The following is a 45,726-nucleotide window of genomic DNA, read 5'->3' as shown; positions in this document are numbered from 1 at the left end:
GGCGTGGTGGCGGGTGCCGATGCAGACCCTCGTCGCTGGCCTGCCGACGGGCCCGGCCGCGCAGTACCGCCTGCACAAGGCGATGCTGCAGCAGTTTCAATACAACCGTCCCCGGAAGTATTGGGTGCTGAAGGGATTTCACGGCTTTCGGCTCAAGGAGCTGTTCGACACCTATCCCGACGCGAACCTGCTCTGGCTGCATCGCGACCCCGTCCAGGTGGCGGCGTCGCGCACCATGATGATGGCCGACATCCTCGACGGGATCGTCGGCCCGATCGATCTCGCGGTCGAGGCGAAGAAGCACCTCGAGATGACCCGGGCCAGCATCGCCAACACGATGACCAACCCGCTGGTCGACGACCCGCGGATCCTGCACATCCCCTACGCCGACTTCATCGCGGATCCGGTCGCGACAGTGGGGCGCTACTACGCCTTTTGCGGGCGGGCCCTCACCGGCGAGGCCGAGGAGTCGATGCGAGATTACCTGGCCTACAACCGCGGCGACCGCTACGGGAAGTTCCGCTACTCCACCCGGTTGCTGACCGACATCGGCGAAAACCTCGACGACCTGCACGCCGAGTTCGCACCCTTCCGGGAGCGGTTCGGGGTCAGCATCGAAAAGCGGGACTGAGACTCCCGTGCGCGCGCTGTCGGTCCACAACGTGACGTTCCTCGGGGCGGATACCGATGAGCTGCACCAGCATTGGACGGCCCTTGGCCTGCGGCACCTCAGCGTCCTCGACACGCAGGTCCTCGACCCCGGCTTCGTTCGCCTGATCCGCGCCGAAGACTACGCGGTGGAGGCGGTCTACCATCTGTTCCGCACCGGGGCGGAGCTGTCCCGGCTGATCGATGCCGCCGCAGCGACGGGTGCGCGGTGCATCTACCTGCTCACCGGCGGCCGGGACGGGTGCACCTGGGAGCAGGCGGCCGAGAGGTTTTGCCGCGCGATCGAGCCGTGCGTGCAAGAGGCCCAGCTGGCCGGCGTCGGCCTGGCCATCGAGAACGCGTCGAGCCTGTACGCCGACATCCATTTCGCGCACAGCCTGCGTGACACGATCACCCTCGCCGAGCTGGCGGGAATCGGCATCTGCATCGACCTGTTTCACTGCTGGGCCGAAGCCGATCTCGCGGGCCTGCTCCGGCGGGCGCTGCCCCGCACGCAACTGATCCAATTGAGCGATTACGTGCTGGGCGACCGGGCGCTACCGGCCCGCGCGGTGCCCGGCGACGGCGCAATTCCGATCGAGTCCTTCCTGGCCCAGGCGCTGGCCGATGGTTACCCGTTCGGTTTCGACGTGGAATTGCTCGGGCCGCGAATCGAGGCGGAGGGCCGGCTTGCGGCGGCTGGACGGGCCTGCGCGGCGGTGAGCGAAATGCTCGACAAACTCGGCAGCTGAGAAAGGCAGGCTTGCAGTGGCTTTCGGCGATGGCGCAGACGACGCGGCGCTGGATGGGGCGTGGAGCGAGTTCTGCGACCGGCTGAAAGCCGCCGGCCGGCAGGCTTTCAAGGATCTCAACGCGACCTCCGGCGTGCAGCGCGCCGACGCGTTCCGCTTCCTCACCCAGAACCTGGGGCAGGCCTTCGATCTGGCCCTGGAAACCCGCGACACCCGCTATCCGGTGCTGCACGCCTTCTGCAACCCGACCCGGAAACTGGGCGGGGACTGCGCCGATTTCACCTACCAGCAGGCCTGGATCGACGGTGAATCGACGTACCGGATCACCGGAACCCGGGGCACCGCGCCCTTTTTCAACATCACCGTGCAGGGGGCGCGCCCGGACGGCCCGCACGTCCTGCATGAGCCGTTCGGGGACGTGCCGGAGGTCAACCTGCTCGGCCACCAGCTCCGAGTCGAGCCGGACGGCACCTTCGAGCTGTACGTGGGTGGCCCCGAGCGCGGCCCGAATTGGCTGCCGACCACCGCACAGTCGCGCAAGCTGTTCATCCGCCAGGGCTTCGACCGCTGGGACGAGCGTCCCGCCCGGATGCGGATCGAGCGCGTCGACATGACCTCGCCGAAGCCGCTGCCCAGCCCCGACACAATGGTCGCGGCCATGCGCTGGGCGGGTGATTTCGTCACCGGGCTGATGAGCGACTGGCCCGAGTTCCCGTTCACCCACGGCGGCGTCGACGGTGAACATCCGAACCAGTTCCCTCGCCCTGACGCGTCCGACGCGGACGCCAAGCGCGGCCGGGCCGCCGCCAACATGTATTGGGAACTGGGCCCCGACGACGCCCTCATCGTCGAGTTCGACGCCCACGAGGGGTTGTGGATGATCACGAACATGGGGGCCTACTTCACCAGCATGGACTTCCTCTACCGGCCGGTCAGCTATACACCGAGCCGCGCATCCGTCGACGACGACGGCAAAGTCAGACTGATTCTGGCCCACCGGGACCCGGGCCTGCGCAACTGGATCGACACCCAGGGATTCGAACGCGGGAACCTCACCTACCGGCACATGCTCGCGGGTCAGCCCGCGACGCTGACGACCCGGCTCGTCAAACACGCCGACCTCGCGCGCGCGTTACCGCCGGAAACCGCGCGCGTCACCAGCGCCGAACGCACCGCGCTGATGTGGGAGCGCTTCAACGGGATCCGTAACCGATTTCCCCTCTGATGCGCCGCCGGACGCGCGTGTCTTTCCGGCGATCCGGACTCCCGCGCAACTAGGCTGGCTGCGATCACGAGGAGGGGCAGCGACGTATCGGCATGGGCCAGCGCGCGTTAACGGCGGACACTGAACCGGGCGGGAGGAACCCCGCACCGGCGCGTTCTGCTCGTCGGCCGCGATGGGTCGCCCCGGTGCGCCGCGCCGGCCGGATCGCGATCTGGGATCAACCCGAACGGCGCACCGGCATACCGGCGCTGGACGGGCTTCGTGCGATCGCGGTCACTCTGGTGCTCGTCGGGCACGGCGGCATCCCCGGTGTGGCGGGCGGGTTCATCGGCGTCGACATCTTCTTCGTCCTCAGCGGATTCCTGATCACCTCGCTGCTGCTCGACGAGCTCCAGCGCACCGGCCGAATTGAGCTGACCGGCTTCTGGATTCGGCGGGCACGACGGCTGCTGCCCGCCCTGGTGCTGATGGTGCTCACCGTGGGCGCGGCCCGCGAGCTCCTGCCGAGCCAGTCGCTCACCGGATTACGCGACGACGCGATCGCCGCGTTCCTGTGGGTCGCGAATTGGCGGTTCGTGGCCCAAAACACCGACTACTTCACCCAGGGCGCCCCGCCGTCGCCGATGCAGCACACCTGGTCGCTCGGGGTGGAGGAGCAGTACTACTTCATCTGGCCGGTCCTGCTCATCGCGGTGACCCTGCTGCTGGCCGCGCGGGCCCGGCGCTACTTCCGGCGGGCCACCGTCGGCGGCGTGCGGTTCGCCACCTTCCTGATCGCCACCACCGGCGCGCTGGCTTCCGCGGCCCTCGCCATCGTCCTGGCCTCCGATTCGACGAGGGACCGAATCTATTTCGGCACCGACACCCGAGCGGAGGCGTTGCTCACCGGCGCCGCCGCGGCGGCACTGCTGGTGCGGGATTGGCCGTCGATGAACCGCGGCTGGTGCCTGATCCGAAGCCGGTGGGGACGGCGGGTCGCCCGCTTCCTGCCGCTCTTGGGAGTCGCAGGGCTGGCGACGGCGACCCACTTCGCGTCGGGCCGCGCCGGCGAGTTTCGCCACGGCCTGCTGATCGGGGTCGCGGTCGCGTCCGTCCTCGTCGTCGCCCCGGTGGCGATGGAGCAGCGCGGCGCCGTCGCCCGCATCCTGGCCCTGCGTCCCCTGGTGTGGCTGGGCACCATCTCCTACGGCGTGTACCTGTGGCACTGGCCAATCTTTCTGGCCCTCAACGGTGAACGCACCGGCTGGTCCGGGCTGCCGCTGTTCGCCGCGCGGTGCGCCGCCACGGTGGTGATCGCCGCCGCGTCCTGGTGGCTGATCGAACAACCGATCCGCCGGTGGCGGCCGGCGCGGGTGCCGCTGCTGCCGCTCGCGGCGGCGACCGTGGCCAGCGCCGCCGCGGTAACGCTCTTGGTGGTCCCGGTGGGCACCGGGCCCGGCCTGCGCGAGGGCCTGCCCCCGGGTGTCTCGGCGGTGGCCGCGGTCTCGCCGTCGCCGCCGGGCGGTGGCCGCCCCGCGCCCCGCGATCCCCACCGGCCCTTCACCGTTTCGGTGTTCGGCGACTCGATCGGTTGGACCTGGATGCACTACCTGCCGCCGACGCCCGGCTTCGCGTTCCTCGACCACACCGTCATCGGCTGCAGCCTGGTGCGCGGCACGCCCTATCGCTACCTCGGCCAAACCCTTGAACAGCGGCCCGAATGCGACGGCTGGCCCATCAGGTGGTCGGCGCAACTCGGCCAGGATCAGCCCGACGTCGCGCTGTTGATCATCGGCCGGTGGGAGACGGTCGATCGGGTCAACGAGGGGCAATGGACCCATATCGGCGATCCGACCTTCGACGCCTACCTCAACGGCGAGTTGCAGCGAGCGCTGAACATCCTGAGCGCCAACGGTGTTCGTGTGGTGGTGGCGACCGTGCCCTACAGCCGGGGCGGCGAGAAGCCGGACGGCCGGCTGTATCCGGAGGACCAGCCCGACCGGGTCAACCTCTGGAATGCCATGCTGCGCAAGACAATCGCCCAGCACAACGGCGTCCAAATCCTCGACCTCAACAATAAGCTGTGTCCGGACGGTGTTTACACCGCCAAGGTCGACGGCATCAAGGTGCGCAGCGACGGCGTCCACCTCACCCCCGAAGGGGTGAAATGGCTGACGCCCTGGCTCGAGGAATCCCTGCGCTAGGCCCTTAATCGCCGGTGCGGCAGCTGATTTCCATGCTGTCGCTTTCCCGGACAAGGAAGTTGAAGCTGACGTAGCCGTTGTCCGGGTCCCGCACCCGGTCGAGGTAGGGCTGAGCGTCCGCGGCGCTGGCGTTGTCGGCGACGATCAGCGCGCCGGTCGACAAGCGCGGTTCGAGCAGCTCGATCACGGGGAGGTAGAGGTCCTTCCACCCATCGAGCAGGACGAAATCGACCGAACCGTCGAGCTTGTCCAGCGTGGTAAGCGCGTCTCCCTCGAGAATGGTGATCACGTCGTCCAGGCCGGTCTCGGCGAACGTCTGTTTGGCCGCGGCGATCTTGCTGGCGCTGAGTTCGGTGGTCACCACCCGACCGGTGCCGTTGTCGCGTACCGCCGCGGCCAGGTGAACCGCGGAGATTCCGAAGGACATGCCGAACTCGACGACCGTGCCCGGCCGGGTCGCCCGCACCAGCGCGTAGAGCAGGCGGCCCGATTCCGGCGTCACCGGGATGTAAAACTCGCTCATCGCGTCTGCGCGCTCCTGCGCGCTCATCGGCCGGTCGAAATCGCCGACCCTTTCCCGCAACCGCGACATTTGATTTTTCGTTTCGGTGTACATCCGGTCGAGCACGGTCGCGACCTTGGGCGCCTGCAAAGTATTAGCCATGGTTTCGAGGGTAGTCGCGGCGGTCGATGGGCCCGCGGGTTAACAGAAACCAACGTAATGGTTGCGTAAAGTAATTTGACGCCCATTGGGTCGCGGTGCAAGATGGACGGGCAAGCACCTCGGTAGGTGAGGCGTCTGCACGGATACAGGCCACTGACCCCGAACGTCGAGAGACGCCCCGGGTCAGGACAGCTCTTCCCGGACCCAAGGGTTGAGCCCAAGTGGCTTCCGGAACCATCGGATACGCCGTGCAGTGCCGAAGCTCCGACGAGAGGGGTGCGACCGGTGGTTTTCCGCCGGTCATTTCGCCTCTTCCGTTCAGGTGAATGTGACGACACCCGCGTGTGTCCCGGCCGTGAGGAGGTGAGGGCGAGATGAGTCCCGGCGACAGTCCGTATCCCAATTCCGTCTTGTCCCGATCCGGTTCCGGCATTCTTTTCACCGCCTGATTTCCTCGGGCGACCTATACCGCTGCGCAGCAAGCACTTTGCGGGCGCCTAGGGCCATGCCAGGAGCCGATCGGACCTCCCGACAGGAGACGATCATGGCTTTTGTTGTTACACAACGCGTTACCGGTCCGCAGAGGGGACGCGGCCGGTCGATGCTGCGAATCGGCCGACTCCTGGTCGGCAAGCTGCACGCGCGCAGCGCGCTGACCCCGCAGGAGCGGGCCAACCTGTATGTCTCGCGGATGCCGGTCGCGGTCATCTCGGCCTCGCTGGGCGGGCATCCGCCGGACAGCAACAGGCAGTGAGTCGCAGCCCGGGCCCGAACCTGTTGCAGATAGCGAGGATTCGATGACGTCGATCTCCACCGAGCCCAGCGGCGGCCTGCGTACGTCGGAGGCGCCAGGCCAAGCCGTGTTGGATTCGGCGCACGCCGGCGACATCGTCGGCGCGTTCGGCCGCATCCACCGGGACGCCGCACACCCAGGTGCCGGTGGCCGCTGGCGGCGGCTGCGGACACTGATGGTCATCACCGGTCCCGGACTGATCGTGATGGTCGGGGACAACGATGCCGGCGGCGTCGCGACGTACGCGCAGGCGGGGCAGAACTATGGGATGGGGCTGTTGTGGACGCTGGCGATGCTGATCCCGGTGCTGTACGTGAACCAGGAGATGGTGCTGCGGCTGGGCGCGGTCACCCGGGTCGGCCACGCGCGGCTGATCTTCGAGCGCTTCGGCAAGTTCTGGGGCGCCTTCAGCGTCGGTGATCTGCTGATCCTCAACGCGTTGACGATCGTCACCGAATTCATCGGAGTATCACTGGCACTCGGGTTCTTGGGCTGCCCCAAGGCGATCGCGATCCCGGCCGCCGCGGTGTTGCTGTTCGCCGTGGTGGCCGGGGGCTCGTTCCGCCGCTGGGAGGGCCTGATGTTCCTGCTGATCGCGGTGAACGTGCTCATCATTCCGATGGTGGCGATGGCGCACCCCACGCTGAAAGGAACGGCGGGCGGGCTGGTGCCGCAATTCCCGGGCGGGCTCAACTCCACCGTTCTGCTGCTCGTCGTCGCGATAGTGGGCACCACGGTCGCGCCGTGGCAGCTGTTCTTTCAGCAGTCCAACGTGGTGGACAAGCGCATCACGACCCGTTGGATCGCTTATGCCCGAGCCGATCTGATCATCGGAATCGTCGTGGTCATGGTCGGCGCGACGGCCCTGATGGCGGTTACCGCGTTCGGGTTGGCCGGCACCGCCGACGTCGGCGGCTTCACCGACGCGGGCGCGGTGGCCGCTGGCCTGGCCCGGCACCTCGGCGGAACGGTGGGCGCGCTGTTCGCGATCATCCTGCTGGATGCGTCCTTGATCGGCGCCAACGCGATCGGGCTGGCCACCACGTATGCCGTCGGCGACGCGTTGGGCAAGCGGCACTCGCTGCATTGGAAGATCAGCGAGGCTCCGCTGTTCTACGGCGGGTACGCCGTGCTGCCGGCGGTGTCCGCCGCCGTCGCGTTCAGCCCGGACCACGTCCTGGGCCTGGTGACCCAGGGCGTGCAGGCCCTCGCGGGCGTCCTGCTGCCCTCGGCGACGGTATTTCTGGTCCTGCTCTGCAACGACCGGGCGGTGCTCGGGCCGTGGGTAAACACGGTGCGGCAGAACATCATCGCGTGGACCGTCGTGTGGTGTCTGGTGGTCTTGTCGCTTGCGCTGACGGCTACGACCTTCTTCCCGGGCCTGTCCACGGGCGCCATCGAGGCCGGTCTCGCGGTCGGCGCCGCGATCGGGATCGTGGGCGGGGCCGTCGCGATCATCGCCGGGCGGCGGCACCGCGACCGGCGGGACGCGGAAGCCGTCGCGGGGACGCTCGGCGGTGGCCTGGATCCCGAGGAGGTGGACGAACTCGACGACGCGCCGCTCCTCACGCGCGCCGAGCGGCGGGCGGTGCGCCGGCAGGATCGGGCGCACTGGCAGACCCCCAACCTCGCAATGCTGGACCGGCCGGCCATGTCGCCGATTCGGCGGGCCGGGCTGTTGACACTGCGGGGCTACCTGGTCGTGGCCGTCGTGTTCGTGATCGTCAAGATCGTGCAGGCCGGCATAATCGGGCCGGCCACGTCGCTGTGAATTAGCCGTTCGGCAGCAGCACGATTTTGCCGCGGGTGTGCCGCTTTTCGAGTTCCTCGAAGGCGTCGGCGACGCGGTCCAGGGGGTAGGTGCTGGCGACCTCGAAATCGATGGCGCCGGTAGCGACCAGGTCGGCCATCTCGGCGAGCACTTCCGGCGTCGACGCGTCCACACTCCCCTCGGTCTTGGCGCCCACCTCGGCGGCCTTTTGGAACGAGATGATGGTCTCGATTCGATCGGGGGCGACGCCGAGATCCACTGCGAGCTGGACATACTCGGGGCCGAACAGGTCGATGAAGGCGTCGATCCCGCCGGGCGCCGCCTCTCGCAGCCGGCCGGCCAGTCCGTCCCCGTACTCGACCGGGGTGACCCCGTGGGCGCGCAGCCAGTCGGCGTTGCCCGGCCCGGCGATGCCCAGCACCACCGCCTTGCGCAGGACCAACAGCTGCACGACGAGGCCGCCCACTCCGCCCGCGGCCGCCGAAACGGCGACCGTCTCGCCCGGTTTGGGGTCGACGGCGCGGACGGCGGCGTAGGCCGTCGCGCCGACCACGTACAGCGAACCCGCTACCTCCCAACTCAATTCGGGAGGCTTGCGAATCAGTTGATCAACCGGGACGGCGGTATGCGTGGCGTGGCTGGAGCGGCGGAAGCTGAACCCCAGGACTTCGTCACCGACGGAAAACTCCGTCACTCCCGGTCCTACGGCGGTCACCACCCCCGCAAGGTCGCTGCCCTCGCCGGACGGAAAGGTGGCGGGGAACATGTCATGAATCGCACCGCTTCGGATGGCGGCTTCACCGGGATTGATCCCGGCGGCGCGAACCTCGACCACCACCTCGTCCGGGCCGGGCGACGGCATGTCCACGTCCGCCACGTAGAGCACATCGCGGTCCCCATAACGGTCAAACCGTACGGCTCGCGCCGTTCCTGCCGTCATCTTTCCCCCTCACGCCGCGAATAGGCCTCGCCCCCGCCAGCATAGGCGTGGCCTGCTCTTGTTCCTGCCCGCATTTCGCAGTAGCGTCAGGCGCCGCGGACTGGACAGGGAGGGAACCCCATGGAGCTCGCTCGGATCACCGTCGCCGGCTGGGCGGTCGCCGGGGTAGTCGGCGCCGCAACCACCGGCTGTGGTGACTACAACCACAGTTCGCCCTCCACATCGATACCGGGCAGTGGCGCGACCGGTTCGAGCGCGGTGACGAGCCCGTCGCCCGGACAGCAGACCGATTACAGCAACTTGCTGATCAAGGCCGGCGACATCGGCGGCGACTTCACCGCTCCCCAGCCGCCGGTGCTCAATCCGAACAACGCCCCGGGCGTCGCGCAGCTCTTCGCCAACGCCGACAACAGCCGCCGGATCGGTGACACGATTCTGATCGTCGCCGACCCGAAGGTGGCGGCGGCGGGAGTCGAGAACACCAAGGCCAACTACGCGGGCAAGGTCAGCGGAACGTGGCAGCCGATCGATATCGGCTCCAACGGCGCGGTGATCTCCGGCACCGCTCCGGGCAATACCCAGGCCATCACGGTGCTGCTCTTCAACGAGGGCAAGGCACTCGTCAACCTCGAATTCGACAGCGCGCCCAACGATCCCATCGACCCGGGCGTCGCGATCGATGTCGGCCGCAAGCAGGACGCGGCGGTCAAGAGCGGGTTGCACAGCTAGCCTAAGCCAGGCAAAGCAAGCGCAGGCCCGACATGTACTTTTCGATCGGGGCCGCCGAGAGGTGCGGAATGCCTTTGTCCCCACCGATCTTGGCCTCCTGCACCGCCGAAGACGTCCGTCGGCGCTGGCGCACCGCGCGGCGGGGCGCTGCTTGTCCGGCAGGCCCTTGCCAGGGTCCGCGAGGGGTCAGGCCACGACCTCGACGGGATCGCCGACGCTCACCTGGTTGAAATACCACGCCGCATTGTCCGGGCTCAGGTTGATGCATCCGTGACTGACGTTGGCGTGGCCCTGCGAGTCAACCGACCAGGGGGCCGAGTGCACGTACACGCCGCTGTTGGTGATCCGCACCGCGTACGAAGCGATGATGTCGTATCCCTCGGGCGAACTCAGCGGGATGCCGATGGTCCGCGAGTCCATCCGCACGGTGCGGTCCTTCTCCAGGGCGGTGAAGCTGCCGATCGGCGTCGGACGGGTGGGCTTGCCCATCGACGCCGGCATCGTGCGAAGCACCTCTCCGTTTCGGCTGACGGTGAATGTGTGCTCGGAGATGCTCGCAACACCGAGGAGCGCATCACCGGTTTCAAAGCCCGTCGTCAGGGCCTGTACACCCACCGAGACGCGCGTGTGGGCGGGCCAGTAGTGGTTCGGAACCCACTGCACGACGTTATTCTCGACCCACTCGAAATGCCCCGGCGTGCCGCTCGGCGATGTGACACGAATCGAGCGTTCGGCCGCGGCGCGATCGGCGACGGGCGCGGTGAACTTCACCACGACCGGGTGCGCCACGCCCACCACCGCGCCGTCGGCCGGCAAAACCGACGCGACTACGGGCACGGGATCGGGCACCGGGACCGAGGCCACGCTGCGGGCGCCGCTCCCCAACACGCCCAGGGCCGTGCACGCCACCATAACGAATAGATAACGAACCACTCGACGCATGGCGTCCACCCTTTGCGATTGTGCGGTCAACACCACGATATTCTACTGGCTGTCTACCCATTACGGTTTTCAGCAAACAATTCCAGCTTCGCCCACTCGTCACAACAACGATCGGATCACCGGTTGGGTTCGATCCCGTCACGGCGGGGGCGGTGAGGAGCGGGCATGACAGCAAAGGATCGCTATACGCGGCCGTTGGCGCCTTCGGCCGCGCTGGTACTGATCGATGTACAGCACGATTTTTTGGACATGCCGGGCACAGACACGCCGATGCCGGTCGCGGGCACCTATGCGGCGATCCCGGCAATGGCAAAGCTGGCGACCGCCTTCCGCGAAAGGGTGCTGCCAATCGTGCATGCGATCCGCCTCTACCGGCCGGATGGGTCGAACGTCGACCCGGTGCGGCGGCAATCGATCGAGCAGGGCGCGAGAATCGCGGCACCGGGCAGCCACGGCTCGCAGATCGCCGCCGAACTGTTGCCCAATGTCGTTGAGCTGGACCACGAATTGCTGCTGTCCGGTGGCTTCCAACAGATCGGAGCCGCCGAGCACGTGATGTACAAGCCGAGGTGGGGCGCGTTCTACGGCACCGCTCTCGAGCGTCACCTGCGCGAAAGTGACCGCGACACATTGGTTTTCGCGGGATGCAACTTCCCGAACTGTCCTCGCACCTCGATCTACGAGGCGTCCGAACGCGACTTCCGGATCGTCCTGGTGTCCGATGCGATCTCGGGCCTCTACGAGAGGGGTGCAGACGAATGTCGCGCGATCGGGGTGGATGTCGTGGGGTTGTCAGAGGCACTCGCTTGGCTGGCGCGCGGGTGACGCGTTAGCCTCAGCGGAGGTCGGCGCCCGAACACCGAGCGCGAACACCGAGGAGTGCGGGTGCTTTTCCGTCAACTGGAGTACTTCGTTGCGGTCGCCCAGGAGCGACACTTCGCCAGGGCGGCCGAGAAGTGCTACGTGTCGCAACCCGCCCTGTCCGCCGCGATCGGCAAGCTCGAGCGCGAGCTCAACGTCACGCTGATCAACCGTGGGCACAGCTTCGAGGGCCTCACGCCCGAGGGTGAGCGACTGGTCGTGTGGGCCAAACGGATTCTCGCCGAACACGACGCATTCAAGGCCGAGGTGCACGCCGTCCGGTCCGGCATCGCGGGAACGCTCCGGCTGGGCACGGTGCCCACCGCCTCGACGACGGCGTCCCTGGTTCTCTCGGCGTTCTGTTCGGCGCATCCGCTGGCGAAGGTGCAGATCCTGTCCCGGCTGGCCGCCACCGAGCTGTACCGGCGCCTGCGCGAGTTCGACTTGGACGCCGCAATAGTGCACTCCGCCACCGATGACGCCCACGACGTGAACCTGGTGCCGCTCTACGAGGAGCACTACGTCCTGCTCTCGACGGCCAGCATGCTGCCCGCCGGGGCGGCGACGCTGACCTGGCCCGAGGCGGCGCAGCTGCCGCTGGCGCTGCTCTCCGCCGACATGCGGGATCGCCAGATCATCGACGAAGCCTTCGCCGGCCAGGGGATCACCGTCACCCCGCAGGTCGAAACCGACTCCGTCGCTTCGCTATTGGCGCAGGTGGCCACCGGCAACTGGGCCTGCATCGTCCCGCACACCTGGCTGTGGACGTCCCAGCTGGGTACCGAAACCCGAGACATCCGCGCGGTCGAGATGGTCGAGCCGGCGCTCAAGGCCGAGATCGCGCTGGCCACCAACGCTTCCGGGCCGGGCTCGCCCGTCGCGCGTGCGCTCACCGCGTCCGCGCGACAGTTGCAGCTGGGCGAGTTCTTCGACGCGCAACTGTTGGGAATCACGCGCCGGCGCTGACCACCGCCGGCGATGTGGCCGCGCTGCTCGGGTTCAGGCTTGCCAGATGTCCGCTTTCCACGCCGGCCGCCGGGTCGAGTTCGCAGTCGATGACCGACGGCCCCTTGCCGGCGATCGCCTCGGCCAGCGCCGCGCGCAGTTCGGCGGGTGTGGTGACGTGATATCCCTTGCCGCCGAAAGCCTCCGCAATCAGCTCGTGACGCGCCCGCGCGTTCAGCACGGTCGGTGCGGGATCCGGCCCCGTTGCGGCCGAGCCGGCCGGCGCTTCGTCGCCGCGGTAGACGCCGCCATTGTTGAGGATGACGACGGTCACCGGCAGCCGGTAGCGGCAGATCGTCTCGACTTCCATCCCGGAAAACCCGAAGGCGCTGTCGCCCTCGATCGCGACGACGGGGTCGCCGGTCTCCACCGCCGCGGCGATGGCGTATCCCATGCCGATGCCCATCACCCCCCACGTGCCGGTGTCGAGCCGGTGCCGCGGCGCCTCCATGTCGATGACGTTGCGGGCCAGGTCCAGCGCGTTGGCGCCCTCGTTGACCACGTAGACTCCCGGGTTTTCCTGCAGCACAGAGCGAATGGCGCCCAGCGCGTTGTAAAACCGCATGGGGTAGGGGTCTTCGGCGAGTCGCTGAACCATCTTGGCCTCGTTGCGGGCTTTGCGCTCGGCCAGCTCACCGACCCAGTCGGTGGGCGCGACAACGGGATCCACTGCCGTCGCGTCGCACAGGGCCGACATCACCGAGCCGATGTCACCGGCCAGCGGCGCCTCGATCGGCCGGTTGCTGTCGAATTCCGACGCCGCGATGTCGATCTGGACGAATTTGACGTCGCGGGACCATTGCGGCGACTCCCCGTGGCCGAGCAGCCAGTTCAGCCGGGCGCCGACCAGCAGGACGGCGTCGGCGCGCGCGATCGCCAGCGAACGCGCGGCCGCCGCCGACTGCGGGTGCGAGTCGGGCAGCAGCCCTTTGGCCATCGACATCGGCAGGAACGGAATACCGGTGTCCTCCACGAACTTCCGGATCGCGTCGTCGGCCCGGGCGTATGCGGCGCCCTTGCCGAGGACGATCAGCGGTCGGCGCGCCCGCCTCAGCACCTGCAGCGCGCGATCGACCGACTCCGGTGCCGGCAGCTGCCGCGGGGCCGGGTCGACAACCCGCCACACGGTGGCCGCCGCCGCGGACGCCTCCAGGGCCTGACCCAGGACGTCGGCGGGGATGTCGAGGTAGACGCCGCCCGGCCGCCCGGAGATCGCCGTGCGAATCGCGCGCGCCACGCCGCGCCCGATGTCCTCGATCCGGCCGATCCGATAGGCGGCCTTGGTGAAAGGCCTTGCGGCCTCGAGTTGGTCGAGGTCCTGGTAGTCGCCGCGCTGCAGGTCCACCATCGCGCGATTGCTGGAACCCGAGATCTGGATCATCGGGAAACAGTTCGTGGTGGCGTTGGCCAGCGCGGGCAGGGCGTTGAGAAATCCCGGACCCGACGTCGTCAGGCACACGCCCGGGCGGCGGGTAAGGAACCCGGCGGCGGCGGCGGCGTTACCGGCCGAGGCCTCCTGGCGAAAGCCGATGTAGCGGATGCCCGATGCCTGGGCGGTGCGGGCGAGGTCGGTGATCGGGATGCCGACGATCCCATAGACGGTGTCGACGTCGTTCGCCTTGAGGGCGTCGACGACGAGGTGAAAGCCGTCGGTCAAACCTGTCATGTCGGTCAAACCTGTCATTGTGGCGGCCTCCTCGTGAGCTACCTAAGGTCAGTAATCACTGTCGTCCCGGTGCGCGCAGGTGTCCAAGACTAAGCCGCTATGCAGCGATTCACGCCGTCTATCGATAGTCGGCGGTTATCGATAGTGAGCGGATCGGTATTGGACGGACACACGGGTCGCGCGGCATGGTTCGAGCAGGAGCTTTACCCGTTTACCGAAAGGGGCTTGGCGATGAAGACAGGCACTCACAGCGTCGCCGATCTGGTCGAGGTGGCCGCGAGCCGGCGACCGGACGCACCGGCGCTCGTCGTCACCGCCGGGCGCACCCCGGTCAGCTACCGCGACCTGGTTCGCCTGGTCGACGACCTGGCCGGACAGCTGAATCGGGGCGGGCTGTCCGCGGGAGATCGGGTCGCGCTCCGTGCCGGCAGCAACGCCGAGTTCGTCGTCGGGTTGTTGGCGGCGTCGCGAGCCGGGCTGGTCGTGGTTCCGCTGGACCCGGCCTTGCCCGCCGGCGAGCAGCGCACCCGAAGCGAGGCGGTCGGGGCGCGGGCGGTGCTGGTCGACGGCGTCGGCCCCGGCGACGAGGGGGAGCCGGGGCTGCGGCGGTGGCCGATCGCGGTGACCGTCGAGGCCGGCGCGGCGGCGGTGCATCTCGACGCCGCGACGCTGCCGGGGCAAGACGTTTCGGCGCCGCAGGGGCTCTCCGAGGACGACGCGATGATCATGTTCACCGGCGGAACCACGGGCGTGCCGAAGATGGTGCCCTGGACGCAGGAGAACATCGCCGCATCGGTGCAGGCGATCATCGCCGGCTACGGGCTGGGCCCGCAGGATGCGACGGTCGCGGTGATGCCGCTCTACCACGGTCACGGGCTGATCGCCGCGTTGCTGTCGACGCTGGCGTCCGGGGGCACGGTGCTGCTGCCGGCGCGGGGGCGGTTCTCCGCGCACACGTTCTGGGACGACATCGACGCCGTCCGGGCCACCTGGTACACGGCTGTCCCGACGATTCACCAGATCCTGTTGGAGCGCAACAAGACCGAACAGGCGAACAACAAGCCGGCCGCGCTGCGTTTCATCCGCAGCTGCAGCGCCCCGCTCACCGCGGAAACGGCCCAGGCGCTGCAGGAGACGTTTTCGGCGCCGGTGGTGTGCGCCTTCGGCATGACCGAGGCCACCCACCAGGTGGCCACGACCGGCGCCGGCCAGAGCGAAAACCCCGCCGCCACACCGGGTCTCGTCGGCCGGTCCACCGGGCCCGAAATCCGGATCAGCGGGCCGGACGGTCGGCCGCTGCCGGCGGGGTCCGTCGGGGAGGTCTGGCTGCGCGGCACCACCGTGGTGCGCGGCTACCTCGGCGATCCGGCGATCACCGCCGCGAACTTCACCGACGGATGGCTGCGCACCGGCGACCTGGGATCATTGTCGGCCGCGGGCGATTTGACGATCCGGGGCCGGATCAAGGAGCTCATCAACCGCGGCGGCGAGAAGATTTCGCCGGAGCGCGTGGAGGGCGTCCTGGCCACCCATCCCAACGTCCTCGAGGTGGCCGTCTTCGGCGTGCCGGACAAGATGTACGGGGAGACGGTGGCCGCGGTGGTCGTGCCCCGGGAATCGCCCGCGCCGACATCCGCCGAGCTGGCGGAGTTCTGCCGCGAGCGGCTGGCGCCCTTCGAGATTCCCGCCACCTTCGCCGAAGCCGCCGCCCTGCCGCACACCGCGAAGGGCTCGCTGGACCGCCGTGCCGTGGCCGACCAATTCGGCCGCGGGGTCTAGCCCTGAGGGGCGCTCAGACCGTGGTCTTCACCCGGGCCGCCGCGGACTCGGGCATGGCTTCGTAGCGGGCGAAAGAACGGGTGAACGATGCGGCCCCGTGCGCGAGCGAACGCAGGTCGATCGCGTACCGCGTCAGCTCGACCTGAGGCACCTCGGCTCTGACCAGCGTGCGTTCGTTGCCCGCGGCCTCGGTGCCGAGCACGCGTCCGCGGCGCCCCGACAGGTCGCCCATCACCGCGCCGACGAAATCGTCGGGCACCAGCACCGAGATCTCGTCGATCGGCTCGAGCAGGGTCACCTTGGTCGCAGCCGCCGCCTCGCGTAACGCCAGCGCGCCGGCCGCCTGAAACGCGAAGTCGGAGGAGTCGACGCTGTGCGCCTTTCCGTCGAACAAGGTGACGCGGATGTCGACGACGGGATAACCCGCGTGGACGCCCTTTTCCATCTGCGCGCGCACCCCCTTCTCCACGCTCGGGATGAAGTTGCGCGGCACCGCCCCGCCGACCACCTTGTCCACGAACTCGAATCCGGAACCCTCGGGCAGCGGTTCCACCTCGATGTCGCACACCGCGTATTGGCCGTGCCCGCCGGACTGCTTGATGTGGCGGCCGTGCCCTTTTGCCTTGCCGCTGAAGGTTTCTCGCAGCGGGACGCGCAGCTCGACCGTGTCCACGGTGACGCCGTACCGGTTGGCCAGCGCGTCGAGGACGACGCCGGCGTGGGCCTCGCCCATGCACCACAGCACGATCTGGTGCGTTTCCTGGTTCTGCTCGATCCGCAGCGTCGGATCTTCGGCTGCGAGGCGCCCCAGCCCCACGGACAGTTTGTCCTCGTCGGTCTTGGCGTGCGCTTGAATGGCCACCGGCAGCAGCGGTTCGGGCATCGTCCACGGCCGCAGGACCAGCGGCTCCGACTTGTCCGAGAGGGTGTCGCCGGTCTCGGCGCGGCTCAGCTTGCCGATGGCACAGATGTCGCCCGCCACCACGGCGGCCGCGGGGCGCTGCTGCTTGCCGAGCGGGAAGGACAGCACCCCGATGCGTTCGTCCTCGTCGTGATCGGGATGCGAATGCCCGTTCCCGTTGGCAGCGCCGAAGAACGACGCAAAATGGCCCGACACATGAACCGTCGTGTCGGGCCTGATGGTCCCGGAGAACACCCGGACCAGGCTCACCCGGCCGACGTAGGGGTCCGACGTCGTCTTCACCACCTCCGCGAGCAGGGGCGCGTCGACATCACAGGCCAGCGTGGCGTGCGTCGCACCGTTCGGCGTGAAGACCTCCGGGAGCGGGTGTTCCATCGGGGACGGGAAGCCGCGGGTGGCGATCTCCAGCAGTTCGAGGGTGCCGACGCCGGTGCCGCTGCAGACGGGGATCACGGGGAAGAACGAGCCCCGGGCGACGGCCTTCTCCAGGTCCTCGATGAGCACCGACTCGTCGATCGATTCGCCGCCGAGATAGCGCTCCATCAGGGACTCGTCCTCGGATTCCTCGATGATGCCCTCGATCAGGCTGCCGCGCGCCTCCTCGATCCGGTCGGCGTCCGCGGGGTCGGGCGGCTGCGTGGTGCGTTTGCCGCCGGAATACAGGTAGCGCGTCTGCGACAGCAGGCCGATCAGGCCTTCGCAGGACGATGAGCCGATCGGCAGATAGAGCGGTAAGACCTTGTCGCCGAACGCGTTTTGCGCCGCGGCCAGCGCCTCGGAATAGTTCGCCCGGGCGTGGTCGAGCTTGGTGATCACCACGGCGCGCGGCATGCCGACCTGGCTGCACTCCTGCCAGAGCGACTTGGTCGGCTCGTCGACGCCCTCGTTCGCGGCGATCACGAACAGCGCGCAGTCCGCGGCGCGCAACCCGGCGCGCAGCTCGCCGACGAAGTCGGCGTACCCGGGCGTGTCGACCAGGTTGATCTTGACGCCGCCGTGCGACAGGGACGCCACGGCGACGCCGACGGAGCGCTGCTGGCGGATCTCGGCGTCGTCGTAGTCGCAGATGGTGCTGCCCTCGGTGACCGACCCCGGCCGGGTCAGCACGCCGGCGGCGACCAGCAGCGCCTCGACCAGGGTGGTCTTGCCGCCGCCTGAGGGTCCGACCAGGACCACGTTGCGAACATCGCCCGGACCGTTCGCCGTGGGAGCGGCCGCCACGCCCAGGGAAGTGTTCGCCTTGTCCGCCATGACATTCCTCCAGTTCCGCAGCGCTGAGGCGTCCTGAAGCGCGGTGTGGCGCAGACCACAGGACGCCTGTAGGCAACTTTTCCCCCAACTGCCGCCCAACACAAGGCCACCGGCCAGCCACAATTCGGGGCGGTGTGTTCCGCCGAATCAATGCCGACGGCTGTCGCGTCAGGCGTGCCAGCCCGACCAGCGCCGCACCGCGACGGCGATCACCGGTCCTTCCAACGAAACCGATTGATACTGGGGGTATTTGGCGCGCAGCAGCCGCAAGCCGGTGTCCATCGCCGCGCCGTCGGTGTGGATGGAGGCGAGGCCGTCGGCGCGGACCCACCACAACCGCGCCCAGTCGTCGGCGTAATGGTCGACGAGCATGCTGACCTGTGGGTTGCTTTCGATGTTGGCCAGGCGCCGCAGCCGTCGCGTCGTCTTGGGTTTCGCGTCGACGGCCGTGTAGATCACGTCCTGGTCGGCGAGCGCGGACTCGTCGACGGCGAAGACCACCGGCACCAGGTGCGGCGCGCCGTCGGGCGCGACGGTGGCCAGGCGGGCTATCGGGGCTTGTGTGAATCGGGCCTTCGGGTCGAATTCACCCACCGCCTCAGATTAGGGCCGGCGCCGCGTTAGGTTAACCGCATGCTGGCCGAGACGCAGATCACCAACCTCCTGTATCGCTACGCCGAATGCATCGACGCCGGTGACCTGGCGGGCGCGGCCACGCTGTTCGAACACGCCCGCATCAGGATCGGCGGCTCGGACGCCGAACCGGACACCGTCGACGCGGCCCGGCTGTTGGGGATCTGGAAATCGTTGATCGTGCTTCATCCGGACGGGACGCCGCGAACCAAGCACGTGACGACCAATCCGATCATCGAGATCGATGAGGGGGCCGGCGCCGCGAGTTGCCGCAGTTATTACACGGTGCTGCAGCAGACCGACGAGCTGCCGCTGCAGACCATCGTCACCGGCCGCTATCACGACCGATTCGAACGCGTCGACGGCCAGTGGCGGTTTTGTTACCGCGATCTCACGCTCATCGACATGGTCGGTGACGTCAGCCGGCACCTGGCCCACCCCATCGCGCCGGCCCAAGGGGCCTGACCACTGTTGTGAATAGCTATCTGCATTACGGTTATACACATCGAGTCGCGTTACCCAGACCGGGAGGCTGGGCCAAATTCTGGTTCTTACTGCGTCGCAGGAGGTGACGGTATGAGCAAATGGCACCACCGCTCCGTCTGGTGGTCATGGCTGGTCAGTGTGCTGGCCGTAGTGGGACTGGGCCTGGCCATGGCCCCGGCGTCCGCGTCGCCGACCCACGACCGGCCCCTCGCGCCGCTGGACCCGTCGGGCATCGTGGGCAGGGTCGGGCCCCAGGTCGTCGACATCAGCACCAAGTTCGGCTACAACAACGCCGTCGGAGCCGGGACCGGCATCGTCATCGATCCCGGCGGCGTCATTCTCACCAACAACCACGTGATCTCGGGGGCCACCGACATCAGCGCGTTCGCCGTCGGCAACGGCCAGACCTACGCCGTCGACGTCATCGGCTACGACCGGACCGCCGACGTCGCGGTCCTGCAGCTCCGTGGCGGGGGCGGCCTGCCCGCCGCCAACATCGGCGGCGGCGTCGCGATCGGCGAGCCGGTCGTCGCGCTGGGCAACGCGGGCGGTCAGGGCGGCACGCCGAGCGCGGTGGCCGGTAAGGTCGTCGGGCTCAACCAGAGCGTGTCCGCGACCGACACCCTCACCGGAGCGGAGGAGAACCTGGGCGGGTTGATCCAGGCCGACGCGGCGATCAGGCCGGGTGACTCCGGCGGTCCGATGGTCAACGAGGCCGGCCAGGTGATCGGGATGAACACCGCCGCCACCGACAGCTACAAGATGTCCGGCGGTCAGGGTTTCGCCATTCCGATCGGCACCGCGATGGCGGTGGCCGGACAGATCCGGTCCGGCGCCGCGTCCAACACCGTGCACATCGGCCCGACGGCCTTCCTGGGCCTGGGCGTGACGGACAACGGCGGCAACGGCGCCCGGGTCGAACGCGTCGTCGGCAGCGGTCCCGCGGCGGCGGCCGGAATCTCGGCCGGGGACGTCATCACCGGGTTCGACAACATCCCGATCACCGGGGCCACCTCGATGACGGATGTGCTCGTCCCGCATCATCCCGGCGACACCGTCACCCTGCACTGGCGCGCCAAGGGCGACGGCGATCGCAGCGGACCGGTGACGCTGGCGGATGGGCCTCCCGCGTGATGCCGTGCGGATAATGACCGCCCCCCGTCGGATTCGCTTGCGGCACATCGGGATTGGTCGCCCGTTAGCGGTCGTGATTCCCGAGTTGCCGTGTCGGGTACACGTGGCATCGTGGAATTGATGAACGACGCAAGAGACGCAGTCGAGCACGATCCCGCGGGGGGCAGTCACGTCGAGGGCGGCGTTGTCGAGCATCCGAACGCCGAAGATTTCGAAAATGCCGCCGCGCTGCCCGCCGATCCGACCTGGTTCAAGCACGCGGTCTTCTACGAGGTGCTGGTCCGGGCGTTCTTCGACGCCAACGCCGACGGGTCGGGTGACCTGCGGGGGCTGATGGAACGCCTGGACTACCTGCAGTGGCTCGGCATCGACTGCATCTGGCTGCCCCCTTTTTACGATTCCCCGCTGCGCGACGGCGGCTACGACATCCGGGACTTCTACAAGGTGCTGCCCGAGTTCGGGACGGTCGACGACTTCGTCGCGTTGCTGGATGCGGCCCACGAGCGGGGCATCCGGGTGATCACCGACCTGGTGATGAATCACACATCGGAATCCCACCCGTGGTTTCAGGAGTCCCGGCACGACCCCGACGGGCCATACGGCGATTACTACGTGTGGAGCGACACCAGTGACAAGTACACCGACGCCCGCATCATCTTCGTCGACACCGAGGAATCGAACTGGACCTTCGACCCGGTCCGCCGCCAGTTCTACTGGCACCGGTTCTTCTCCCACCAGCCCGACCTGAACTACGAGAACCCGGCGGTGCAGGAGGCGATGATCGACGTCATCCGCTTCTGGCTGGGGCTGGGGATCGACGGGTTCCGCCTGGACGCGGTGCCCTACCTGTTCGAACGCGAGGGCACCAACTGCGAGAACCTCCCCGAGACGCACGCGTTCCTCAGGCGGGTCCGCAAGGTCGTCGACGACGAGTTCCCCGGCCGGGTGCTGCTGGCGGAGGCCAACCAGTGGCCGGGCGACGTCGTCGAATACTTCGGGGACGCCAGCACCGGCGGCGACGAGTGCCACATGGCGTTCCACTTCCCGCTGATGCCGCGCATCTTCATGGCGGTCCGGCGGGAATCGCGGTTCCCGATCTCCGAGATCCTGGCGCAGACGCCGGCGATCCCCGACATGGCCCAATGGGGGATCTTCCTGCGCAACCACGACGAGCTGACGCTGGAGATGGTCACCGACGAAGAGCGCGACTACATGTACGCGGAATACGCCAAGGATCCGCGGATGAAGGCCAACGTCGGGATCCGCCGGCGCCTCGCACCGCTGCTGGACAACGACCGCAACCAGATCGAGCTGTTCACCGCGCTGCTGATGTCGCTGCCCGGCTCGCCGGTCCTCTACTACGGTGACGAGATCGGCATGGGCGACGTGATCTGGTTGGGGGACCGCGACGGGGTGCGCACCCCAATGCAATGGACACCGGACCGCAACGCCGGCTTCTCCAAGGCCAACCCGGGGCGGTTGTACCTCCCGCCCAGCCAGGACTCGGTCTACGGGTATCAGGCGGTCAACGTGGAGGCGCAGCGCGACACCTCGACGTCGCTGCTCAACTTCACCCGGGTGATGCTGGCGGTGCGAGGGCGGCACAAGGCTTTTGCGATCGGAAGATTCGAGGAACTGGGCGGGTCGAACCCGTCGGTCCTGGCGTTCGTGCGCCACGCGGCGGACGACGGGGACACCGTGCTGTGCGTGAACAACCTGTCCCGGTTCCCCCAGCCGATCGAACTGAACCTCCAGCAATGGAGCGGCTGCACACCAGTGGAGCTGACGGGGCATGTGGAGTTTCCGCGCATCGGTCACCTGCCCTACCTGCTGACACTGCCGGGACACGGGTTCTACTGGTTCCAGTTGACCGGATGTGAGGAGAACGCATGACGACTCAGCCAGTCAAGCTGCCCTGGTCTGAGTGGCTTCCGCAGCAACGGTGGTACGCCGGACGCAACCGCGAGCTGTCGAGCGCCGAGCCCGGCGTCGTCGTGCCGCTGCGCGAGGACCTCGACCTGGTCCTCGTCGATGCCCGCTACACCGACGGCTCCTCGGAGCGCTACCAGGTGATCGTTCGTTGGGACTCCGCGCCGGTGTCCGAATACAGCACCGTCGCCACCATCGGCGCCGCCGACGACCGCACCGGTTTCGACGCGCTGTACGACGACGACGCGCCGCGGTATCTGCTGTCGCTCATCGACGCCGGCGCCGTGCGCGGCTCGTCCGGCGAGCAGGTGACGTTCACCAAAGAGCCCGACGTCGAGCTGCCGTTGGACGCGCTGCCGCACGTCTCCGACGCCGAGCAGAGCAACACCAGCGTGATCTTCGATCGAGACGCCATGTTCAAGGTCTTTCGGCGGGTCAGCAGCGGCATCAACCCCGACATCGAGCTGAACCGGGTGCTCGCCCGCGCCGGCAACCCGCACGTGGCGCGGTTGCTCGGCACCTACGAGATGGCCCCACCGGACGGCGACCCCTGGCCCCTGGGCATGGTGACCGAATTCGCGTCGAACGCCGCCGAGGGCTGGGCCATGGCCACCGCCAGCGTGCGCGACCTGTTCGCGGAGGGCGACCTGTACGCCTACGAGGTCGGCGGTGACTTCGCCGCCGAATCCAACCGGCTGGGTGAAGCCGTGGCCTCGGTGCACGCCACCCTGGCGGAGTGCCTCGGCACGGCCGATGCCACGTTCCCGGTCGACACCGTGCTGGCGCGGCTGTCGTCAACCGTCGCAAAGGTACCCGAACTCGAGGAATACGCGGCGACGATCGAGGAGCGATTCCAAAAGCTCGCGGGCGAGACGATCACCGTCCAGCGGGTGCACGGCGACCTGCACCTGGGGCAGGTGCTGCGCACACCGGAGAGTTGGCTGCTGATCGACTTCGAAGGCGAACCGGGACAGCCGCTCGACGAGCGGCGCGCGCCGGATTCGCCGTTGCGCGACGTGGCCGGCGTGTTGCGGTCGTTCGAGTACGCCGCCTACGGGCCGCTGATCGACCAGGGTGCGGACAAGCAACTGGCCGCGCGCGCCCGCGAATGGGTCGAGCGCAACTGCGCCGCGTTCTGCGACGGCTACGCGGCGGTGTCCGGCACCGACCCGCGCGATTCGGCGCAGCTGCTGGCCGCCTACGAACTCGACAAGGCGGTGTACGAGGCCGGCTACGAGGCCCGACACCGCCCGGGCTGGCTGCCGATCCCGCTGCGATCCATCGCCCGGCTGACCGCGGCGTAGCGCAAACATAGGTATTACCTATGTGCCGCCTGCGATTTGGGTGTGCGTCTGACAGCATGTTTGTGTGGCGAGTGAGACATTCAACAGTGAAGCCCGGCTGTCGTGGGTGCTGGCCGTCCTGGCCGGTCTGCTGGGGGCAATTTCATTCACCCATTCCCAGGGATACTTCGTGGTGTTCATGACCGGCAACGCCCAACGGGCAGTGCTGTCCTATTTCACGAAACAACCGTGGCTTGCCGTGAGTGCTGCGGTACTGATGGTGTCCTTCGTGGGCGGCGTGGTGATCGCATCGGTGTGCCGGCGACACTTCTGGGTTAACCATCCGCACGGCCCGACCGTACTGACCACCATCGCTCTGGCGGCCGCGACCGTACTTGACGTTGTCGACGAAGGCTGGGAGGAGAACTTCCTCGACTTCGCGCCAATTGTGGTGTTGGCCTTCGCAAACGGCACTTTGAACACGTCGTTCGTCAAAAACGGCGAGGTGTCGATCCCGTTAAGCTATGTGACCGGCACGATGGTGAAGATGGGGCAGGGCATCGAGCGTCATATCGCCGGTGGGAAAGCGGCCGACTGGCTCGGCTACTTTCTGCTGTTGGCCAGCTTCATGATTGGCGCCGCGGCGGGGGGCTTCGTCGGCGTGGTCGTCAACGGGACCTGGATGCTGGTGATGGCCACGGCCGCTTGCGCATTGACCACCCTGTACACCTACTTCCACCAGGACCGCCGGGCTTTGTTGGAAGCAGAGTCCGAAAAACAGCATCGGCAGCAGCGCTGACCGGTGCGCTACTGCCGATGCCGGCTTTGGGGGTGTCAGGTGGCTGGTTGTGCCGGTTGTGCCGGTTGTGCCGGTTGCGCGGTCGTGTTGACGGCGTTGAGCACCTGGATGATGTCCGGCTTCATGGCAACCAACTGCTGGTTCCAGTAGGGCCACGAGTGCGTCCCGTTGGCCGGGAAGTTGAACACCCCGTTGCGTCCGCCCGCGGCCACGTAGTTGTTCTGGAAGGTTTCGTTGGTGCGCAGCGTGAGGCCTTCCAGGAACTTCGCCGGCATGTTGTCGCCGCCGAGGTCGCTGGGGGTGCCGTTACCGCAGTACACCCAGACCCTCGTGTTGTTTGCGACCAGCCGCGGAATCTGGACCATCGGGTCGTTCCGCTTCCACGCCGGGTCGCTGGACGGACCCCACATGCTGTTGGCGTTGTAGCCACCGGAGTCGTTCATCGCCAAACCGATCAGGGTCGGCCACCAGCCCTCGGACGGGTTGAGGAAGCCCGATAGCGAAGCGGCATAGGGGAATTGCTGCGGGTAGTAGGCGGCCATGATCAAGGCCGAACCGCCCGACATCGACAGACCCACCGCGGCGTTGCCGAACGGCGACACCTGCTTGTTGGCCTGCAGCCACCCGGGCATCTCCTGGGTCAGGAACGTCTCCCACTTGTAGGTGTAGTTCTGTCCGTTGCCCGACGACGGCTGGTACCAGTTGCTGTAGAAGCTGGACTGCCCGCCGACGGGCATGATCACCGACAACCCGGACTGGTAGAACTCCTCGAAGGCCGGGGTGTTGATGTCCCAGCCGTTGTAATCGTCCTGTGCCCGAAGGCCGTCGAGCAAGTACACCGCGTGCTGTCCACCGGGCTGGAACTGCACCTTGATGTTGCGGCCCATCGACGGCGATGGCACCTGCAGGTATTCCACCGGAAGTCCCGGCTTGGAGAACGCCCCCGCGGTAGCGGATCCGCCGACGGCGCCGACCAGACCCGACAACAGGGCGGCCCCCACGGCCGCGACGGCCAGTCGGCGCGGCATCCTCGCCGCTGCGCCACGCACCTTCCGCACCTCTTCGATGAACGACATAGCTCCTACCCATCCCAACTTTCATCGTTTGTTCGATGCCGCACGACTACGGTCGAATCTGTTCGCCTGCGCAGTGAAACACAGGGGGAGGGCGTAATTCGTCTGTCACGGCCGCGATCGGAGATCGCGGTTGGCTAACGATTGGGAGTCGGCCGGGAATCGTCACATCCGGGTCACGAATGGCTCACGAAACCGTGCCGGTGGCGCCCCTACGCGACGAGCCGACGCAAAAGCGTTGAAGCCGTGGCGATTCCGATCAGTGCCGCCACCACCAGCACGATGAAGTCGGCCGGGTTGAACGGGGTGCCGATCAACAGCGCCCGCAGCGCGTCCACCTCGTAGCTGAGCGGGTTGACCTTGCTCAGCGCGTGCAACCAAGCGGGCATCACGTCGACGGGGTAGAGCGCATTCGACGCGAAGAACAACGGCATCGTGATGGCCTGACCGATTCCCATCAGCCGGTCGCGGGACAGGACCAGCCCGGCCAGCGTCATCGACAGGCAGGCGAAGAACGCCGCGCCGAGCATCACGACGGCCATCGCCGCCAGGATCCGCAGCGGATTGATGGTCAGGCCGATGTTCATCAGGTACGCCAGCGCCATCACCCCGACCACCTGGGCGACCGAGCGCACTCCGGCCGCGAACGCCTTGCCGGTGATCAGCGCGGACGCGGGCGCGGGCGTCACCATCAGCTTGGCCAGCACGCCGGCGTCGCGGTCCCAAATGATCTGTATGCCATAGAAGATCGAGATGAACAGCGCCGACTGCGCGATTATCCCCGGCGCCAGGAAGGCGAGGTAGGACACCGACCCGGTGTGGATGACGTGCAACTTGGAAAACGTCGTGCCGAAGATCAGCAGCCACAGCGCGGGCTGCACCATCCGGGTGACGAGTTCGGTCCGGTCGTGCTGCAGCTTCTGCAGTTCCACGATCGCGAACGCCCCGACCCGCGCCAGCGTCGCCTGGACCCGTTGCCAGCCGCGCGGGGCGCGAACCAGGGTGGCCGCCGGGACTTTGGGTGCGATGTCAACTGGCACGGCTGGCAACCTTTCTGCTGGAACGGATCTCACGGAAGGAGCCGGACGATTCCGTCTGGCCGGACAGGTCTTCGGCCGCGTAGTGGCGGAACACGTCCTCGAGCGTGGCGCCGGGCGACACGGTGGCCTTCAGCTTCGCGGGCGTGCCCACGGCGCGCAGCCGGCCGCGGTGCATCAGCGCGACCCGATCGCACAGCGCGTCGGCCTCCTCCATGTAGTGGGTGGTGAGCAGCACCGTCATGCCGAACTGGGCCTGCATGCTCCGCACCTGCTGCCAGACACCGTCGCGGGCGATCGGGTCCAGCCCCACCGTCGGCTCGTCGAGCACAAGCAGCGACGGGCGGTTGACCAGCGCCTGCGCCACCTCCAGGCGGCGCACCATGCCGCCGGAGTACGCCCCGGCCCGCCGGTCGGCCACGTCGAGCAGTTCCATGGCGGCTAGCGCCTGTTCCACCCGTTCGGACCGGCAGGCGCGCGGCACCCCGTAGAGGCGCGCGAACCACTGCACGTTCTGCCGCCCGGTCAACGCGGGTTCGACCGAAAGTTGTTGGGGCACATAGCCGATGTTGCTGCGGATGTCGATGGTCTGGCGGCGGGCGTCCATGCCGAAGATGCGCAATTCGCCGCGCTGCACCGGCGTCAACGTGGTGAGCATGCGGACTAGCGTCGTCTTTCCGGCACCGTTGGGTCCCAGCAGGCCCATCGTCTCGCCCGGGCGCACCTGCAACGTCACGTCATCGACCGCGGTGAACTGGCCGTACCGGTAGGTCAGGTTCCGGCCGTCGATGGCCATCGGCAGTCGTTCGCTCATGAGCGCCGTTCCTGGAGTAGTCGGGTCATGGTGTCAAGAACCTCCAATCCCTTTGTCAGGGACTCGATTTGATCGTCATCGAGCTCGCCGAGTACCTCGGCGACCAGTGCCCGGCGCGCGGCCCGAGATGCGTCGACGAGCTGCTGGGTGGGTTCGGCGAGCCGCAGCTGGCCGACGCGGCGGTCCGATTCGCCGACGGTCCGGATCAGCAGTCCGTTGCCGGCCAGCTTGGAGACCAAGGTCGACGCGGTGTTGGGCACCAGGCCGAGCTCCGCCGCGGCGGCGCTGACCGAGATCCCCGGTCGCCGTCCGACCAGCCACAGCAGCTCCGCCTGGGCCTCGGACAGCCGCGCGGAGTCGAGCCCACGGCCGGCCGACCGGCGAAGTTGCCGGCGGAACCTGCCGACGACGCCGAACAGCTCGGCGACCACATCGGACTTCACTGCCCCCATATACCTCTGTTTACGAGCTAAATATGGGTACGAGCTGTGTGGGGGCTAGCTCCCAGCTACTTTTCGAGCGAATGCAGGACCACGTCGGTCAACGTCCCATTGTCGACGCCGGCGGTCATGTAGCTGCAGAACGGTTGCCGGCGACGATCTGTGGGTGAACCCGGATTGAGCAGGCGCAGTCCGGTGTGCGTCGTGGTATCCCACGGGACGTGGCTGTGGCCGAACACCAGCACGTCGCGGTCGGGGTAGAGCCGCGACATCCGCGCGTCCCTGCCGCTCGCGGCACCTGTCTCGTGGACCACGGTCAGGCGCAGCCCGTCGAGCGTGGCGTCGGCACGCTCCGGCAGCCGGGCCCGCAACGCCGGCCCGTCGTTGTTGCCCCAGCACGCGACCAGCCGCGCGGCCTGGGTTTCCAGCGCGTCGAGCAGGTCGGTCGATACCCAGTCGCCGGCATGCACCACCACATCGGCCGCGGCGACCTCGTCCCATACCCGCGCGGGCAGGTCGCGGGCGCGCCGCGGGACGTGGGTGTCGGCAATAAGCAGCAGCCTCACGCCGCCATCTTGCGCTACCGCTAGCGGTCCTGGCTGCGCGCCTCGGCGCCCGTCTCGCCCGCGTCGAACGTGTCGTCGGAACCGGCCGCGCCCACGTACGACCCGTCGTCGCCTTCGGCGGCCCGTGATCGAGCCTCGTGCACTTCGGGCTCGACGTCTTCCTCGGCCCTGTGGCCCTTGTTTTCCGGCATGGGATCCAGGTTTCCCGCGCAGCGGCGCGCGAAACGGCCGCGATCGGCTCCGATAGGGTGCTTGCGGGCATCGACAGCATCCCGAGGAGGACCAATGCGCACCTTCGAATCAGTAGCGGACCTCGCCGCGGCGGCGGGCGAGACGATCGGGCAGAGCGACTGGGTGACCATCACCCAGGAAGACGTCAACCTGTTCGCCGACGCGACCGGCGATCACCAGTGGATCCACGTCGACCCGGAACGGGCGGCGGCCGGTCCGTTCGGCAAGACCATCGCCCACGGTTTCATGACCCTTTCGCTGCTGCCGCGGCTGCAGCACGAGATGTACACCGTGAAAGGGATCAAGCTCGCAATCAACTACGGCCTCAACAAGGTTCGCTTCCCCGCCCCGGTGCCGGTCGGCTCGCGCGTTCGCGCGCAGAGCTCGCTGGTCAGCGTCGACGACCTGGGTGACGGCGCCGTTCAGGCGACGGTGTCGACGACGATCGAGATCGAGGGTGCGCCCAAGCCGGCGTGCGTGGCCGAAAGCATCGTCCGCTACATCTCCTAGTACGGCGAGCAGACGCAAAAGCCCCCATTTCGCGCTGGAATTGGGGGCTTTTGCGTCTGCTCGCGGTTAGAACTCGGCGATCGAGTGTTCCAGACGCTCGGCCAGCCTGGCCTCCGCCTCGGCGCGCCGGGTCGGTATGTGCGCAGACGGGAACGGCGTTGTCACGGGCTGGTATTCGCGCAGCGTCCGCCGGGCGACCGTCATCTTGTGCAGCTCGGTGGCGCCGTCGGCGATGCCCAGCGACTCGGCCGCGACCATCATCTTGACGAACGGCATCTCGTCGGAGACGCCGAGCGCGCCGTGCAGGTGCATGGCCCGTTGCGCGACGTCGTGCAGCACCTGCGGCATGGCGACCTTCACCGCCGCGATGTCGCGGCGCACCTTCTGGTAGTCGTGGTGCTTGTCGATCAACCACGCGGTGCGCAGCACCAGCAGCCGGAACTGCTCGATCTGGATCCAGCTGTCGGCGATCTTCTCCTGGGTCATCTGGAAGTCGGACAGGTGGCCGTGCCGGGTCTTACGTGACACCGCCCGCTCGCACATCATGTCGAATGCCTTGCGCGCCAAGGCGATCGTGCGCATCGCGTGGTGGATGCGGCCACCGCCGAGTCGCGTCTGCGCGATCATGAATGCCTGGCCCTCGCCGCCCAGCACGTGATCGGCCGGCACCCGGACGTCGTTGTAGCGGACGTAGCCGTGCGAGCCGTGTCTTCCCGACTCGCCGCCCACGCCCACGTTACGGATGATCTCGATGCCCGGCGTCTCGCCCGGAACGATGAACAGCGACATCTTGTCGTACGTCCGCGCGTCGGGTTTGGTCACCGCCATCACGATGAAGAACGACGCGTGTTTGGCGTTGCTGGAGAACCACTTCTCGCCGTTGATGACCCAGTCGTCCCCGTCCTGGGTCGCCGTTGTCACGAACATCCCCGGATCCGAACCGCCCTGCGGCTCGGTCATCGAGTAGCACGAGGTGATCTCGCCGTCGAGCAGCGGCTGCAGGTAGCGGGCCTTCTGTTCGTCGGTGCCGAAAAGGGCGAGAATCTCGGCGTTGCCCGAATCGGGTGCCTGGCAGCCGAAGACCGAAGGTGCCCACCGGGAGCGTCCGAGGATCTCGTTGAGCAGCGCCAGCTTGACCTGACCGAAGCCCTGACCGCCCAGCTCGGGCCGCAGATGCGCGGCCCACAGGCCTTGGTCCTTGACCTGCTGCTGCAGCGGCCTCATGATCGCCATCATCTCGGCGTTCTTCTTGTCATACGGGTCGAGCGCGACCAGATCGAGCGGTTCCAGCTCGTCGACCATGAACTTTTCGACCCAGTCCAGCTTCGCCTGGTATTCCGGGTCAGTTTCGAAGTCCCACACCGTGGCCAACCGTTCCCCGGTGCAGCGCCGCACCGGACTCGTTGATAAGCCACCCCATCGTAGATCGCGGCGGAAAGCGATCAGACGTCGCCGCGGCTCTCGATGACGCGCTGCGCAATGGCAACGGGCTTCTGCTGGTTCTAACCCGGGCCGGTTCAGCGCAGCTTGGGCAAGACGTTGCCGCCGTAAAAGTTGATCGCGGCGACGGGGTCCTCCTGGGGGAAGTGCAGAAAGGGGATCACCCCGGCGTCGAGAACCCTTTGTACCGCGCCAATGTGGGCCGCGGCATCGGTGCCGACCGCCCAGTTCGCCAGTACCTTGTCGATGGGATTGGCCTCGGCGGCGCGTTGGATCTCGACGGGGTTCGGTTGGTCGACGGCGCCGGCGGTGAAGCGCCACAGCGTCGCGGCGCGGGCGGCCACGTCGTTGTTGCCGACGACCGCGAAAAGTTCGGCACGCTTACCCAAATTGGCGGCGTCCCGCCCGGAGGCCTGCGCACCCGCGCCGAATGCGGCGAGCAAGGTCGAGTTCGTCACGTCGTGGGCCTGCGTGATCCAGCCGTCGCCGTACTGACCGGCCAGCTTCGCGCTCTTGGGCCCGCCGGCGGCGACGAAGATCGGTGGCGGCGTCGGTGGTGTGTCGTAGAGCTTCAAAGCGTTCGTCTGAAAGTAGCGGCCGGCAAAGGAGATTCGCGAACCGCTCCACAGCTGGCGGATCAGTCCGATCGCCTCGATGAGTCGGTCATGACGCTCGGCGTAATTGCCGAACGCATTTGTGGTGGCCTGTTCGTTGAGCCGTTCGCCGGTGCCCAATCCCAGGAACACTCGTCCCGGGTTGAGGATCGCCAGCGAGGCGAACGCCTGGGCCACCGTGGCGGGGTGATAGCGATAGGTCGGGCAGGTCACCCCGGTGCCGAACGAGATTCGGCTGGTGGCGCTGCCGACCAGGGCCAGGGTCAACCAGGGAAACATCGAGTGGCCCTCGTCGTCCTGCCACGGCTGGATGTGATCGCTGGCCCACACGTACTGAAAGCCGGCTTGCTCGGCGGCCCGGGCCTGCGCGACGAGTTGGTCGGTGCGGAACTGCTCGTGCGAGAGCACCACGCCCACGCCCTTGCCCGCGGCCGGCGGCGGCGCGGTCGGTTTGCCGCGGTCGGACCCGGGCTTCCCGCAGGCCTGCGGCAGTCCGACAGCGCCGAGCGCGCCCACGCCGGCGGCCATCCGCCAGAGCCTTCGCCGCGAGATGCCGGTCACCGGACCGGCATACCCCGCATGCTGCTCGCCACACCCACTAACGTGGCGTTGGTGGCCCCGCACGCGCGCCCGGCGCGCAAAGCCGACATCCGCGAACTGTCACGCACCCTGGCCCGCGCGTTCTACGACGACCCCGTCACCACCTGGATGCTGCCCGACGACGACGCGCGGCCCGCGCAGCTGATCCGGCTGTTCGGGACGCTGACGCGCCGCCATCATCTGGCCGGAGGCGGTGTGGAGGTCGCCTGCGACGGGCCGGGCGTCGGCGCCGCGTCGTTGTGGGATCCGCCGGGTCGGTGGAGGCAGTCGCGCTGGGAAGAGCTGGCGATGCTGCCGAGCTTTATCCGGGTCTTCGGGTCGGATTCGGCGAGGGCGCGCACCGTGCAGGAACTCATGAAGCGGGAACATCCCGAGGAACCGCACTGGTACCTCGCCGTGATCGGGAGCGACCCGGCGGTCCGGGGGCAGGGTTTCGGCCAGGCCCTGATGCGGTCCCGGCTCGACCGCTGCGATGCCGAATATTGCCCGGCGTATCTCGAGTCGAGCAAGCCCGAAAACGTCCCGTACTACGAACGTTTCGGGTTCACCGTTACCCGCGAGATCGAATTGCCCGACGGCGGCCCGACCTTGTGGGCGATGTGGCGGAACCCGCGGTAGAACGGTGCCTAGGAAATCGGCACGTTTGTCGGCCCACTGGCCATGTATTGGTACTGCGGGCAGTAGGCGGTGATGGCCGACGCGGTGAAGGAGGCGCTGTCGGCGTTGGACCAGTTGGTATAACCGGCCACGCCGGCTACGACATCGTTCATCGGTTCACCCGGGTTGGCGGCGAGCTGGTCGCACACGTAAGCCCTGGCCACGAACATCGCGTTGTCGACGCTGCCGTACTGGATGCCGTTGCCATCGAGGGCCTGGAGGAAGGAATCGTCTGCGGCGTCGGCCAGGGCCGGCGCGGCAAGCCCGATTCCGCCGATCACCGCCCCAGCCCCCAAAAAGGCCGCTGCGACCGGAGTTGGACCAAAGAACATGTGCCGCGACTTTCTCGCTCAATGAAGTTGCCCGGAAGATGCAGCGTATTCGCCTGCGGGGTCGGTCACATCGGGAATTGCGAAAGTTTTAATCGCCGGGGCCAGGGGCAACCGACCCATATGGCTATCGACAACGGCGACTTTCCCGAGGAGGGCGGTCCCGGCGACACCCTCAACCCGAGCGAAGGCACCGACTCCGACGAGCTGCGCAACGACGACGGCGACATCGTCGTCGATCCGCCCGAAGGCTGGAGCGAAGCCGACCGGTTCGGGATGACCGCCCGTGAGGAGCGGGAGGGCGAATCCCTCGACCAGCGGCTGGCCGAAGAGGAGCCGGACGTGTTAACCGGCGCGCCCGCGGCGGTCGACGCGGCCGATGACGGCGGCCCCGGGCGCGCACACCGTTCCCAAATCGACGGCACCCCCGAGGACGGCGAATCGCTGTTCGAGGTCGTCGACGAACAGACCGAAATTTAGTGCTCGGTTGTTCACTCCGTTTGACGAAGTGACCGCCGCTAGGGAGCGCTTCGCCAGTCGGCTATGCCGATGGTGATCATCCGCAGCTGCTTGACGGCGAGCCGCCGGATGTCTTCCAGTGCCTCGGTGGTCTGAGCGTCCTCGATCGCCTCGGCGATGACGATCATCGAGTTCACGAACAAGGTCGCCAGGACGTTGAGGTCCTCGGTGCTCCACTCGTTGAGCCTGTTGAAGCGGGCCAGGTCGGTGGCCAGTTCGGAGGTGATCAGCCGCAGCTCGGTGCGGATGGCGTAGCGCAGCACGGTGACCCCGCCCGAGCGTTCCCGGTAGATGAACCGCCAGTGCTCGCGGCGGTCGGTGATGCTGGCGATGACGGTATCGACCGACGACTCGATCACCCGGTTCGGATCCAGTCGGCCGGTCCGCGCACCGCGCAAGGTGTCGCGCAGGGTGCGAAACGACTCGTCGATCAGCACCAGCCCGAGGGCCTCCATCGACTCGAAGTGACGGTAGAAGGCCGCGGGCACGATCCCGACCTCACGGGTCACCTCGCGCAGGCTCAGGCTGGAAAAGCTGCGGTCCTGCAGCAGCTTGAGGGCCGCGGCGATGATGGCGCGGCGCGTGGCCTCCTTGCGCTCCTCGCGCGACGGGTTCTCGCGTGAGCGTTCTCGGCCCGACCGATGCGAACGTGAGCTAGGAGTACGGCTGTTCACTATGTGAACCCTACCACAAACGTGCACAAAACCCTTGACTACCTGCGGTGGGCGGACGCACGGTGTACATATGTTCACTCAGACTTCGACCCGGAACCTCGCGCAAACCCTGCGCAAGCGCGTCCTGGGCTCAGACCTGTTAGACCTCCTCACCGGTCCGCACGGTGTGGACCGCTACACCGAGCTGGTGGCGCCGACCTGGACGCTGGGCGAGGCCCGCGCCAAGGTCGTCGACGTGCGCCGCACCACGCCGCGCAGCGTCACCCTCACGCTCGCTCCCAACGAGGCCTTCGCGTCGACCCACACACTCAAGGCGGGTCAGTACGTCAACCTCGCGGTCGACATCGACGGTCGCCGCCACACCCGCTGCTACTCGCCGGCCAACGCTGAAGGCAGCGCCAACCTCGAGCTGACGATCGGCCACCACGACGGCGGGGTGATGTCGAGCTACCTGTACGAACGGGCCCGCCGCGGCATGGTGGTCGGCCTGGCCGGGACCGGCGGTGACTTTGTCCTGCCCGAGGCGCGCCCGCAGCGGATCCTGTTCGTCTCCGGCGGAAGCGGCATCACGCCGGTGATGGCAATGCTGCGCACGCTGATCGCCGAGCATCATCGGGGCGAGGTCGCGTTCGTGCACTACGCCCGCACCCCCGCGGAGGCGTGCTACCGCGAGGAACTCGCCGCCCACGACGATCGGCCCGGTGTGCGCGTGCTGCACGGCTACACCCGCGCCGGCGCCGGCGACCTCACCGGGCGTTTCGGACCGGAGCACCTGGCCGCCGCGATGCCCGACCCCGATGTGGTGTTCGTCTGCGGGCCAACGGCTTTGGTCGAGGCGGTGCGGGAGCACTGCGACAACGTCTACACCGAGAGCTTCGTGCCGCCCGTCTTCGACGCACCGGCGAACCCGTCGGGCGGGCGAATCACGTTCGCGGACAGCGGGATCGACGTCGTTGACGACGGTCGCTCGCTCCTGGAGCAGGCCGAATCCGCCGGCCTGACGCCGCAGAACGGGTGCCGGATGGGCATCTGCCACACCTGCACGCGGCGCAAGACCGCCGGAACGGTGCGCAACCTGATCACCGGCGCGGTGTCGACCCAACCCGACGAGGACGTGCAGATCTGCGTGTCCGTCCCGGTCGGCGACGTCGACCTATCCCTCTAGCTTCCCAACTTTCACGAGTTGAAAGGAAATGCCATGACACAGAACACGATCACCCTGACACCCGAGCAGGCCGAGGAATTCGGCCGCGAACTCGACGCCATCAAGGAGCGCGTGATGGCGGAACTGGGCGAAGCGGACGCCGACTACATCCGCCGCGTCATCAAGACCCAGCGCGCGCTGGAGGTCGGCGGACGCGCGCTGCTGTTCCTGCCGCCGGCGTGGCCGCTGGGCACCGTGCTGCTGGGCGTGTCGAAAATCCTCGACAACATGGAGATCGGGCACAACATCATGCACGGTCAGTACGACTGGATGCGTGACCCCACGATCTCGGGCCGCACGTTCGAGTGGGACACCGCCTGCCCCGCCGATCAATGGCGGCACTCGCACAACTACATGCACCACACCCACACCAACATCGTGGGGATGGACCGCGACATCGGCTACGGCATCCTGCGGATGAGCGAAGACCAGCGATGGCACCCCTACTACCTCGGCAACCCGGTCTACGCGTTCCTGCTGATGGTGCTGTTCCAGTACGGCGTCGCGCTGCACGAGCTGGAAACCGAGCGCATCCGCTCCGGTGAGATCCGGCTGCGCGACAAACGCGAGGTGCTGCAGGAGATCTGGAAGAAGACCCGGCGCCAGACGCTCAAGGACTACGTCGCGTTCCCGCTGCTCGCCGGGCCCTTCGCGCCGTTCGTCTTCGCGGGCAACCTCTCGGCCAACCTGATGCGCAACGTCTGGTCGTACATGATCATCTTCTGCGGCCACTTCCCGGACGGCACCCAGGAATTCACCGTCGAGGAGACCAAGGACGAATCCCGCGGCATGTGGTACTTCCGTCAGGTCCTGGGATCGGCAAACCTGACCGGGGGCAAGCTCTTTCACCTGCTGTCCGGCAACCTGTCGCACCAGATCGAGCACCACCTGTTCCCGGACATGCCGGCTCGACGGTACGCCGAGATCGCACCCGAGGTGCAGGAAATCTGCCGGCGCTACGGCATCCCCTATAACCGCGGCCCGCTGGTGCGCCAATTCGGCACCGTCGTCCGCAAGATCGTCAAGCTGACCTTTCCGGACTCTTGGGTGCGGAAACCCGGTGGCGACCGCCCCGCCGATCGGCTTCCGGTCGCCGCATAACGTATGAGTCCCGCTTCGGTCCCGGGGCATTGCCTCGGGACCTTTCGGGGGGACAATGAGGTCCGTGGAATGGACCGGCGCACGCTACGCGGACACCCCCACGGTGGAGGCGTCGACGTGGATCGATGCCGACCCGGAGCGGGTCTGGGATCTGGTCTCCGACATCGAGCTGATGCCGACGTTCAGCAACGAGCTGAAGGCCGTGCAGTGGGCCGACGGCTCGGACCGGCCCCGCGTCGGCGCCCGCTTCGTCGGACACAACGAGCACGACGCGTTCGGCCAGTGGAGCACCACCTCGCAGATCGTCGCGTGCGATGCCCCGCGCGTATTCGCCTGGGCCGTCGGCCAACCCGATAATCCGTCCGCGACCTGGCGGTTCCGGTTGACGCCCCGCGACGGCGGCACCCTGCTGAGCTTTTGGATGCAGATGGGGCCCGGGCGGTCCGGACTGTCGGTGGCCATCGATTCGATGCCGGACAAAGAGGAAAAGATCGTCTTCGTGCGCATGCGGGAGTTCGAGGGCGCGATCGGCAAGACGCTCGCCGCGCTCAAGAGGCTCGCCGAGCACGGGGTGCGTTGATGCGCACCGCGACGACGGTCGAATTGTCCCGCGCCGCAGCCGAAGTCGTCGAGTTTGCCGTCGAGGCGGAAAGGCTGGGCCTCGACGTGTGCTGGGTGGCCGAGGCCTGGGGCGCCGACGCGGCCTCGGCGCTGGGCTACCTCGCGGCGCGGACCGAGAGGATGCTGCTCGGTTCGGGCGTCCTGCAGCTCGGCGTCCGGTCGCCCGTCATGGTGGCACAAACCGCGATCACGCTGTCGAACCTGTCGAGCGGGCGGTTCCTGCTCGGGCTGGGGGCCTCGGGTCCCCAGGTGATCGAGGGTCTGCACGGGGTGTCGTTCGGCCGACCACTGGCGCGGATGGCCGAAACTGTCGACGTCGTGCGGCAGGTGTTTGCGGGAGGCAAGATCTCGCACTCCGGCAAGGAGTTTCAGATTCCCCGGCCCGGCGGCGAGGGGGTGCCGATGCGACTGTCAACCCGGGCCGAGCACAACATTCCGATCTACCTGGCGGCGCTGTCACCGGCGATGCTGCGGCTGACCGGGCGCATCGCCGACGGATGGCTGGGCACCAGCTTCGTTCCGGAGGGCGCTGACGACGCGTACTTCTCCCACCTCGACGAGGGGCTGGCGGCCGCGGGCCGCACTCGCGCCGACATCGACATCTGCCAGGGGGCCGAGGTCGCCTTCGCCGCCGACGAGGACGAGCTGCGCGAGATGGTCGCGGGCCGCAAGAAGGATCTCGCCTTCAGCCTCGGCGGCATGGGGTCGTCGAGCACGAATTTCTACAACCAGGCCTACAGCCGGCAAGGCTGGGCCGACGTCGCGGACGAGGTTCGGGAGCGGTGGCAGCGGGGCGACCGCGACGGCGCCGCCGGGTTGGTGACCGATGAGATGGTGCTGGCCACCACGCTGATCGGAACCGAGGAGATGGTCCGGGCGCGTCTCGCGGTCTGGCGCGACGCCGGCGTCGACACCGTGCGGTTGTATCCCGCCGGGGAAACGCTAGAGGCGAAGCTCGGCACTCTGGGACGGGCTATCGAGCTGGTCCGCGAGGTCGGCTGATATCTCGACCGTGGCGGGTATGGACGAATTCGAGGCGGTTTTCGTACTTAGCCACACACTCGGCGGCCGGCAACCTAGTACGGCTGCGTCGGCGCCTCGGCTGCTTTCACGAGTTTCACCTCGGGCCGCGCCGGCACCCCGTCGGCCAGGAACCACCGGAACGCGAGGTTGCCGCGCGGATAGTCCAGCGTGGTCAGCGAATTCGGGTGGGTGGTCATGCCGCGGGACAACACGATCGTCACCGAGCCATCGCCGTTGAGCGCGGCGCTACTGCCGTTGATGGAACACCTCGCATCGTCCGCGCCATAGGTGGCCATGAACTGGTTCCACACCACCATGTTCCAGAACCGGCACGCCGGCGGTCGGTGGGTGATGATCAGCGCCTCGTCGTCGTCGAGCACGAAACTCCCGTAGGAATAGCACGCGTCACGCGCCGACCAACCGAAGTTGGCGTCGGGCACCTGATAGGGCTCGGCGAATTCGTTTGCCGCATGCGCGGTCTCGTGCCCGAGCGCGTGCTCTTTGTCCGCTCGAGTGCCGACGGCCAGCGGCACGATGGCGAACATGGTGCGCAGCCAGGTGGCCGCGGCTCGCAGGCTCGTCGCGGTCTCGGCGTCGCCGTGCCGGATCGGGTCCGGCTCGTCGAGCGCCTCGATGTTCCACACGACCGGGCGCCCGGTCAGTGGGTCGGCCTGGTAGTCGCGGGTCATCAGCACGGCCGCGTCCGGCGTCGGGGGGAATTCGAAGCTGAAGTTGCCGTCGGCGTCGACATCGAGGTCGCTGTCGCGGACGATCGCGACGACCCGGTCCGACCACGCACCGGGCGTGGGTTCGTTGTAGGCCGTCACCGAAAAGTACACGCTGTCACCGCGATTGCCGCTGATGCGGTAGCGCCGCTTCGGGTCGACCGGGCAGAAAAAGTAGTAGGCGTCGGTGTTGTCGCCGCCCCACCGGCGATCGCGCCGAAACGGCGTGTTCACCGCGACGAACTGAGGGCGCCCGGGCTCGGGGAACAGGTAGGCGTCGAAGGCCACCCCGAGTGTGGCGGCAAGCATGCGGTAGCCGTCGGCGACGTGGCGATCGTCGGTGACGGCGCGGTCGCCCTCGAGGAAGGAGCGGTCGAGGGCGCCCAGGGTGGCGAGCAGTTCCTGCCACGCGGCCGTCGAGTCGTGCGTCATGTGCTGATTCCCTTCAGTAGCAGCGTGGTGGTGCGGTCGACCCACGCGTCGTCGAGTTCTTTGGCGCGCGTGAGCAGGGCGACCAGGGTCAGGCCCGCGACAGCCTCGGCGAGTTCGGCGGCGCTGACGTCGGCCCGCACCTCGCCGCGCGCGGCCGCGGCCTGCAACCACTCGGCCAGGCCACCGGCGATGACGTCGGCGAACCGCTCCAGCAGCGCCGAATGCAGGGTCGGGTCGGCGGCCATCTCGCCGACCAGCCCCGGCAGTGCCGCGCGGGCTGCCGGCGTCGTCAGGAAAGCCATTGCGCGGCGAACCATTTCGCGCAGGTCGTCGGGCGGCGATCCGGTGTCGGGAACCGCGGTCGCGGCGCCGATCGGGAACACCGCCTCGTGCACGAGGTGCGCCTTGCTCGGCCAGCGCCGGTAGATCGCGGGCTTGCTGGTGCCGGCCCGCTTGGCGATGGCCGAGACCAACAGGCCCGAGTAACCGGTTTCCGCGAGAAGTTCGACGGTCGCGCGCAGTACCGCGGCGTCGATACGCGGGTCACGGGGTCGGCCAAAGTCTATCGTCATTACGAAACTCAGAGTAACATAAGTCGCCGTGACCGAAGCCGTTCGCTCAGTTCCCCTCGACGACCTGGCCCTGCCCCGATTCGGTGCCGAAGGCCAGCAGATTCTCGACATGATGGCCACGATGGCCCCGGACTGTCCGCTTGATGCCGATGCCCTGCACTTGCACGCCAGCGCCGACACCGGCCTGGACGATTTCGGCGCGGACGACTACCGAGAACGACTCGACGTCTACCTCGCCGACCTGCGGGCCATCGACGGGCTGCATGCGGCCGGGGTGGTCAACTTTTTCGCGCAGTTGGTGCAGCTGCTGAAGAACCGGCTGTTGTTCACCGACCTGCTGCGCCGGCATCCCGAGATCGACGACATCGAACTGCAACCGCCGGTCGTGATCGCCGGCCTGCCCCGCACCGGCACCACCCACCTGCACAACCTGCTCGCCGCGGCGCCCACCTTTCGCACCATGCCGTATTGGGAGAGCGTCGAGCCGTTTCCTTTGCCGTCTGAGGCGGGAATCGAGCCCGATCCACGGCGCACCCGCATGGACGTCGGGGTCTCGGTCATCAACACGGTGATGCCTTATTTCCCGCTGATGCACGAGATGACCACAGACCACGTGCACGAGGAAATCCAATTGCTGGCCAACGACTTCTCGACGATGCTCTTCGAGACCCTCGCCGAGGCGCCGCGCTGGCGCGCCTACTACCAGGCGCACGATCAGACACCCCACTACGAGTATTTGGCCAGGCAGCTCAAGGCCATGCAGTTCCTGCGCGGCGGGCGGCGCTGGCTGCTCAAGTCGCCGCAGCATCTCGAGCAGGTGCCGGTGCTGGACCGGGTTTTTCCGGGCAGCATCGTGGTGTTCACCCATCGCGATCCGGTCCCGGTGGCGTTGTCGATGATCGCGATGATCACCTACTCCGCGCGCATGCACCGCTCGCCCGTGCCGGTGGGGCAGATCGCCGAGCAGTGGGTCGACCGCCTGGATCACATGCTTAGCGCGCTGGTCCACGACCGCGACACGATCGGCCCCGAACGCTCGGTCGACATCCGCTTCGACGACTTCATGGCCGACGAGCTCGGTGTGGCGGAGCGGGTCTACGGGCTGGCCGGCGAACCGTTCACCGACCAGGCGCGCGCGGCGGTCGCCGGCTACCTGGCGGGGCATCAGCGCGGCCGGTTGGGCAACGTCGAGACGTCGTACGAGATGTTCGGGTTAACGGAGGACGCCCTGCGGGAGCGCTTCGCGCCATACGTCGACCGGTTCCTCTGCTGAGGCGGCGGTCGGCTACGTTTTCAATTCATGGTCGCTATGCCCGCGCTGAACGGTGTCGAACACAGGTACGTGGAACTCGGCGACGGGGTGACGATCCACGTCGCCGACGCGGGCCCCGCAACCGGGCCGGCAGTGATGCTGGTGCACGGCTTCCCCCAAAACTGGTGGGAATGGCATGAATTGATTCCTCCGCTCGCCGCCGACGGCTACCGGGTGTTGTGTCCCGACCTGCGCGGCGCGGGCTGGAGCTCGGCGCCCCGCTCGGACTACCGCAAGAACGACATGGCCGACGACCTCGCAGCGGTGCTGGACCGCCTGGGGGTCGCCACGGTCACGCTCGCCGCCCACGACTGGGGTGGCCCGATCGCGTTCATCATGATGCTGCGCCATCCGGAGAAGGTCACCGGGTACCTCGGCATGAACACCGCTGCGCCGTACCTGAAGCGCGACCTTACGATGCTCCGCAACATCTGGCGGTTCTGGTACCAGGTCCCGATCATGCTGCCGGTAATCGGTCCGCGTTTGATCGGCGATCCCAAGGCGAGGTTCTACCGGCTGCTGGCGTCCTGGGTCGGCGGAGGCTACCTCGTGCCCGAGGAAGACGTCCGCTTCTACATCGAGTGCATGCGCCAACCGGGGCACGCGGTGGCCGGTTCGAAGTGGTATCGCACTTTTCAGACGAAGGAGCTGCTGGGCTGGATGCGCGGCGAATACGACGACGCCCGCGTCGACGTGCCGGTCCGCTGGCTGTGTGGAACGAAAGACCCGGTGCTCACACCGGACCTGGTGGACGGATACGGCGACCGGATAAGCGATTTCAAGGTCGAACTGGTCGACGGCGTCGGCCACTGGATCGTCGAGCAGCGACCCGAGCTGGTGCTTGACCGGCTGCGCGCGTTCCTTCGCGGCGAAAGTTAAACTGCTGCGGCGCTATTCGACGCCGATGGTGACTTCGGTGGACTTGATGAACACGGTCGCGGGCTGACCGACCGTCAGGCCGAGGTCGACCGCCGCGTCCTTGGTGACCGAGGACGTGACGATCTGATCGCCGCCGTCGAGCTTGACCTTCACGATTGCCATCACGGCGCCGAGATCGACCTCGGTGATGGTTCCTTTGAGTTGGTTCCGGGTCGATAGCCGCATCGCATCCTCCGTCTGTGGGTTCTGCGAAGAGCCTAGGCACGCGGCCCGAGCAGGGCTATCGACGCGTCCACTGCCGGTTCGACGATCCCGCGCACCGGTTTGCCGTCCTCGACGGCCAGCGCGGTGAGCTCGCGCAGGCCGCCCAACAGGATCACGGCCAGCGGCGCGGTCAGCGGCGGCAGCTCCGCGCGCCGGAATCCCGGGCTGGCGCTGAGGTCGATCAGCAGGTTGGACAGCAATTGCACCCCGCGGCGCTGGACCGGGCGGGCGACGGCGCCCAGCGACGGGAGCTCACGAATCAAGCTCAAGGTGATGGCCGGGCGGGCCTCCATGTGCTCGACATAGGCCTCGACGGCCTGGCGAATCTGCAGGTGCCAGTCGGCCTCCGGGTCGACGGCCTCGGCGATGTTCTCGCCGAGCGTTTCGATGTCGGCCCGCAGCAGCTCCAGGAAGCACTCTTCCTTGCTCGCGAACTGGTCGTAAAAGGTGCGCTTGGACGTGCGGGCGTGGCGGACGATGTCGGCGACGGTGCTGGCGCGGTAGCCGCGCTCGCCGATCGAGGCGGCGAGGCCGTCGAGCAGCCGGCGCCGAAACGGATCCGATTCCGGGTCGGCCAGGACCGCGTCGTCAACCGCCGATGTCACGGACGCCCCCTTCGGCGAGTTCGCCACCTTGTCAGGCTTGGTACCACAGAGTACCGTATCCGGAAAGGCTTTGGTACACCGCGGTACCGCCCCCGGATCTCGGGGCAGATATGGGGAGCAGCAAGGCAATGAGCGACGTCGTCATCGCCCCGTCGGGGGCTCCCGCCGTCAGAATGCCGCCGACGGCCCGAATCCCAAAGCCGCTGTCCGGCATCGGCTTCGCGATCTCGCGGCGCGGGATGATCAAGCGGTTGGCGCGCCGCTACGGCAACGTCTTCACCCTTACCATCCCGATTTTCGGTCGCGCCGTGATCGTGTGTGACCCGCAGTTGGCGAAGCAGGTGTTCACCACCAGTCCCGAGGAGCTCGGCAACATTCAGCCCAACCTGAGCCGGATGTTCGGCTCGGGTTCGGTTTTCGCGTTGGACCGCGATGAGCACCGGCAGCGGCGACGGCTGTTGGCACCGCCGTTCCACGGCAAGAGCATGAAGAATTACGAGGCCATCATCGAAGAGGAGACCCTGCGCGAGACGGCCAATTGGCCGGAGGGCCAGCCCTTCCCGACGCTCCCCTCGATGATGCGCATCACGCTCAACGCCATCCTGCGGGCGGTCTTCGGGGCCGACGGCGCCGAGCTGGACGAGCTGCGCCGTCTCATCCCGCCGTGGGTCACCCTGGGCTCGCGTCTGGCCGTATTGCCGAAACCCGAACGGACATATGGCCGGTTCAGCCCGTGGGGCCGGCTGGACTGGTGGCGGCGCCAATACGACGTCATCATCGACAAGCTCATCGCCGACGAGCGGGCCGATCCGAACTTCGCCGAACGCACCGACGTGCTCGCGCTCATGCTGCGCAGCACCTACGACGACGGCTCCCCCATGTCGCACAAGGACATTGGTGACGAATTGCTCGCGCTCCTGGCCGCCGGGCACGAAACCACAGCGGCCACGCTGGCGTGGGCGTTCGAGCGGGTGACCCGCCACCCCGACGTGCTGGCCGCCCTAGTGGAGGAAGCCGACAACGGCGGAGACGAGCTTCGTCAGGCGACGATCCTGGAGGTCCAGCGGGCCCGGACGGTCATCCTTTTCTGCGCCCGCCGCGTGTTTCCGCCAACCTTCCAGCTCGGCGAATGGGTTCTTCCCCAAGGGGATTCGATAATCGTGAGCATCTCGCAGATCCACGAAGATCCCGATGTCTATCCCGAGCCGGAGCGCTTCGACCCGCAGCGCTACATCGGGGGCAAGCCGTCCACGTTCGCGTGGATCCCGTTCGGTGGGGGCACCCGCCGCTGCGTGGGGGCGGCGTTCGCCAACATGGAGATGGACGTAGTGTTACGAACGGTGCTGCGCGACTTCACGATCGAGACCACAACGGCTCCGGGGGAGCGTTGGCACTCCCGCGGTGTCGCCTATACCCCCAAGAACGGCGGGCGCATCGTGGTCCACCGGCGGCGAACCGCAGCGGACTGAATCAGCTGCCGGCGGCGGCGCGGCGTGGCAGCTTCCAGCCGGGACGCACGAAGTGGCAGGTGTACCCGTTGGGGTAGTGCTCCAGGTAGTCCTGATGCTCGGGCTCAGCTTCCCAGAAATCGCCCGCGGGGCTGACCTCGGTCACGACCTTGCCCGGCCACAGGCCCGACGCCTCGACGTCTGCGATGGTGTCCAGCGCGATCCGCTTTTGCTCGTCGTCGAGGTAGAAGATGGCCGAGCGGTAGCTGGTCCCTACGTCGTTGCCCTGGCGGTTCTTCGTCGTCGGATCGTGGATCTGGAAGAAGAACTCCAGCAGCGCGCGGTAATCGGTGACCGCCGGGTCGTAGACGATTTCGATGGCCTCGGCATGCGTGCCGTGATTGCGATAAGTCGCGTTGCGGACGTCGCCGCCGGTGTAGCCGACCCGGGTCGAGATCACGCCGGGTTGCTTGCGGATCAGGTCCTGCATGCCCCAGAAGCAGCCGCCGGCGAGAATCGCCTTTTGAGGATCTGTCATCGCTTGCCCCTTCTTGTCGTCTCGCTACCCGAACCCGAAGCGATCTTCCAATTATTCCGCATAACCGCCGCCGCCGGTGGCCCGTGCTGCCCCGCCGCGCGTGAAACTGCTGCCGAAAACTAAGGGCAAGAAATTCGCAACCACTTCACGCTCGGCAAGGCTCTCGATCGCCGCGGGCGCACGCTGCTCGACAACGTCAATAGAACGTGTTCTAGTTTTGGCATGACTACCGCCACGTTCTCGCACAGCGAACTCGCCGCCGCCTTCGAGAAATTCGAGGAAACGGTCGCCCGGGCCGCCGAAACCCGGGACTGGGACGCCTGGGTAGAGCAGTACACGCCGGACGTCGAGTACATCGAGCACGCGGCGGGAACCATGCACGGTCGCGACGAGGTGCGCGAGTGGATCAAGCAAACGATGACCACCTTCCCCGGCAGCCACATGGTCGCGTTCCCCACGCTGTGGTCGGTCATCGACGCGCCCACCGGGCGGGTCATCCTCGAACTGGACAACCCGATGCGCGACCCCGGCGACGGCAGCGTCATCAGCGCCACCAACATCACGATCATCACGTATGCCGGCGACGGCCTGTGGAGTCGTGAAGAAGACATCTACAACCCGCTGCGTTTCCTGCGGGCGGGGCTGAAGTGGTGCCGCAAGGCGCAGCAGCTGGGCACCCTCGACGACGACGCCGCGCGTTGGATGGAACAGAACGGTGGGCAACAGTGAGCGCGAAACCCAAGCTCGTCATCGGCGCCAACGGCTTTCTGGGTTCGCATGTGACCCGCCAACTCGTCGCCGCCGGCGCCGACGTGCGGGTCATGGTGCGCCCGAAAGCCAACACCCGCAGCATCGACGACCTGCAGGTCACCCGGTTTCAGGGCGACGTCGAGAACGTTGCGCAGGCCGTCCACGTTGGTGCGGAACAACGGCGACGGGTCACGCAGCCAGGCGCGCGTGTCGACGACGCAGTAGTAGACGTCGTCGACGCCGTCCATCGCCTCGCGCACCGTGTCGGTGTCGAACACGTCGCCCTGAAACCGGGTGACCTGCAGGTCGTCGATGCTGCGGGTGTTGGCTTTCGGGCGCACCATGACCCGCAC

The 45,726-nt window shown here is 67.6% G+C and carries 47 protein-coding genes, 2 pseudogenes and 1 riboswitch; of the genes and pseudogenes, 27 read left to right on the top strand and 22 right to left on the bottom strand.

Going from position 1 to position 45,726, the window contains the following annotated elements:
- From A5706_RS05650 to A5706_RS05635, 4 genes are all read left to right on the top strand, one after another.
- On the top strand, window positions 1-631 hold a 631-nt coding region (locus tag A5706_RS05650; protein ID WP_197517752.1), incomplete at its 5' end, for a sulfotransferase.
- 7 nt (window positions 632-638) lie between these two features.
- On the top strand, window positions 639-1,400 hold the full coding sequence (locus A5706_RS05645; RefSeq protein ID WP_068127984.1) for a sugar phosphate isomerase/epimerase: 762 nt from the start codon (window positions 639-641) through the stop codon (window positions 1,398-1,400).
- A 16-nt stretch (window positions 1,401-1,416) separates the two neighbouring features.
- A complete protein-coding gene (locus tag A5706_RS05640) occupies window positions 1,417-2,625 on the top strand; it encodes a DUF1214 domain-containing protein (RefSeq protein WP_068127981.1) in 1,209 nt (402 codons plus the stop codon).
- A gap of 92 nt (window positions 2,626-2,717) precedes the next feature.
- Window positions 2,718-4,808 (top strand): acyltransferase family protein, encoded by a 2,091-nt coding sequence (locus tag A5706_RS05635; RefSeq protein ID WP_156766962.1) that lies wholly within the window; start codon window positions 2,718-2,720, stop codon window positions 4,806-4,808.
- A 4-nt stretch (window positions 4,809-4,812) separates the two neighbouring features.
- On the opposite strand, the gene A5706_RS05630 is transcribed toward A5706_RS05635, so the two are convergent.
- Window positions 4,813-5,472 (bottom strand): O-methyltransferase, encoded by a 660-nt coding sequence (locus A5706_RS05630; RefSeq protein ID WP_068127975.1) that lies wholly within the window; start codon window positions 5,470-5,472, stop codon window positions 4,813-4,815.
- Between the two features lie 111 nt (window positions 5,473-5,583).
- Window positions 5,584-5,755, top strand: a riboswitch (M-box (ykoK) riboswitch).
- Between the two features lie 261 nt (window positions 5,756-6,016).
- Between A5706_RS05630 and A5706_RS32895 the strand changes: the two genes are divergently transcribed.
- Entirely contained in the window at window positions 6,017-6,226 is a 210-nt protein-coding gene (locus A5706_RS32895) for a hypothetical protein (RefSeq protein ID WP_156766961.1), read from the top strand.
- A gap of 43 nt (window positions 6,227-6,269) precedes the next feature.
- A complete protein-coding gene (locus A5706_RS05625; protein WP_068127971.1) occupies window positions 6,270-8,036 on the top strand; it encodes an NRAMP family divalent metal transporter in 1,767 nt (588 codons plus the stop codon).
- 1 nt (window position 8,037) lies between these two features.
- Here A5706_RS05625 and A5706_RS05620 read toward each other — a convergent pair whose 3' ends face one another.
- On the bottom strand, window positions 8,038-8,976 hold the full coding sequence (locus A5706_RS05620; RefSeq protein ID WP_068127967.1) for an NADP-dependent oxidoreductase: 939 nt from the start codon (window positions 8,974-8,976) through the stop codon (window positions 8,038-8,040).
- 120 nt (window positions 8,977-9,096) lie between these two features.
- On the opposite strand from A5706_RS05620, the gene A5706_RS05615 reads away from it, so the two are divergent.
- Entirely contained in the window at window positions 9,097-9,705 is a 609-nt protein-coding gene (locus A5706_RS05615) for a hypothetical protein (RefSeq protein ID WP_068127964.1), read from the top strand.
- A gap of 186 nt (window positions 9,706-9,891) precedes the next feature.
- Here the strand turns inward: A5706_RS05615 and A5706_RS05610 are convergent, their stop codons facing one another.
- On the bottom strand, window positions 9,892-10,647 hold the full coding sequence (locus A5706_RS05610) for a L,D-transpeptidase family protein (RefSeq protein WP_068127961.1): 756 nt from the start codon (window positions 10,645-10,647) through the stop codon (window positions 9,892-9,894).
- A 165-nt stretch (window positions 10,648-10,812) separates the two neighbouring features.
- Here A5706_RS05610 and A5706_RS05605 point away from each other — a divergent pair, with 165 nt between their 5' ends.
- Entirely contained in the window at window positions 10,813-11,472 is a 660-nt protein-coding gene (locus A5706_RS05605) for a cysteine hydrolase family protein (RefSeq protein ID WP_068127958.1), read from the top strand.
- A 60-nt stretch (window positions 11,473-11,532) separates the two neighbouring features.
- Window positions 11,533-12,474: a LysR family transcriptional regulator gene (locus tag A5706_RS05600; protein WP_068128000.1), complete on the top strand. Its 942-nt coding sequence runs from the start codon at window positions 11,533-11,535 to the stop codon at window positions 12,472-12,474.
- On the opposite strand, the gene oxc is transcribed toward A5706_RS05600, so the two are convergent.
- A complete protein-coding gene (gene oxc, locus A5706_RS05595; RefSeq protein ID WP_068127955.1) occupies window positions 12,458-14,197 on the bottom strand; it encodes an oxalyl-CoA decarboxylase in 1,740 nt (579 codons plus the stop codon). The genes A5706_RS05600 and oxc overlap by 17 nt on opposite strands.
- A 213-nt stretch (window positions 14,198-14,410) precedes the next feature.
- Here oxc and A5706_RS05590 point away from each other — a divergent pair, with 213 nt between their 5' ends.
- On the top strand, window positions 14,411-15,958 hold the full coding sequence (locus tag A5706_RS05590) for a FadD7 family fatty acid--CoA ligase (protein WP_068127997.1): 1,548 nt from the start codon (window positions 14,411-14,413) through the stop codon (window positions 15,956-15,958).
- A gap of 13 nt (window positions 15,959-15,971) precedes the next feature.
- Here A5706_RS05590 and A5706_RS05585 read toward each other — a convergent pair whose 3' ends face one another.
- Window positions 15,972-18,131 carry an elongation factor G-like protein EF-G2 gene (locus tag A5706_RS05585; protein WP_068127952.1) on the bottom strand — a complete coding sequence of 720 codons (2,160 nt, stop codon included), beginning with the start codon at window positions 18,129-18,131 and terminating at the stop codon, window positions 15,972-15,974.
- A gap of 168 nt (window positions 18,132-18,299) precedes the next feature.
- A complete protein-coding gene (locus tag A5706_RS05580) occupies window positions 18,300-18,725 on the bottom strand; it encodes a TIGR03668 family PPOX class F420-dependent oxidoreductase (protein WP_068127949.1) in 426 nt (141 codons plus the stop codon).
- 39 nt (window positions 18,726-18,764) lie between these two features.
- On the opposite strand from A5706_RS05580, the gene A5706_RS05575 reads away from it, so the two are divergent.
- From A5706_RS05575 to A5706_RS05555, 5 genes are all read left to right on the top strand, one after another.
- Window positions 18,765-19,229 (top strand): nuclear transport factor 2 family protein, encoded by a 465-nt coding sequence (locus A5706_RS05575; RefSeq protein ID WP_068127946.1) that lies wholly within the window; start codon window positions 18,765-18,767, stop codon window positions 19,227-19,229.
- A 111-nt stretch (window positions 19,230-19,340) separates the two neighbouring features.
- Window positions 19,341-20,384, top strand: coding sequence for a S1C family serine protease (locus tag A5706_RS05570; protein WP_068127943.1), 1,044 nt, complete (start codon window positions 19,341-19,343; stop codon window positions 20,382-20,384).
- A gap of 120 nt (window positions 20,385-20,504) precedes the next feature.
- Window positions 20,505-22,277 (top strand): maltose alpha-D-glucosyltransferase, encoded by a 1,773-nt coding sequence (treS, locus tag A5706_RS05565; protein WP_068127994.1) that lies wholly within the window; start codon window positions 20,505-20,507, stop codon window positions 22,275-22,277.
- Window positions 22,274-23,617, top strand: coding sequence for a phosphotransferase (locus tag A5706_RS05560; protein WP_068127940.1), 1,344 nt, complete (start codon window positions 22,274-22,276; stop codon window positions 23,615-23,617). The genes treS and A5706_RS05560 overlap by 4 nt, the downstream gene beginning before the upstream one ends.
- A 64-nt stretch (window positions 23,618-23,681) precedes the next feature.
- Window positions 23,682-24,395: a YoaK family protein gene (locus tag A5706_RS05555; protein WP_068127936.1), complete on the top strand. Its 714-nt coding sequence runs from the start codon at window positions 23,682-23,684 to the stop codon at window positions 24,393-24,395.
- Window positions 24,396-24,430: 35 nt separating this feature from the next.
- Here A5706_RS05555 and ag85C read toward each other — a convergent pair whose 3' ends face one another.
- The 6 genes from ag85C to A5706_RS33435 form a co-directional block, all read right to left on the bottom strand.
- Window positions 24,431-25,471 (bottom strand): diacylglycerol acyltransferase/mycolyltransferase Ag85C, encoded by a 1,041-nt coding sequence (ag85C, locus tag A5706_RS05550; RefSeq protein ID WP_068127934.1) that lies wholly within the window; start codon window positions 25,469-25,471, stop codon window positions 24,431-24,433.
- Between the two features lie 209 nt (window positions 25,472-25,680).
- A complete protein-coding gene (locus tag A5706_RS05545) occupies window positions 25,681-26,508 on the bottom strand; it encodes an ABC transporter permease (protein WP_068127931.1) in 828 nt (275 codons plus the stop codon).
- The gene (locus A5706_RS05540; protein ID WP_068127929.1) at window positions 26,498-27,319 is read right to left on the bottom strand and encodes an ATP-binding cassette domain-containing protein; all 822 of its coding nucleotides are present in this window, start codon (window positions 27,317-27,319) and stop codon (window positions 26,498-26,500) included. The genes A5706_RS05545 and A5706_RS05540 overlap by 11 nt, the downstream gene beginning before the upstream one ends.
- The gene (locus A5706_RS05535) at window positions 27,316-27,771 is read right to left on the bottom strand and encodes a MarR family winged helix-turn-helix transcriptional regulator (protein ID WP_068127926.1); all 456 of its coding nucleotides are present in this window, start codon (window positions 27,769-27,771) and stop codon (window positions 27,316-27,318) included. Before A5706_RS05535 ends, A5706_RS05540 begins: the two co-directional genes overlap by 4 nt.
- Before the next feature lie 56 nt (window positions 27,772-27,827).
- Window positions 27,828-28,325: a metallophosphoesterase gene (locus A5706_RS05530; RefSeq protein ID WP_068127924.1), complete on the bottom strand. Its 498-nt coding sequence runs from the start codon at window positions 28,323-28,325 to the stop codon at window positions 27,828-27,830.
- A 20-nt stretch (window positions 28,326-28,345) separates the two neighbouring features.
- On the bottom strand, window positions 28,346-28,516 hold the full coding sequence (locus tag A5706_RS33435) for a hypothetical protein (protein ID WP_197517751.1): 171 nt from the start codon (window positions 28,514-28,516) through the stop codon (window positions 28,346-28,348).
- Window positions 28,517-28,610: 94 nt separating this feature from the next.
- Between A5706_RS33435 and A5706_RS05525 the strand changes: the two genes are divergently transcribed.
- Window positions 28,611-29,066, top strand: coding sequence for a MaoC family dehydratase (locus tag A5706_RS05525; protein WP_068127921.1), 456 nt, complete (start codon window positions 28,611-28,613; stop codon window positions 29,064-29,066).
- A gap of 66 nt (window positions 29,067-29,132) precedes the next feature.
- On the opposite strand, the gene A5706_RS05520 is transcribed toward A5706_RS05525, so the two are convergent.
- Together A5706_RS05520 and A5706_RS05515 are read right to left on the bottom strand one after the other, a co-directional pair.
- Entirely contained in the window at window positions 29,133-30,428 is a 1,296-nt protein-coding gene (locus tag A5706_RS05520) for an acyl-CoA dehydrogenase family protein (protein WP_068127992.1), read from the bottom strand.
- Window positions 30,429-30,583: 155 nt separating this feature from the next.
- Window positions 30,584-31,681, bottom strand: a complete 1,098-nt coding sequence (locus A5706_RS05515; RefSeq protein WP_068127918.1) for a F420-dependent hydroxymycolic acid dehydrogenase — start codon at window positions 31,679-31,681, stop codon at window positions 30,584-30,586.
- 51 nt (window positions 31,682-31,732) lie between these two features.
- Between A5706_RS05515 and A5706_RS05510 the strand changes: the two genes are divergently transcribed.
- Window positions 31,733-32,338, top strand: coding sequence for a GNAT family N-acetyltransferase (locus tag A5706_RS05510; RefSeq protein ID WP_068127989.1), 606 nt, complete (start codon window positions 31,733-31,735; stop codon window positions 32,336-32,338).
- An 8-nt stretch (window positions 32,339-32,346) separates the two neighbouring features.
- Here the strand turns inward: A5706_RS05510 and A5706_RS05505 are convergent, their stop codons facing one another.
- Window positions 32,347-32,709 carry a DUF732 domain-containing protein gene (locus A5706_RS05505; protein WP_068127913.1) on the bottom strand — a complete coding sequence of 121 codons (363 nt, stop codon included), beginning with the start codon at window positions 32,707-32,709 and terminating at the stop codon, window positions 32,347-32,349.
- A gap of 120 nt (window positions 32,710-32,829) precedes the next feature.
- On the opposite strand from A5706_RS05505, the gene A5706_RS05500 reads away from it, so the two are divergent.
- On the top strand, window positions 32,830-33,186 hold the full coding sequence (locus A5706_RS05500) for a hypothetical protein (protein ID WP_068127910.1): 357 nt from the start codon (window positions 32,830-32,832) through the stop codon (window positions 33,184-33,186).
- 38 nt (window positions 33,187-33,224) lie between these two features.
- Here the strand turns inward: A5706_RS05500 and A5706_RS05495 are convergent, their stop codons facing one another.
- Window positions 33,225-33,899, bottom strand: a complete 675-nt coding sequence (locus tag A5706_RS05495; RefSeq protein ID WP_068127908.1) for a TetR family transcriptional regulator — start codon at window positions 33,897-33,899, stop codon at window positions 33,225-33,227.
- Window positions 33,900-33,969: 70 nt separating this feature from the next.
- Here A5706_RS05495 and A5706_RS05490 point away from each other — a divergent pair, with 70 nt between their 5' ends.
- The 4 genes from A5706_RS05490 to A5706_RS05475 are packed head-to-tail and all read left to right on the top strand — an operon-like array spanning window position 33,970 to window position 37,827.
- A complete protein-coding gene (locus A5706_RS05490; protein WP_068127906.1) occupies window positions 33,970-35,064 on the top strand; it encodes a ferredoxin reductase in 1,095 nt (364 codons plus the stop codon).
- A 33-nt stretch (window positions 35,065-35,097) separates the two neighbouring features.
- Window positions 35,098-36,204 carry an acyl-CoA desaturase gene (locus A5706_RS05485; protein WP_068127905.1) on the top strand — a complete coding sequence of 369 codons (1,107 nt, stop codon included), beginning with the start codon at window positions 35,098-35,100 and terminating at the stop codon, window positions 36,202-36,204.
- Between the two features lie 55 nt (window positions 36,205-36,259).
- Window positions 36,260-36,784: an SRPBCC family protein gene (locus tag A5706_RS05480; protein ID WP_197517750.1), complete on the top strand. Its 525-nt coding sequence runs from the start codon at window positions 36,260-36,262 to the stop codon at window positions 36,782-36,784.
- Entirely contained in the window at window positions 36,784-37,827 is a 1,044-nt protein-coding gene (locus tag A5706_RS05475; protein WP_068127900.1) for an LLM class flavin-dependent oxidoreductase, read from the top strand. The genes A5706_RS05480 and A5706_RS05475 overlap by 1 nt, the downstream gene beginning before the upstream one ends.
- A gap of 74 nt (window positions 37,828-37,901) precedes the next feature.
- Here the strand turns inward: A5706_RS05475 and A5706_RS05470 are convergent, their stop codons facing one another.
- Window positions 37,902-39,005 (bottom strand): DUF1214 domain-containing protein, encoded by a 1,104-nt coding sequence (locus A5706_RS05470; protein WP_068127897.1) that lies wholly within the window; start codon window positions 39,003-39,005, stop codon window positions 37,902-37,904.
- Window positions 39,002-39,577, bottom strand: coding sequence for a TetR/AcrR family transcriptional regulator (locus A5706_RS05465; RefSeq protein ID WP_068127894.1), 576 nt, complete (start codon window positions 39,575-39,577; stop codon window positions 39,002-39,004). The genes A5706_RS05470 and A5706_RS05465 overlap by 4 nt, the downstream gene beginning before the upstream one ends.
- Window positions 39,578-39,605: 28 nt before the next feature.
- On the opposite strand from A5706_RS05465, the gene A5706_RS05460 reads away from it, so the two are divergent.
- Both A5706_RS05460 and A5706_RS05455 read left to right on the top strand, forming a co-directional pair.
- Window positions 39,606-40,850, top strand: coding sequence for a sulfotransferase (locus tag A5706_RS05460; protein WP_068127893.1), 1,245 nt, complete (start codon window positions 39,606-39,608; stop codon window positions 40,848-40,850).
- Between the two features lie 27 nt (window positions 40,851-40,877).
- Window positions 40,878-41,768 carry an alpha/beta fold hydrolase gene (locus A5706_RS05455; RefSeq protein WP_068127888.1) on the top strand — a complete coding sequence of 297 codons (891 nt, stop codon included), beginning with the start codon at window positions 40,878-40,880 and terminating at the stop codon, window positions 41,766-41,768.
- A 12-nt stretch (window positions 41,769-41,780) separates the two neighbouring features.
- Here A5706_RS05455 and A5706_RS05450 read toward each other — a convergent pair whose 3' ends face one another.
- Both A5706_RS05450 and A5706_RS05445 read right to left on the bottom strand, forming a co-directional pair.
- Window positions 41,781-41,993: a molybdopterin-binding protein gene (locus A5706_RS05450; protein ID WP_068127885.1), complete on the bottom strand. Its 213-nt coding sequence runs from the start codon at window positions 41,991-41,993 to the stop codon at window positions 41,781-41,783.
- 32 nt (window positions 41,994-42,025) lie between these two features.
- A complete protein-coding gene (locus A5706_RS05445) occupies window positions 42,026-42,610 on the bottom strand; it encodes a TetR/AcrR family transcriptional regulator (RefSeq protein ID WP_369831804.1) in 585 nt (194 codons plus the stop codon).
- Window positions 42,611-42,765: 155 nt separating this feature from the next.
- Here A5706_RS05445 and A5706_RS05440 point away from each other — a divergent pair, with 155 nt between their 5' ends.
- Window positions 42,766-44,106: a cytochrome P450 gene (locus A5706_RS05440; RefSeq protein WP_068127882.1), complete on the top strand. Its 1,341-nt coding sequence runs from the start codon at window positions 42,766-42,768 to the stop codon at window positions 44,104-44,106.
- Window position 44,107: 1 nt separating this feature from the next.
- Here A5706_RS05440 and msrA read toward each other — a convergent pair whose 3' ends face one another.
- Entirely contained in the window at window positions 44,108-44,623 is a 516-nt protein-coding gene (msrA, locus tag A5706_RS05435; protein ID WP_068127879.1) for a peptide-methionine (S)-S-oxide reductase MsrA, read from the bottom strand.
- A gap of 222 nt (window positions 44,624-44,845) precedes the next feature.
- On the opposite strand from msrA, the gene A5706_RS05430 reads away from it, so the two are divergent.
- Both A5706_RS05430 and A5706_RS35155 read left to right on the top strand, forming a co-directional pair.
- Window positions 44,846-45,352 carry a nuclear transport factor 2 family protein gene (locus A5706_RS05430; RefSeq protein WP_068127873.1) on the top strand — a complete coding sequence of 169 codons (507 nt, stop codon included), beginning with the start codon at window positions 44,846-44,848 and terminating at the stop codon, window positions 45,350-45,352.
- Window positions 45,271-45,591, top strand: a pseudogene (locus tag A5706_RS35155) (NAD(P)H-binding protein); the annotation flags it as partial. The gene A5706_RS05430 and the pseudogene A5706_RS35155, both read left to right, overlap by 82 nt.
- Here A5706_RS35155 and A5706_RS35150 read toward each other — a convergent pair.
- Window positions 45,487-45,726: pseudogene (locus tag A5706_RS35150) on the bottom strand (NAD(P)H-binding protein); the annotation flags it as partial. The pseudogenes A5706_RS35155 and A5706_RS35150 sit on opposite strands and share 105 nt — an antisense overlap.

The organism is Mycobacterium sp. E796 (assembly GCF_001672815.1).
GTDB lineage: Bacteria > Actinomycetota > Actinomycetes > Mycobacteriales > Mycobacteriaceae > Mycobacterium.
Note: the sequence above shows the minus strand (reverse complement) of the source record. Positions and strands in the feature narration are given on the sequence as shown.

What these genes read in the sequence shown, in the direction of transcription:
- A5706_RS05500 (WP_068127910.1), top strand. Translation starts at nt 32,830, where the DNA reads ATGGCTATCGACAACGGCGACTTTCCCGAGGAGGGCGGTCCCGGCGAC.
- ag85C (WP_068127934.1), bottom strand. Translation starts at nt 25,471, where the DNA reads ATGTCGTTCATCGAAGAGGTGCGGAAGGTGCGTGGCGCAGCGGCGAGG.
- A5706_RS05465 (WP_068127894.1), bottom strand. Translation starts at nt 39,577, where the DNA reads ATGACGATAGACTTTGGCCGACCCCGTGACCCGCGTATCGACGCCGCG.
- A5706_RS05605 (WP_068127958.1), top strand. Translation starts at nt 10,813, where the DNA reads ATGACAGCAAAGGATCGCTATACGCGGCCGTTGGCGCCTTCGGCCGCG.
- A5706_RS05470 (WP_068127897.1), bottom strand. Translation starts at nt 39,005, where the DNA reads ATGACGCACGACTCGACGGCCGCGTGGCAGGAACTGCTCGCCACCCTG.
- A5706_RS05505 (WP_068127913.1), bottom strand. Translation starts at nt 32,709, where the DNA reads ATGTTCTTTGGTCCAACTCCGGTCGCAGCGGCCTTTTTGGGGGCTGGG.
- A5706_RS05625 (WP_068127971.1), top strand. Translation starts at nt 6,270, where the DNA reads ATGACGTCGATCTCCACCGAGCCCAGCGGCGGCCTGCGTACGTCGGAG.
- A5706_RS05630 (WP_068127975.1), bottom strand. Translation starts at nt 5,472, where the DNA reads ATGGCTAATACTTTGCAGGCGCCCAAGGTCGCGACCGTGCTCGACCGG.
- A5706_RS33435 (WP_197517751.1), bottom strand. Translation starts at nt 28,516, where the DNA reads ATGCCGGAAAACAAGGGCCACAGGGCCGAGGAAGACGTCGAGCCCGAA.
- A5706_RS05620 (WP_068127967.1), bottom strand. Translation starts at nt 8,976, where the DNA reads ATGACGGCAGGAACGGCGCGAGCCGTACGGTTTGACCGTTATGGGGAC.
- A5706_RS05480 (WP_197517750.1), top strand. Translation starts at nt 36,260, where the DNA reads ATGAGGTCCGTGGAATGGACCGGCGCACGCTACGCGGACACCCCCACG.
- A5706_RS05485 (WP_068127905.1), top strand. Translation starts at nt 35,098, where the DNA reads ATGACACAGAACACGATCACCCTGACACCCGAGCAGGCCGAGGAATTC.
- A5706_RS05535 (WP_068127926.1), bottom strand. Translation starts at nt 27,771, where the DNA reads ATGGGGGCAGTGAAGTCCGATGTGGTCGCCGAGCTGTTCGGCGTCGTC.
- A5706_RS32895 (WP_156766961.1), top strand. Translation starts at nt 6,017, where the DNA reads ATGGCTTTTGTTGTTACACAACGCGTTACCGGTCCGCAGAGGGGACGC.
- A5706_RS05635 (WP_156766962.1), top strand. Translation starts at nt 2,718, where the DNA reads ATGGGCCAGCGCGCGTTAACGGCGGACACTGAACCGGGCGGGAGGAAC.
- A5706_RS05440 (WP_068127882.1), top strand. Translation starts at nt 42,766, where the DNA reads ATGAGCGACGTCGTCATCGCCCCGTCGGGGGCTCCCGCCGTCAGAATG.
- A5706_RS05570 (WP_068127943.1), top strand. Translation starts at nt 19,341, where the DNA reads ATGAGCAAATGGCACCACCGCTCCGTCTGGTGGTCATGGCTGGTCAGT.
- A5706_RS05610 (WP_068127961.1), bottom strand. Translation starts at nt 10,647, where the DNA reads ATGCGTCGAGTGGTTCGTTATCTATTCGTTATGGTGGCGTGCACGGCC.
- A5706_RS05575 (WP_068127946.1), top strand. Translation starts at nt 18,765, where the DNA reads ATGCTGGCCGAGACGCAGATCACCAACCTCCTGTATCGCTACGCCGAA.
- A5706_RS05585 (WP_068127952.1), bottom strand. Translation starts at nt 18,131, where the DNA reads ATGGCGGACAAGGCGAACACTTCCCTGGGCGTGGCGGCCGCTCCCACG.
- A5706_RS05540 (WP_068127929.1), bottom strand. Translation starts at nt 27,319, where the DNA reads ATGAGCGAACGACTGCCGATGGCCATCGACGGCCGGAACCTGACCTAC.
- A5706_RS05450 (WP_068127885.1), bottom strand. Translation starts at nt 41,993, where the DNA reads ATGCGGCTATCGACCCGGAACCAACTCAAAGGAACCATCACCGAGGTC.
- treS (WP_068127994.1), top strand. Translation starts at nt 20,505, where the DNA reads ATGAACGACGCAAGAGACGCAGTCGAGCACGATCCCGCGGGGGGCAGT.
- A5706_RS05430 (WP_068127873.1), top strand. Translation starts at nt 44,846, where the DNA reads ATGACTACCGCCACGTTCTCGCACAGCGAACTCGCCGCCGCCTTCGAG.
- A5706_RS05490 (WP_068127906.1), top strand. Translation starts at nt 33,970, where the DNA reads ATGTTCACTCAGACTTCGACCCGGAACCTCGCGCAAACCCTGCGCAAG.
- A5706_RS05615 (WP_068127964.1), top strand. Translation starts at nt 9,097, where the DNA reads ATGGAGCTCGCTCGGATCACCGTCGCCGGCTGGGCGGTCGCCGGGGTA.
- A5706_RS05525 (WP_068127921.1), top strand. Translation starts at nt 28,611, where the DNA reads ATGCGCACCTTCGAATCAGTAGCGGACCTCGCCGCGGCGGCGGGCGAG.
- A5706_RS05475 (WP_068127900.1), top strand. Translation starts at nt 36,784, where the DNA reads ATGCGCACCGCGACGACGGTCGAATTGTCCCGCGCCGCAGCCGAAGTC.
- A5706_RS05560 (WP_068127940.1), top strand. Translation starts at nt 22,274, where the DNA reads ATGACGACTCAGCCAGTCAAGCTGCCCTGGTCTGAGTGGCTTCCGCAG.
- A5706_RS05455 (WP_068127888.1), top strand. Translation starts at nt 40,878, where the DNA reads ATGGTCGCTATGCCCGCGCTGAACGGTGTCGAACACAGGTACGTGGAA.
- oxc (WP_068127955.1), bottom strand. Translation starts at nt 14,197, where the DNA reads ATGACAGGTTTGACCGACATGACAGGTTTGACCGACGGCTTTCACCTC.
- msrA (WP_068127879.1), bottom strand. Translation starts at nt 44,623, where the DNA reads ATGACAGATCCTCAAAAGGCGATTCTCGCCGGCGGCTGCTTCTGGGGC.
- A5706_RS05590 (WP_068127997.1), top strand. Translation starts at nt 14,411, where the DNA reads ATGAAGACAGGCACTCACAGCGTCGCCGATCTGGTCGAGGTGGCCGCG.